Genomic DNA, 56,018 nt, shown 5'->3' with positions numbered 1-56,018 from the left:
GCCGGCTCGGCTATCCTTTGAGTCCGACGCAGCCACCGCGTTTGCCGGCGGAGCAACAGCCTGCCGGACCTTCCGGACCACAAACCGAACAGACACCGCCACGTCCAGCCCATACACCGCCTCAAAAAAAGCCGACGAACGTCGTGAAGCGGATCTTGTCCAGACTGCGGGAATCTTCAGTCAGAAACGGTCAGGTGGGAAAGCTGATCGGAAAAGGACCGTTCAACGTCGAGCCGCCTGCAAATGAAGCCGAGGAGAATCAAAGAATCCATCAATTCCCGCTTGATTTTGATTATTACCGGAAGGACGGAGAGGGAGGGATGAGCTTCGGGATCAATATGGAACATCCCATATCCGCCAAGGAGGTCCTCCCCGATCTGCGAAAGGACGTCCTGACGGTTGGCAACGGCGCACAGGTTACCTCGGAGTCAAGCCATAGTAAGGTCTTTCTGGGAGATCAGTGGGGGCCTTCACGAAGGCGGCTTTCTAAAGAGGTGCCGGTCATCGAACTGGCGAACGGCCGAAATGGCGTCGGCGCGATTAAAATTCCGTACGAAAATCTGAAACCTGGGCAGACGCTTGTTGTGACCGGCGGCTCCTTGAGTGGCTGCACCATGATGTACGCATCGGATACGAACTATTTCTATGCTTATCATGCAGGAACCTACGGCGAGGGGAAGGACGGCTGGCTGACCTCTCGTGACGGTGCAAACGCCATTCGATATGCAAGCGACAGAATGAAGAACGATACATCTGCGGATACGCATGACTATGAGGGGAACAACAATGACCTTGTCCATGTTGGCAATAAGTATCCGTTTTCGGTCATCGTCTACAACGGCAAACATGATGCGCCGGCAACGAGCGGAGAATTTTTGAAGCCGTCTGATCCTCAGCCTTTGGATGCGCGCATCACGGTCTCTCAGAATGCGAAAAGCCATGGCACACACGCTTTCGATTACCGCATTCCAAACCAGCAAGTAGGGCAGTTGGGGACGGCAGAGGCTGTGATAAGCAAAAACAAGCAGGGGAAAGTTAGCGTGCGTGTGCTGGCAGAAAGAGGCGAAATCGAGTTACCGGAACCGGGTTTGCGCCGAGGGGGCAAATACACCCCCGTGGAAACCAAGACGTACGAATATAAGCCGCAGAGTCAAGATGGCTAGAGGCGCCAGGCCGCGCCGCATGCCTCCGTCCAACTCGTCCTCCGGCAGGATTCACTTGTACGGGTGCACAAAAGGAAAACGGCGCATCGAATGATGCGCCGTCGTACGAGTACCGCAACGAGCCACTCGGCTCAAGCGCTGCCGATTAGCCCGGCGATTCAACCATCCGGTTGGACCCTCACAGCGACTCGCCAAGCTGATCGAGAATCGCCGGGTTCTCCAGCGTCGACACGTCCTGCGTGATCGCCTCGCCCTTCGCCAGCGAGCGCAGCAAGCGGCGCATGATCTTGCCCGAGCGCGTCTTCGGCAGGTTGTCGCCGAAGCGGATGTCCTTCGGTTTGGCGATCGGCCCGATTTCCTTGCCGACCCACGCACGCAATTCGTTGGCGATCCTCACCGCTTCCTCGCCTTCCGGCCGCGAGCGCTTCAGCACCACGAAGGCACACACGGCCTCGCCGGTCGTGTCGTCGGGGCGTCCCACCACCGCCGCTTCGGCGACGATCGGATTGGACACCAGCGCCGACTCGATCTCCATCGTCCCGAGCCGGTGGCCCGACACATTGAGCACGTCGTCGATCCGCCCCATGATCGTGAAGTAGCCGGTTTCCTTGTCGCGCACCGCGCCGTCGCCGGCGAGGTAGAGCGTGCCGCCGAGTTCTTCGGGGAAATAGCTCTTCCTGTAACGCTCCGGGTCGCCCCACACGTTGCGCAGCATCGAAGGCCACGGACGCTTGACGACCAGGATCCCGCCCTGCCCGTTCGGTACGTCCTGGCCGGTCTCGTCCACTACCGCGGCCATGATGCCCGGCAGCGGCAGCGTGCACGACCCCGGCACCAGCGGCGTCGCGCCCGGCAGCGGCGTGATCATGTGACCGCCGGTTTCCGTCTGCCACCAGGTATCGACGATCGGGCAACGGCCACCGCCGACGTTCTCGTGATACCACATCCACGCTTCCGGATTGATCGGCTCGCCGACCGTGCCGATCACGCGCAGCGACGACAGGTCATAACTCTTCGGATGGATCTTCGCATCGGCTTCCGCGGCCTTGATCAGCGAACGGATCGCCGTGGGAGCGGTATAGAACAGCGTGACCTTGTGCTTCGCGATCATGTCCCAGAAGCGGCCCGCGTTCGGATAGGTCGGCACGCCTTCGAACACCACCTGGGTGCCGCCGAGCGCCAGCGGGCCATACGTGATGTAGCTATGGCCGGTGATCCAGCCGATGTCGGCAGTACACCAGAACACATCCGTAGGCTTCCAGTCGAAGGTCCACTTCAAGGTCTGCGCGGCCCACAGCAGATAGCCGCCCGTGCTGTGCTGCACGCCCTTCGGCTTGCCGGTCGAACCCGAGGTATAGAGGATGAAGAGCGGATGCTCGGCGCTCACCCATTCCGGCGCGCACTGATCGGACTCGCTCTGGGTGATCTCATGCATCCACAGATCGCGGCCTTCGTGCCATGCGACCTTGCCGCCGGTGCGCTTATAAACGATCACGCTCTTGACGGCTTCGCAGCCGCCCATGGCAAGCGCTTCGTCGGCGATGTTCTTCAACGGCAGGGCCTTGCCGCCGCGCATCTGTTCGTCGGAGGTGACGAGCGCCACAGCGCCCACGTCGACGAGGCGCTCATTGAGCGACTTCGACGAGAAGCCGCCGAACACCACCGAATGCGTCGCGCCGATCCGCGCGCACGCCTGCATGGCGACGATGCCTTCGATCGACATCGGCATATAGATCACCACGCGGTCGCCCTTCCTGACGCCGCGCTTCTTGAGCGCATTGGCGAAGCGGCTCACGCGCTGCAGCAGATCCTGATAGGTGACGTTGGTGACGGCGCCGTCGTCGGCTTCGAAGACGATGGCGGTACGCTGGCCGTGGCCGGCTTCGACGTGACGGTCGAGGCTGTTATACGACGCGTTCAGTTCGCCGTCCTCGAACCACGTATAGAACGGCGCCTTCGACTCGTCGAGCACCTTCGTGAAGGGCTTGTGCCAGCTCAGCGTCTCTTTCGCAAGACGCCCCCAGAAGCCTTCGTAATCGCGTTCCGCTTCGGCGACGAGCGCCCGGTACGCGTCCATGCCGGAGACCGTCGCGCCTGCCACTGCGTCGGCAGAGGGAGGGAAAACGCGGCGTTCCTGAAGAACCGATTCAATCGCAGACATCGACAACCCCTTGGTGAAGACGAAACGTAAAGCCTGTGCCGGCGCGCCATGCTGTGGCGACGCCGCGTTGCTGCCACGATAGATGCCGCAACTTACCCGCCACTTACATCCGGCGAAGGTGGCACCTCGGGTGCCGAGGCACCCCGGATTGTCATGTTAGCCGATGCGGTCCACCGGTGTCATGGAAAGCGCCGGCGCTACTTGCGCTGGATCGGCTCGCATACGCGAGCGATACCAGGGTTTTACCGGAGACGGCCTCGGATTGCGACGTCGCGGCCGGAGCGAATTCGCGACGCCGCGCCATCGTGCAAAGCCGTTTTGCTGCGCCGCGCAAGCAACGCCGACGTGTGCATCAAAGGATCGGACGCGTGGTGATACAGGATCGGCACCCGCGCTTGTACCCGGATGGTCCACTACACGGGCGTCACCACCCATGTCAATCCTCCGGCCAGATCGAGCGCACGCTCGATCCCGCCTCTACACATGCAGAGGGAATGCCCATGAGCACGAATCCGATCAACGCGACTGGCAGCGCGTCTTCGAGTACCCCGCAGCCCGATGCGGACAGCAACACCCTGTTGCCTCGTGACCAGCCGCAGCGGCAACCGGCTATCCACAACACGTCATCCAGCTCGACGAACGCGGGACAACCACCCGTACGCGGCGGGGATAAACCGGACGGCAACGATCAGGTGCCGCCGCTACTGTCGCCGCTTTCCCGGGCCGCACTCAACCTCGCTCCGAGCCGGCTTCCGCGATCCGTGGACAACCCCGCCCCGTCTTCACCGATGCCGGCCCCATCGACGCCATCGGCACCCCTCGCCGCGGCGGCATCTCCCTACTCACCGTACGGGCGACCGCTGCTACCCGGCGCCACGCGCGCGGAACTTGAGCAGTTGCTCGGCGCGCATGACACCAGCACCCTGCCCAACTTGACCAGCCTGTCGACGAGCAGCCATCAGGATGAGCAAAACATGGCGCGGCTCGGCACGGCGCTGCAGCAAAACCTGACCGGCTACCCTCCCGAAGTTCAGCAGTTCGAACAACAGGTCAATCACATGCAGCCACTGCTCACCGCGCTGCCGCAGCCCGAATACGAGGCCTATGCCGGCGCCCTTGCGACGCTCGATGTCGCGTTTCGCGACGCCAGGGCCCCCGCGGACCGGCAACGTGTAGATCAACAGCTGTCACTGCTGGGCACTGCGCTGCTCGAACGCGTCAACACCGCCAGCAACGATCCGGTCGAGCGGGCATTGAGCGTCTTCAACCGTCCAGTCGGCGCAGGCTACCTGACCGGATTGGCGAACCAGCAGGAACTCAGCGCACTGCGCCGGCTGCGCCAGGGCTTCGTCATCGCCGCGACGCCGGCTGTTCGCGAGCGCTACTTCACGCTGGCCGCCGAGCTGAAACACACTCTGCAGCACAAGATCGCCAAGGCGATCGACCAGCATACCGCGCAGGAAGCCGGCAAATGGGCCGAGGCGAACGCGGAGGTCGACCGCATCGTCCACGAAGCCGATGCGCTCACCAACGCCCCCGGCAAGCGCTACGAGCTGATCGGCCGCCAGTTGTACAGCACCAATCCGGGCACGGGTCGCGACGACCTGGCAGACCGTCGGCTGCTGGCTTTCACGCAACGGATGCGGGACGATCCCGCTTTGCACGCCAAGCTCGTCAAATGGACCGTGGAGGCGGGACGAAAACTCAACGTCTATGGCGTCGACGCGCCGAAAAGCTACCTGGACATCCTGAAACAGTTGCCGTCGTCCGGCCCCGACTACGTCCGCGATCTGGCGGACCGGTATAACGCCGTGCTGCACGACAGCTCATACAAGGACGCTTCGGTCACGCCACGCGCGCGCGGGGAAAAACTGGCTGAGCAGATTTTCGAAGGCGCCACCCGCTTCCTGCTGGGCATGACGCCGTTCGCGCCGCTCACAGCCGCGTTCGATCCACACTCGTTGCTGTCGGCAAACACGCGCCTCGGCATCGACCTGGCTTCCGGCCTGCTGGGTCTTGTCGCGGGCGAAGGTGCAACGGCCTTCACGGAACGGCTTGCCGCGAAGAGTGCGACCCGCGTGCTCAAGGCGCCACCCGAAGGGTACGCTCCCGAGCACCCTGTCGCGACGGGCGACAGAAGCCCCACCCTCCCACCTGCGCCGTCCGGTCAACCCGGCAGCGTGGGCGCGCAAGCCACGCAAGCGGCGGCAAGCCCTGCAGCGCAGGGCCTAAGCGTGGACACGGCCGCCGCCGAGGCATCGCAGCGCATCACCGGCACGAAGGCACGCTTGCCCGACGACTACGCCGTGCAGCCCGCGCCCGGCGCCCTGAAACCCGCCACTGGCCAGCCAGGCATATTCACGGACGACAAAGGGCGGTACTACCTCGACAGCGGTGGAAAGACGTATCCCGCCCGCTTCGATCGCGACAACAACACCTGGCGTGTGTATCAGGCGGACAATCCGTACCGGCCTCAATATCCGGTCAGGACCGATGCTCAAGGCGGCTGGGAGGTCCATAACGATGTGGGACTCAAGGGCGGCATGAACCCGGACAACGCACCGGCTCTCGCCCCTCCACAAGAGCAACCGTTCGAGGAACGCTTTCAGGTCTCCAACGCATCCGGCACTCCCCTCTCCGCCGAGATGCTGCAAACGCTCAATCCGCCGGCGTGGCACTCCGACGCGGACGCTTTACTCGATGACATCGCGTTCAACGGACGGTACCGAGCCGCGTTCGACAATCTTCCCGACTCGCAGCAAGAGGCCCTCCGAAACTGGACCTATCTGGATCTCAGCGAAACCTACTCGACGGGCTCCGACTACGAGGACGTCAATTTCGACCTCAACCGGCAATTGCACGATCGTAGCTACCAAACCGACACCGCCTCACGCGCGCATGCATTGCAAGCCGCACTGACCCATCTGCCGAGGCCGGACCAGGATAGCCGCCTGCTTCGCGTCGCGGAGGTCCCTGCCGACTATGCGAGCAAGTTTGCACCGGGCGACTACGTGACCAATTCACCCGCTTTCATGTCCGCGTCCAGCGAAAGCGAATATACGAACGCAACGCTGGCGGACAGCGAGTACGTCGCTGCACCCGGTGGAGCGTTTGCTCTTTACGACATCCAGTCGAAGTCGGCGACGCCTTTTGTTTATCGTGTCACCACGTTGGCGTCCGGAGAACACGAATGGATATTCCGACCCAATACCGTATTCAGAATCGACGAAATCGCCGCGGCGACACCTCAGGATGGGGCCGTCACGCCCCGCATCGGCCTGCGTCTGACCGAGGTACCCGTCGACACGCCGATCTTCGCGAAGAATATCTACACAGGCGAACAGGAACTGGTCAACCCGTCGGGGACGACACCCGTCTATACGACGCTCCAGCCAACCCGGACACCGCCGGCGCAGCCGTCGCCGCCCAACCCCGACCTGCCACCGCTGCCCACGCACGGCGCTACAAACCAGCCGGGCCCCACGACAACATGAAACGAATGCGATTGCGTCGGCGATGCACAGCTTAAATAGGTAGTTAAACGAAATAATTTATTTTTCGAGGTAACGCCCAACGCTATAAATAAGTACAGCGCGGCGCAGCAATCGCGCCTCTACTATTTCATCCGCGGAGCCCACTCCATACCGTCGGCACCGCGGTTCCGGCTATCCAGCACACGCCGACTTCTTTCACCTCAGGATTCTCGACATGCAAGCAGCAATGCAAATCAACACCTCGGTTCTCTCGTTCCAAAACAACATGGACGCCCATCGCTCTGTCGGCAACCGCGCATCGTCGCCGCTGCCGCTTGCCGCAGGGTCCAATGGTGCCCGTAATCTGGCGAGCCAGATGTCCAACATGATGGGCGGCTTCTCGAAGACGTCGTTCTCAATCTCCAGCCAAACCGCCGGCAATGGCCGGACCACCACGTTCTCCGCGCAGGGCACCATCATCAATCGCGCTCAGGCAGCGAACCCGCAACCGATGCGCCCGGGCAGCAATTGCAATCCATCCGGCTACGGCAACAGCAGCCGCACCAACAGCGGCTTTGCCAATCAATCGCGCGGCTGCGACCGCACGCCGTCGATCGACCATTGCGGCTGCAACAACTCGGGCAGCACCAACCAGGCGCAGTGGAGCAACACGGCAGTCTGCAACAATAAGGCCAGCATCAACCTCGGCGACTACAAGCTCGACTTCGACAAATCCAATTCGACGATGGTCATGACCAACAATACAACCGGCGACAAGACCATGATCTATGGCGATCCGCATCTCACCCAGCACCAAAGCGGTTCCAATTCCAATTCGTCGACTGCGATGTTCAACGGCCCGATGACGTTCACGCTGCCCGACAACACCAAGGTCACCGTCAATTCCCAGCCGGACCCCAAGAACAAGTCGATCTCGTACGCGGATCAGGTGACGATCACCCGCGGCAATCAGGCCTATGAGGTCACGGGCTTGAGCGCGCAGGACAAATCAGGCTTGAGCGTGCAGAAGAGCAACAACGGCCGCGCGCTCGATGCCGCCACACCGGACGGCTTCACCCTCGTGGCCGCCCGCGACGGCAGCGGCTTTATCAATCCCGCCACCGGCAAGGAAGCGACGCCGGACGAGATCAAGAAGGCCAACACGTAAGCAGACCGTACGATGAGGGGGCAACTGCATCTGTCATTGCCCCCGATACATGCCGCACGCACGATCGACGCATGAGTGCGGCATCGAACCGCCCTACGAGTGCCCCCTGTTCCCGTGCGTGCCGTAGCCGCCCTAGTCTTGCGTACCGTCGCATGCGGCGCGCGCGACGGCCGTTCGCCAGCGCTGCTGCACGTCGTCATGGCGCACCCTCTCAACCTGCCAGGCACGCAGCGCTTCGCTCGTTTCATCGCGTGCCGCCGCGTGCGCGTGCTGCGCGTCGGCCAGGTGCCGCTGCAACACCGGTGTCGACGCATCGTGCGCACGCAGCGTCGCATGCCACTGGCCGCCGCCCCGTCGATCGTGCCGGCAAAACGCGAGCATGCGCTGTCGCGCATCGGCATGGTGTTCCAGTGCAGCCACCCGCTGCGCCACCTCATTGGCAGCCCGCCGCTCGTGGCGGCGCGCGTCGGCCAGCGCACGCAGCCGGCGGCGCACCCGCAAGCCGCGCACCCGCGCGAGCAGCCGCCACAGATCCGCCTCCTGTGCCGCGCTGCGCATCACACCGGGGGCGCATCGGCGCACAACTCGCGCAGCAGCGCGCGCGTTTCGACCCACGGACTGCTGCGGTCGTACGGCTGCCGCAAAAAGCGCTGGATCTCGGGGCGCAGGTCGATCGCGAGATCCGTCCCGGTGTCGTTACCCCGTTCGTATTCGCCGATCTGCAACAACATTTCGACCTCCTCATAACGTGCCAGCCAGTCGCGCACGCGGTTGGCGTCGGCGCGCTGCGCGGCATCGGCGACGCGGTTCATCAGGCGGCTGCGGCTGCGCAGAATGTCGATCGCGGGATAGTGACCCGCCGCCCCCAGTTTCGACGATAACTGGATGTGCCCGTCCAGCAGCGAGCGCGCCTCTTCCGCGACCGGATCGGACAGGTCCGTCTCGTCGGCGAGCACGGTATAGAACGCGGTGATGCTGCCCTGCTCCGTCGCGCCGGCCGCTTCGATCAGCCGCGGCAACTGCGCGAACACGCTAGGCGGAAAGCCGCCGCGCAACGGCGGCTCGCCGACCGCAAGGCCGAGTTCGCGCAAGGCGCGCGCATAGCGCGTCAACGAATCGAACAGCAGCAGCACGTTGCGTCCCGTGGCGCGCAAGTCCGCCGCGACCTTGGCCGCGAGTTCCGCCGCCTTGATGCGCTCCGCGGCGGGGCGGTCGGACGTCGCGGCAATCACGATCGTCGAGCCGCGCCGGCGCTCGAGATGGTCGTGAATGAATTCCGCCACCTCGCGGCCCCGCTCGCCGATCAGTGCCACCACGATGGCGTCGGTTGAAGCACCGTTCGCGATCATGCCCATGATCGTGCTCTTGCCTCCGCCCGCCGGCGCGAAGATGCCGGTGCGCTGGCCGACGCCGCAGGTGAGCAGCGCGTCGATCGCGCGCACGCCGGTGACAAACGGTGTGGCGATGACCGGCCGCTCGAGCGGATTGAGCGTCGTCCCGGCCGCCGCGTGCGCCGCCGCGTCGGTCGCCAGCGGCACCGGTGCAGGCGCGCCGTCGAGCGGGTTGCCCAGACCGTCCACCACCCTGCCGAGCAGACCCGCCGCATCGAACGTGCCCCACGCCGAACCGCAGCCTTGCACCTCGGTGATGTCGGACAGACCCGCGAGGCCGGCGAGCGGCATGACCAGGGTGCCGTCGTGCGCAAAGCCGACCACCTCGCCGTATTGCGACTCCAGCGTATCCGGGCGCACGAGCCGCACCCTCTCGCCGATGCGCAGCGACACGCCCACCACCCGCGCCACCACGCCGCGCGCTTCGATCACCCGCCCGCGCAACGCAGGCGTTGAACTCAACACGGGCACCTCGTCTCCAGACAATTGCAGGTTGCGCCGGTTCATAACGCACCCAGGGTTGCGATCGCATGAATACGATAGACGTCCAGCGGAATCTCTTCGATCGCCAGCACCTCGATGCGCCGGCCGAAGTCGCGCAACAAGCGCGCAAGGTGCGGACGCAGCACGGCGTTCGTGACGATCAGCGCAATTCCGGCGAGCTCCTCGGCAAAGATCTCCTGCGCGCGGCCCAGTTCTTCCGCGGACAACACGCACTGCGGCTCACCGTCGGCGCCGCTGCGGATCTGCGCTTCCAGGCCGGCCTCCCATGCCGGATCCAGCACCGCCGCCGTGAGCGTCCATGTCTCGAGGTCGGCGTAGCCGCGCACGATCTGCCGGCCAAGCTGGATGCGCGCCTCCCGCACCATCCGGTCGAGCGTGCGCTCACCGGCCGGCACGCGGACGACGGCTTCGAGAATCGCGCGCAGATTGCGAATCGGCACGCGCTGCTGCAGCAATTGCCGCAGCACGCCGGCAAGCTGCACCGTCGTCGCGGCCTGCCCTGCCTGTGCCACCAGCTCGCGAAATTCGATACCCAGTTGATCGAGCAGGAAGCGGGTCTCCTGGGTGCCGAGAAAATCGGCGGCCGAGCGTTCGCAGACCTCGCCCAGGTGATCGCACAGCGCCTCGTCGACGCTCGCCTTGAGGATCTCCGGATCCTTGATCGACACCGCCGTGGCGTTCGGCACCCAGACCGATTTGGCGGCGCGCGGCCGGTAGCCTTCGACGCCGTCGAACCCGATCGCGTCCTCCTCGCCGCTCAGCAGCGTATGTCCGGCCACCAGCGTGCCGCTCGCATAGGGCACGTCCTCGATGTCGACGATGTAGCGCTCCGGAGCGAGCCGCCCATCGCGCAGCAACGCGAGACCCGGAAACGGCAGACCCAGCTCGATCATCAGACGGCGGCGCAACTGGCCGAGCTGCCGGTTCAGCGCCTCGGGCCGCAACGCATCGAAGGCCTTCAGGCCGAGCCGCAGCCGCAAGCTCGCACTGGTGCCCAGTTCGACGTCGTCGAGAATGCGCGGCACGTAGTTGCCGCCGTCGCGTGTCATCTCCGGCATCAGCGCGCGCTGCGAGTTCGTCGCCAGCGCGGCGTTGCGCATCAAGGTCAGCGCGAGGGTCAGCAGCAGCGCGCCGGCCACCATGAACTGGATATGCGGAAAGCCCGGAATCGCCGCGAGAGACAGGCACGCCACGCCGGCCATGCCGATGGCTTTCGGATGCGTCGCCAGTTGCCGGTAGATGTCGCCGCCGAGGTGCACGTCCTTGCCGTCGCCCGCGGCGACGCGGGTCACCAGCACGCCCGCCGCCACCGACACGATCAGCGAGGGAATCTGCGACACCAGCCCGTCGCCGACCGTGAGAATCGTGTAGGTATGCAGTGCATCGCCGAACGACATGCCGCGCTGCGCGATGCCCACCGCCAGGCCGCCGACGATATTCACCAGCGCGACGACGAGCCCCGCCATCGCATCGCCCTTGACGAACTTCATCGCACCGTCGAGCGAGCCGTAGAAATACGTCTCGCGTTCGAGCGCCGCGCGCATCCGGCTCGCCTGCGCGGCCGTCACCACGCCGTTGCGCATGTCGGCGTCGATGCTCATCTGGCGGCCGGGAATGCCGTCGAGCGTGAAGCGCGCGGCCACTTCGGCCACGCGGTCCGCGCCCTTCGCGACCACGATGAACTGGATGGCGGCCAGCACGACGAACACCACCAGCCCGACGGCGACATTGCCGCCCACCACCAGTTGACCGAAGGCGCCGATGATCTGGCCGGCATGCGCATGCAGCAGGATCATCTTGGTCGAGGCAATCGCCAGTGCGAGGCGCAGCAGCGTGGTGATCAGCAGCAGCGACGGAAAGCTCGCGAGCTCCGCCGCCTTCGACACATACAGCGTGGTCGTGAGCATCGTCAGACTGGCGGCAAAGCTCACGCAGATGAACAGATCGAGCGCGAACGGCGGCACCGGCACGATCAGCAGTGCCAGCACGGCAAGCATGCCGACGCCGACCGCGAGATCCGCGTGACGCTCGAATAAGGCCGACAGATCGTAGCGGCTAAGAATGGAACGGTTCGACATGTTATTGACCAAGCTCCCGATGAAGCGCGCGGCGACGGCTTTTCACGTAGGGGTCGCCTTCGTCGTCGCGGTATTCACGTTTGATTTCGTTCTTGTCCATGCGCAGGCCGCGCAGCCACAGAAAGCGCTGGATGAAATAGTCGGCGGCAGCGAGCGCGATCTGCGACGCCACCATGGAGACGAGCAGGTGCGAGTGCGACATCGCGATGTAGCCGAGATGAACCGGCAACGAGAACGTCCACATGGGCGCAAGTTGCCGCAACCATGCAAGGAGCGCCTGCACGAACAGATACAGCAGGATCGCAAACTGCAGCAGCGTCAGCAGCGTGTCCCACAGCAGGCGCAGGCTGAACATCTGCTTGAGCCCGTTGACAGGATTCAGGCGTTTCACATCCGGTGCGATGCGTTTGAACGCCAATGTCCCGCGCGTCTGCGCCAGTTCCGGCACCAGCACCGCCAGCGCACCGACGCCCAGCGTGCTCAGCACGGTGGGCAGGCACGCGCTGAGGAGCGCGAGCGTCGACGCCAGCCGCTCGTCGAACGGGCGCGCGCCATCCAGCGTCGTCACCTGCAGGATCAGCCGTGTGCCCAGCGCATAGAGACGCGGCGCCTCGATGAACAGATACAGCCACCAGCACAGGCCGCTTGCCACCACCGTCAGGTGCGTGCTCCTCGCGATATTGCCGTCCTCGCGGGCGCGGCGAATCCGTCTGGGGGTTGGGGCTTCGCTCTTGTCGCTCATCGCAGATGGATCACGTGATCGAAGGCGGTGCGCAACTGCACGAACAGCGCGGGCACACTGAGCACCGCGGCAAACGACAGGACCATGGCCTTGACCGTGCGGGCGGTGGCAAACGGGTTGAGCCGTTTCGCATGCCGCGACATCAGCCCGAATGCAACGTCGATCAGCAGCATGAGGCCGAGCAACGGACTGGCGAGCCGCACGCCTTCGCTGAGTGCGTCGGCGAGATCGCGCAGCGCGAATTGCCGGAACACGTCGACCAGATCGACGCGCCACCGTCCCGGCGGCCACAGCACCCAGGCATCGGTGAAGAAGCCGAACAGGAGCGGCAAGCCCGGCCCCGTGAACATCGTCAGCGCGGCAAACTGCAGAAACAGCGTTTCAAACAACGCCGCTTCCTGCTGGAAATGCGGATCGTAGACGGCCGCGCTCGCATAGCCGCCCTGCTGGTCGAGCACGGCACCGGCCGCGCTCGCCGCATGAAAGACGGTGCCGAGCAACAGGCCGAGCGCCACACCGGTCGCCGCCTCGGCACAGATGGACAGCATCAGGTGCGGCGGCCAGCCGGCCTGTTGCGGCAGCATGGCGAGCGCGAGCAGCAGCGGCAGCCGCAACGCCTTGCCGAGCGAGCCGCTCTGACCAAACGGAATCAGAAACAGCGCCACCGCTGGCCGGATCGTGCAGAACGCAAAACCCTCGAGATAGCCGATGTCGTTCATGCTCACTGCAGACGCCCCGCCGCGATGAAAGTGAAGACATGGGCGAGAAAACGCGCGAGTTCGCGGCTCGCCCACGGCGCGGTCACCATCAGCACCGCGCCGACGCAGATGATCTTGGCGCCGTACGGCAAGCTTTGATCCTGAACCTGCGTCACCGACTGCAGGAGTCCGAGCAGCAAGCCCACCAGCGTCGCGACGGCGAGCGCGGGCAGCGACAGCCAGAACACCAGCATGAGCGCGTCGCTGGACAGGGTGGTGAGAGAAGGGACACCGTTCATTTTGCATAACTGACAATAAGGCCGTGCATCAGCTTCGACATGCCTGACACGGATACGAAGATGAAAAGCTTCAAGGGAATCGACACCGTGCTCGGCGACAGCATCATCATGCCCATCGCGCTCAGCACGTTGGCGACCACCAGATCCACCACCAGAAAGGCGATATACAGCAAAAATCCCGCCTCGAATCCGCTCGAGATTTCGCTGATCAGAAAGGCTGGAATCAGCAACTGCAAGTCGGTCTCGTGAGCGTCGCGCTGCGGATCGATGCGCTTCGCGGCAGCGACGAGAAACGCCCGCTCGTCGGGCCGCGAATGCGCCAGCATGAATTCGCCAAGCGGGCCGCGTAGCGCCTGATACAGCTCGGTGGCGCGCGGCATGACCAGTTCGCCGCTGTCGCCGGTCGGCAGCGCAGCTTCGATCTTTGCGAGGGTCGGCGCCATGACGACCAGCGTCGCCGCGAGCGCGAGACCCGAGATCACCAGGTTGCTCGGCGCCTGCTGCACGCCGAGCGCCGAGCGCAACAGCGTCAGCACGATGCTGAACTTCGTGAACGAAGTGGTCATCGTGACGGCGAGCGGCAGCAGGCCCAGCATGAAGAACAGGCTGACGACCTGGAGCGGGTCGAACTGGGCGGTCATGCCGGCAGGTCCTCATGGGTCATGCGGGTCACGCGCACGCCGAGCGAACCGTCGATGTCGATCAGTTCGCCGCGCGCAAACGGAATGCCCTGACACAACAGGGTGACGGTTCGCTCGCGCGCGGGCAGCCGGAACGCGACGATCGATCCCTGGCGCAGATGAGCCAGTTCCGCGACCGATAACGACAGGGTGCCGAGCACCGCGTCGAAGGCGAACGTCAGGGAGTCGATCGGCAGCAGTTCGCTGGTCACTTCGACGGGGGCAGGTTGCTCATTCATGACTTGGTCTATCAAGGTGTACTCCTCAGTGAACTTCAGCAAAATCCGGCACGCGCCCAATCGCAACGGCGCGCGCAGGTAACAGGAATCGCGGTCGAACAGCAGCACGTCGCCTGCCGCGACCTTGCGCAGGCGCGGCAGCGACATCGACGGGCCGGCTGCGCAGACCGGCAAGCGGACTTGCAGCCGGCCGAGCAGCGCATCGCTGGACGGCGGCGGCGGTGAATGCAGCCGCAGCCAGGCATCGACCGCAGGACTGCTAAACGAGAAATGGGCAACCCGGCCGCTCCCGACATGCGTCACGGCAATGCCGTATGCGCCGGCCGGCGGGACGGCGTCGCCGGCAATCCCGGTGAGGTCGATCGTGAAGCCGAACAGGCCTTCGAGCGCACACAACCAGTCGCTCAACGCATCGGCGACGTGCGTCAGCGCCGTATCGCCGCGCGTACCGATCACCGCGGGCGTCAGTTCCGGCAGCAGCGCGCCGGCATCGCACGCGGCGCTGAACGGCCCTTGTGCCGCCACGCCGGACAGCAGCAACGGATAGCGCGCCCGGCACGGTTCGAACGCCAGCGTGAAGCGGCGGCTGCCGACGCGCACCGCCCGCGGCCGGCCGAAATGCCGGATGGCCAGGTTGTGGCGCTCCGCATCCACCAGGGCGAGGGTCTCCAGGTCCGGCCAGACGATCATGCCGCCTCCCGCGCGAACGGCCGCTGCACCACGCGCCCGGTGTTTGTCACAAGGGGCGGCGTGGGTAGCGGCGCAGGCGGAGCCGCCGCCAGCAAAGCCAGCGTCTCGCGGACACCTTGCCCAATCGTGTCGAGCCGCGTGCGCCCTGAACCGTCAGCCACGTCATAGCGGCGCAGCACCGCTGCCACCCCCTCGCGGATGCCCTGCTCCAGCGCCCGCAACTGCACTTTCAGACCGCCGTCGATCACGCCGGCCTCGGTTTCGATGACGCACGAATGGGCCGGCAAGCCGGCATCGGCCAGCACGACGCACAGCGGCGCGCCGAGCTCCTTTTCGACGGCTGCAATCAGCCGCGTCGCTTCATCGAACACAGTGGGCGCCACGCGGACGGAGATGAGCCGTTGCGATTGCGAGACGGCGACCGCGCGGCGCAACTGATTGGTCAACGCGGCGGACGGCGGCAGCGCGCCGACGATATCGGTCACCGCGGCCAGCACGATTTGCGTCAGCCGCTCCTCGAGACGATGAGCGGCAAACGCGACCACCGCCGCCCGCGCGGCCTGTTCGCGCAGCGCCGCCGCCTTGCCGGCCGCGTGGCCGCGGCGCCATGCACGGCGTTTCAGTTCGCGACCCCGCGTCCCGAGGCGCACGCGTTCGAGCGCGGCCGCGGCGGCGCGCTCCGCTTCGACGGCACGCAGACCTTCGAGCGATTTCAGTTCGAGCGCGCTTATATGTCCGTCCGATTCGATGCGCCATTCGCCCATTCGACAGATCAGCATGGCCGCCCCTCCATCAAACGCCGCGCGTCGGTCACGAGTTCGCGTGCCTCGAGCGGCGACAGTCCGTGCAGGTGAAAGCGCCCGGCGGCCTCGGCGATCTCGCGCGGCAAGCGCAGGCTCCACCAGAAGGCATAGCGCGAGTCGGCGGCCGCCTGCATCGCCACCGCCAGTCCCAGCGCCGTCATGTCGCGCCGGCTGAACAGCGACGGCGCCGGTTCGACGTTCAGGTCGGCCGCACCGGCGCGCGGGTGCCGCTGGATGGCAACCAGCAGGCTCGGCGCGACGCCGGCCGCGAAGGCAGCGCGAGCCTGTGCGGCGACCACGCGGCGCAACGAAGCGGCGAACCCAAGGGCCGCGGCGATGCGGCACAGGCGCGCGCACGCCGGCCGCGGCCAGAGCGGCAGCGCGGGCGGAACGTCGGCGAGGGCCACCTGAACCAGTTGCGGATAACTTCTGAACAGGCTGGCGTGAGCAGCGCGCGCAGCCCGTTCGTGATGGATCGGCCGCCCGGATTCGAGCCAGCTGTGATGCGCCCAGTAGGCGGGCGCGCAGGTATAGGCGTGTTTCATGGGTTCTCTCCTCGGCCGGTTACGGACCTGGGCGTGTCGGCGACAGCTTCCGCAGTGCCTTCGCCGGGCGCCGCCCCGTCTGCGTCGGACTCCTCATTACGCTCGTGCGGCCGGGGCATGCCCGGCTCGGTCCTGGCGCCCGCCCCGCGCGCGTTCCGCTTCATTTTCCGCGTCAACCAGGTGCGTGCCCCGGAGTTCCAGAACCACAGGAAGCCGGCCACGATCATGACGATCACGGCCAACACGCACAGCATCGTCGTCGCGCGCGCGGCCCCCGTGCCGCCGTCGTTGCGGCAGGTGGTGACAGCGACCCCGCCGGCCGCATTGGCGACGTCGACGCCGTCCGCGCAGTTGCCCGGAAAGGTCAGCACCGGCGTCACCGCCAGCAGCGTCAGCGACACCCGCGCGGGTGTCAGCCCTTCGACGCTGCCGGCCACCAGCGCCCGAATCCGGTCGCGCATCGGTTCGAGGTTGTAGTCGCTGCGGTAACGCATCATTACGGACGCCGAGGGCGGCGTGTCCTGGGTCGCATCGAGCGGATCTTTTTCGGGCAGCACGATATGCACGCGGGCGAGCAGCACGCCGTCCATCTTTTCGAGCGTCTCGGACAGTTCCTGCGACAGCCCATAGACGTAGAGGACGCGGTCCTCCTCGGGGCTCGAAATCAGCCCCTGACGCTTGAACAGTTCGCCGAGATTCGCGTGACCGCCGCGCGGCAACGCATACGCGCTCGCCAGCTCGGTGGCGACCACCGCGTCGGCGTCGTCGACCGAGATGTTCCAGCTCTGGTCCGCGTTGCGCTCCTTGTAGCCGTTGATGCCGTGATGGCTCAACGCAGCGATGATGCGGTTGGCCTGGTCCTCGTCCAGGCCTTCGAAAAGCGAGGTTCTGCAGCCGGCGAGGAGCAACAGGAGCGGCAGCAGGATCAGGGCGCGCCGCATCAGCTTCGCTGCGTAAGCGTCTGGATCGAGGTGCCGACCACGTCGGCCACGCGTACCGTCATCTGCACCTGCACCTCAAAGGCGTTCAGGTCGACCTGAAGACGCAACAGGTCGCTCGTCGAGAGGCCGCCGGAGCCGATCCGGTCAAGGTGCTGCGACAGTTGCTGCGTCGAGGTGTCCTGCTTGTCCTGCGCGCTCGCCAGCAGACGCTCGAGCGGTGAGACACCCGCACCGGCTCCATCCGCGGACGTGCCGCCTACTGGAGACACCGGAGAGACGGCGGACAGCGCGCCGGTTTGCACCGGAACGATAGTGACAGGGGGTTGCAACATATCAATGCCCGTTTCGAATAGTCAGTCGTTCAAGGGTTGAAAAGGGAGCGGCGGCAGGTTCGACCTGCGCGGCGCGAGCGGCGCGGCTATGGCGCGCGCATTCGGGCAGCTTCAGGAACGCCGCGGCCATCGAGGCGGCGCCGGGCTCATCGCCATCCGCCACGCTCATCAGCGTGCGTGCGCCCAGCGCGTAATGGCCTTCGAACACCTGGCACACACCGAGCCACGCGCGCGCCAGCGTGCTCTCAGGCACGGCTTCCACCGCGCGGCCGAACAGCAACGAGGCACTGCGATAGTTCTCGCGGTCGAGCTCGACCAGACCCAGCCCGAGGTACGGAAAAGCCCGCCGCGGGTACAGCAGCGCCAGCCGGTCGAACAGGTAGCGCGCTTCGTCGAAGCGTCGATAGATCCGGGCGTAATGGCCGATCGAAATCAGCAGTTCCAAGGTGTCGTCCTGCATCTGCAAAGGCTCCCGAAGACGCCGCGAGGGCGTCTTCGTCCTGGTTAGAGAAGCGTTAGTGGGTGGCCTTCGCGGTGTCCTTCTGCGTATCGCCCACGCCCTGGATCAGATTGGTGCCGAGCGAGTTGTCCGTGTTCATTTCGGTCACCGCCTGCTGGAGTTTCAGCATGTCGGTGTTGCCCTGCGTACCGCCGACGCCGTTGCCGCCCTGCTGCGCACCGCCGCCACCTTGCACTGCCTGCTCGGCTTGACTGACGTTGGCGTTGTCCTTCTGGAGTTTCGCCAGCACGGCGGCGAGAATGTTCGCTGTCGAAATGCCGCCGCTCGCGTTCGTCCCCGTTGCGCCCTGGCCGCCGGCAAGGCCGTTGCCGCCCAGGTTCGGGGACATAGTCGGGTTGATCGTATTCATAATTTGCATTCCTTAGGTTAATTGCGCGCGTTTCTGAAGCTGACGCTTCGCTCCACCACCTGTCGAGCCGCGCGCAAACACTCGACAAGCAGAATCAGTTCTTTTTTCACCACCGGCGTAGCGGTCAACAACGCGTCGTTCACACGCTCGATCTCAGCCGTCAGGCGGGCTTCGATCGTCGCGCGGCCGGCGCCGCCGCCTTCGGCGAGTTGTGCTTCGATCGGCAGATCGGTGCAGCCACCGAGCATGCTTTTAGCGACAGATTTTTTGTCCATGGTCAGCATCCGTAAAAAATTCGTAGACCGAACCGTCGTCGTCGCGCGTCACGTCCGCCGCGCATGTCGAGATGGCCGTGATCCGCCCGAGCGGCAGCCGGGCGCCCACGAAGTAGCGCACGCCCTGTCCGTCCGTGAGCCAGACGGCATGACGGCTCGCCAGCAGATTCAGGCCGAGCGCGTCGAGCGGTACGCGCACCCGTGCGCCTGGCTGGACGTGGCCGGGAAACACGACCTCGCGCAAACCGCCGATCTCGGCGCGCGCCAGCCGTGCAACGCGTGCGTAGTCCCACGCCTCCGGCGACAGAAAACCATGATCGTCCGGCAGCGTCGCCGTGAACGCACCGGGCGCGGCGGCGTGCAGCTCGGCCCCGCGGTAGTAGCGCGCGAGGAAGTCGCCGAGCTGCTCCTGCAACTGGTCGAGCACGAGCACATGCATGACCGGCGCCCGTTGCTGCGACCAGGCGCTCGCGGTCAACGCGGAGAGATCGGCGGCCGACTGCACGTAGCCCTCGTAGACGAGCGCCCCGGTCTTTGGGTCGAGATGCGTCGTCACCAGCCGGAACGCATCGTTGCTGCGCGCCGGATGCGCAGTCCCGGCAAACTGACTCGCTGCTAGCCACGCCAGCAGCGCGAACACAGGCGGCATGGCCAGGACGGCCGCCTTCGTCACGGGCGACGCATCGGCGCAGCGTTTGGCCACATACGCAAGCGGCGCATAGCGCAGCAGGTAGGCCCGCTCAGCGTTGCGCGCCAGCGTCGCGTCCGGCGCATCGCGGCCCGTGAACTGGAAGGTCACGACACCCACGGAAAACCACGCGCCGCGCTGCAACAGCACGCGCCGTCCCGGCGCGAGCGCGCGGCCGAATACCGCGACGTGCGCGTGCTGGGCCAGCAGCGCGAGCGACACCCCGCGAGATTCGACGGTGACGTGCTGCGCTTCGACGCCCTCGTCAATCACCATCAGGTCCGCGTCCGCGCCGCTGCCGATGCGCACCAGCTTGCCGGATGACAGCACCACTTTCGCGCCGGCGTGCACGCCGTCCATGACTACGATGAGCGCATCAGCGGTCATGGCGGCTCTCCCACGGCATCTCGTGCGCCGGCGGCAAGCCAGGCGGACTCGACGGTAACGACGTCGAAGTGGGCGAGGCACCCGGTGCAGCGCGCGACGCCATGTCCCGCAACGCGGCGTTGACATCGGCGTCGGCACCGACGCTGGCGCCGGCGGCGGTCGGGGCCGTGTCGCCCAGCGCGGCGTTCGAGGTCGCTTCCCCCTCACCCGAGCGTTGCTTGAGGCGCGGCGTGATCAGGATCAGGCGCTCGAGGCGCTCGTGGGTCGTCTGCGTGTCGCGAAAGAGCGCGCCGAGATACGGCACGTCGCCGAGCACCGGCACTTTCGACGTCGTCTTTTGGCTGCGCTCGTACTGGTAGCCGCCGATCAGCAAACTCTCGCCGTCGCGCACGACGGCCTGGGTGACGACCGAATGGTTGTCGACCTCCGGAATGCTGTCCACCGACGCCGTCGTATTGAACGAGCCGTCCTCGATCTGGATGTTGAGGCGGATATTGCGGCGCGGCTCGCCGGTCGATTCGACGCTCGGCGTCACCTTCAGCGTCAGCCCCGTGTCGATGTTGAAGAGATCGACCGCCTGGTTGCCCGCGACGCGCACATACACCGAACTGCGCGAGGTCAGCGCCGCTTCCGTGTTGTTCAGCGTGAGGACCTGCGGGCGCGACAGTACCCGCGCCTCGCCGGTATTCTCCAGGGCCTGGATCCGGGCGAACAGGTATTGCGCCGAATTGCCGACCAGCGTCGCGAGATTCAGTCCGCTCGCCGCGCTGGCCGCCGTCGCGAAGCTCGGGGCGCCCAGGCTCAGCGGCGCGCTCGCGGTCCCCGACGCGCCATTGATGCGTCCATTCGCGCCGCCCCAACTGACACCCAGCGAGCGCGCCGCATTCGACGAGACGTCGATCACCACCGCGTCGATCTCGACCAAGTCCTGCGGTTGGTCGAGCATCGCAATGGCGCGCTCGTAGTTCGGCATCATCGAAACGATGTCGCTGATGACCACCGAGTTGCTGCGCTGGTCCGCGACGATGTTGCGCCGCGCGGGGGTCACGGCGGGCTGCGCGGTGTCCGTCGCGGGCAGCGGCACGGCCGTGTCGTCGCCGGCGGCCGGCGCGGCGCCGAGCCCCAGGCCAAGCAGGCTGGGCAGCGGCGGCGGGCCGCCGCGGGCGTCGCGGGCCTCGGCGCGCGGCGCGGCGCGGGGGTCGGCGCGGGGGTCGTCCGTGCGCGAGCGGGCGGCGCGCGGCGTCGTGGCCTGCCAGGTATCCGTCATCAGCCGGCTCAACAAGGTCGCCACGCCCGGCATGACCTGCTCCTGCGAACCGACCGTATAACGCACGTCCTGCGCTTGCGCATAGCGCAGCGGGAAGACACGGATCACCGTCGCATCGAATGACGGCTCGACGGTGGTCTGCCGTTGCGCCTTGTCGACCGCATCGGCCACCGCGTCGACGAATTTCGAGGGGCCCGCCACCTTGACGGTGGTCGCCGAGTAACGGATCGGCAGGCGAGCGTCGTCGAGATCGAGGTTGCGCAGCAAGGACGCGACCGCCTCGCGGGTCATCGGCGCAAACGGGATCACCCGGCTACGCACGTCCGCAGCAGTCGAGACATGCATCGCCTTGCCGTCGAAATACCAGACGAGGCCATAGGCCTCCACAAGCTGGGTGAAGACATTGCCCGGCGTATCGTCGAAGCGCCCATTGACCGCACCTTTCACGTCCCGGCCCACGTCCGCGCTCAAGCCTTCGACGGCCAGCACGTCGCGCAACACATCGGGCAGCGGTGCGCCGGTCACCGCGTAGTGAAGCGGCGCGCCATGCCAGATCGGCGTCGCCGCGTCCGCTGCGGGCATCGACAGCACCGCCCACACCACACCGAGCTGACCCGCGAAGTGCTGCATGGCGACCCGGCGCATGCACGGCGGCAAGGGCCGCGGCCGGCCGTGGCTCTTCCTGATGGTCGAATCGTTGCGCCCGTTCATAAGCATGAAAAATTCCTGGCTACGTTTTGTTGGCTACGTTGACCAGAAATTTAATGGCGCTTCAATCGGCTCAGGTCATACAGATGTATGACTTTGACAAACGCTCAAACACGGCGGTATCACCCCCCTATTCGCTTGACTGTCTGAATTCCAGTACGCAGCATCCGTCCGCGATCGAATTCATCAAGCATGATTCATTTATCCCGAAATAGAGCAAATTCGCACCTCACATAAGTCTTATACCTGTATTACCCACCTCGCCGGCGTAGAGCGAGGATTGATGGACCGCTTAATTAATTCGATCCATCATGGCAAACAGCATCTTCGATCCAAACGGTATAAACCAGATTTTTCTAAAATTAGACGTCGCATTTTCCGGCTTCGAGTCCGAAATAGCAGCTTTAAGCTCCACAATTCCTACGTGCGTACCCACATGCGGATGACACGGTATTGCAACTTCACTCCGCAGCTTGCAAGGCCACGGTTGCGCTCTGTCAGAATCAACGGATTCGCGACCTGTCTCCGACTTGAGGAAATCTATTGGCGAATCATCGAGGAAATTGCCCGCCAGGAATCTTTAACGGTAGGAAAACTGATATCGAAATGGGCACTTGAAATTGATATGACGCAAGAAACGATCTGCAATTTCACAGGATTTATCCGGATCATTTGCGTGACCCAAATCCTCGAACAGAAACATCCGATCGACCTGAAGACGATAGACCCCGCGGCGCTGCCCGCTCCACTTTAATCAAAGATGAGGAGATTTATCCGAAATGAGCTAATTTTCTTCTTCGCATGACAAAGGGCGAGTACTCAAACATTACGCTCGATTCCGCGCAAGGGAATCAAGGCGATTCAATTACCCATCACAAGGATTATTCATGTGCAACACGATCAATAACATCTACACCAGTACACCGGCCGACATCGCCGATATGCCGACAATGCGACCAAACCTCCCGCAGACCGACATGGCCCGCAATTCCGTGCAGGTGTTCTCGCCCGACGGCGCAGCTGGGTTGGGCCGTGCGCATATGCCCATGGGAGAGGGCGAGCAGGGCCTCGCGCCTACGCGGCACGCTCACCACGCGACCATCGACGGCGGCGGCGCGACGCCGCAAGCAGGTAACGCAACCCAGCAGGACGCGGGCAACGGCAACGGCAACGGTACAGGTAACGGCATGTCGGGATTGGTGGGCCAGATCATGAACATGCTCCAGTCGTTCGTTTCCGCTGTCGCACCGCTGCTCTCCATGTTCTCGTCAATGGTCGGCGGTATGGGGGGTGCAGGCGGTATGGGCGGTGCAGGTGGCATGGGCGGCATGAGCGCGATCGATGCCGGCGGAGGAGCCGACGCTTGACACAGCCCTGACAACAGCCGGTCGTCGCTGTGACGCCGGCCGCGCCAAGGGGCGGCGTGACGCCTCGCCGCCCCGTTTTACATCCGCTCATTTCCTCAGGACGCAATGAATCTTTTCCGCGGGCCAGGTCCCCTCGACCAGCGACGCCTCGACGACCTCATCCGACGCTCCAATGCGGAGCGTTACCCGGCCATTACCGACTTCGTCGACGGCGGCCATCGCCGCATCGGAGCGGCGCTGCGCAGTGTCGCGCCGCCGGACGCAACCGTGCAGCGTTTCCTCGACGAACTGCGGCTGATGGAGGATTACGTCGGCACCTCTTACCGCGTCTCGCAGATCACCTCCAGCGGTCTGGCCGCGCTGCAGAGCCCCCTGCGACGTCACTTTGCCGACCGCGGCGCGCAGTGCGCCTTCGTGCTGCCGGGCGATGCCGCAGCATGGGCGGCGCGCGCGGCCGAGGCACGCCTGCGCGAGGGCGCGTACCGGCTCTTCTCGATCTTCGACGAATCGGTCCCGCAGAAGAATCTGTCGACGGCGCACTGCGCCGGTCAGGTTGCCGTGCCGCCGGCGACGCCTTTGCGGCTAAAGACGCTGCGCATCGTGGCCGGCGAGGGTTCACGAGGTCCCGGCAAGGCACGTGTCATCGCGCACTTCGCACGCTCGGATCAAGCCTGCGGCGCCCCCTGCGATCTATACAGCGGCACGCCGCACTGAACCGCCCAGTCGCGGCGCTCGCGAGCGCCGCCGGCGAAAGCATGCGGCGGGCTGGCGACGGCGCGTCGTGTCGCATCGACGAGATTGCCCGTCTCCACGAGCTTGCCCCGGGTGTCGCTGTACAATAGCGCGCCTGCCGCGAGCTTTCCCGGTGTGCCTGGCGCGCCGGCGCGCCGCCCCCGCTTTCAGCCCGGTTTCATCGCCCTGATTCTTGCCCATGTCCGCTCCGCGCTCCGCCTCCGCTGGTAACCCGCGCCGCCCGATGCGCCCTATCCCGTCGCTCATCTTCATGAGCCGCTGGCTGCAGTTGCCGCTTTACCTCGGGCTGATCGTCGCGCAAGCGGTCTACGTCGTCCTGTTCGTCAAGGAAGTCTGGCACCTGGTCACGGCCTCGATGACGCTCGACGAAACCAACGTCATGCTGGTCGTACTCGGCCTGATCGACGTGGTGATGATCTCGAACCTGCTGATCATGGTGATCATCGGCGGCTATGAAACCTTCGTCTCGCGCCTCGGCGTCGAGGGTCATCCGGACGAGCCCGAATGGCTCGATCACGTCAACGCCGGCGTGCTGAAGGTGAAGCTCTCCATGGCGCTGATCAGCATTTCGTCGATCCACCTGCTGAAGACCTTCATCAGCCCCGACCAGAATACGACGCACACCATCATGTGGCAGGTGATCATTCATCTGGCGTTCCTGCTGTCCGCGGTCGTGATGGCCCTCGTCGACCGTCTGACCACGCATACGCACCCGGCCCATTTTCACGAGCCGGCGCGCGAGCAACCCGTTTCCCCTCCCCTGAAGGCGCAAGACTGAACGCGCATTGCGATCGGTACGACAAGCGCCATTGTCCCCACAGAGCTAGCCATGACCGTCATCAAACAGGAAGATCTGATTCAGAGCATTGCTGATTCGCTTCAGTACATCAGCTACTACCACCCGCTCGATTACATCCAGGCCCTCGGCCGCGCCTACGAGCTCGAACAGAGCCCGGCCGCCAAGGATGCGATCGCGCAGATCCTCACCAACAGCCGCATGTGCGCCGAAGGCAAGCGCCCGATCTGCCAGGACACCGGCATCGTCACGGTGTTCGTGAAGGTGGGCATGGACGTGCGTTGGGACGGTGCGACGATGAGCGTCACCGACATGATCAACGAAGGCGTGCGCCGCGGTTATCTGAACCCGGACAACGTGCTGCGCGCGTCGATCGTGAGCCCGCCGGAAGGGGCCCGCAAGAACACCAGGGACAACACGCCGGCCGTGATCCACTACGAGATCGTGCCGGGCGACAAGGTCGACGTGCAGGTCGCGGCCAAGGGCGGCGGCTCGGAGAACAAGTCGAAGTTCGCCATGCTGAACCCGTCGGATTCGATCGTCGACTGGATCCTCAAGACCGTGCCGACCATGGGCGCCGGCTGGTGTCCGCCGGGCATGCTCGGCATCGGCATCGGCGGCACTGCTGAAAAGGCGATGCTGATGGCGAAGGAATCGCTGATGGATCCGATCGACATCCAGGACATCATCGCGCGCGGCCCGCAGGACTGGATCGAAGAGCTGCGCATCGAGTTGCACGAGAAGGTCAACGCGCTGGGCATCGGCGCGCAAGGTCTCGGCGGCCTCGCCACCGTGCTCGACGTCAAGATCATGGCGGCGCCGACGCATGCTGCTTCGAAGCCGATCGCCATCATCCCGAACTGCGCGGCCACCCGGCACGCCCACTTTACGCTGGACGGCACGGGCGTCGCGAAGCTCGAAGCACCGTCGCTCGACGCATGGCCGAAAGTGCAATGGGAACCGGATACGGAAAAGAGCCAGCGCGTCGATCTGAACACGTTGACGCCGGCCGAAGTCGCCGCATGGAAGCCGGGCCAGACGCTGTTGCTGTCCGGCAAGATGTTGACGGGCCGCGACGCTGCGCACAAGCGCATCGCCGACATGCTCGCCAAGGGCGAAAAGCTGCCGGTGGACTTCACCAACCGCGTGATCTATTACGTCGGCCCGGTCGATCCGGTGCGCGACGAAGCGGTCGGCCCGGCTGGCCCCACCACCGCCACGCGGATGGACAAGTTCACCGAGACCATGCTGTCGCAAACAGGTCTCATTTCGATGATCGGTAAAGCCGAGCGCGGTCCGGTCGCCATCGAAGCCATCAAGAAGCACAAGGCGGCTTATCTGATGGCTGTGGGCGGCGCGGCGTACCTCGTGTCGAAGGCGATCCGCAGCGCCAGGGTGCTGGCGTTCGAAGACCTCGGCATGGAGGCCATCTACGAGTTCGACGTGCAGGACATGCCGGTGACAGTGGCAGTCGATTCGAACGGCACCTCGGTCCACCAGACCGGCCCGAAGGAATGGCAAGCGAAGATCGGCAAGATTCCGGTCGCGACGGTTTAACACCCGCTCTGCTACCTGGTTCAGGTCAGGTCTTGCGCCCGCTGTCTGATGGCATGAAGCCGGGACCCGCGGTCCCGGCTTTTTCATTGATGCGGCGCCGGGCGGTCATGGTTCGCCGTTCGTATGTGTCAAAAGATGTTGCGATCCTTGGCTTTTTCGGATCGGGCGTTTATTGTTGTTGAAAATCGTATTTCAGAGCCCCCACAAGGAAAAAACCATGCAAGGCGACAAGAAGGTCATCGAATATCTGAACTCGCAGTTGAAGAACGAACTGACTGCGATCAACCAGTACTTTCTGCACGCCCGGATGTACAAACATTGGGGCCTCGAAAAGCTCGGCAAGCATGAGTACGACGAATCGATCGGCGAGATGAAGCACGCCGACTGGCTGATCGAACGCATCTTCATGCTAGACGGCCTGCCCAACCTGCAAGACCTGCACAAGTTGCTGATCGGCGAGGAAACCAAAGAAATCCTCGAATGCGATCTGAAGCTCGAGCAGATTTCGCAGAGCACCTGCAAGGAAGCCATCGTGTACTGCGAATCAGTACGCGATTTCATCTCGCGCGAAATCTTCGTGAAGATTCTCGACGACACCGAAGAACATATCGACTGGCTGGAAACGCAACTGGACCTGATCGACAAGGTCGGCATCCAGAACTACCAGCAAAGCGGCATGGGTTCGATCGAATCCTAAGCGGCGCAGCCCGCGCGCGGGTTCAACGCGCTGCGCGGGCTGGGTCGTTCCAGTTCGAGTTTGAGTTCGCCCTTGCGTTTGAATGTACCCTTGCGTTGTTTGCCCCAGCCCGTGACCCTGTCCGTGCCCTTGTCCGTTTCCATGACTGCACCCATGCCTAACGCTTCGTCAGACGCAGGTCTTACCGTGCCCCTCGCGCGCGCTGTCGTCGAGCCTCAGACAGGCTGTGCGCCGGTAGGTGTGTTCGATTCGGGCCTGGGCGGCCTGTCGGTACTGCGCGCGTTGCGCGCGCAAGTGCCGGACGAATCGATCATCTATGTCGCCGACTCGCTGTACGCCCCGTATGGTGAGCGCGACGACGACTTCATCGCCGACCGCACACTCGCGATCGGCCAGTGGCTCGTCAAGCAGGGCGCCAAGGTGCTGGTGGTAGCGTGCAACACGGCGACGGCTCAATCCATCGCGCTGGTACGCGAGCAACTGAGCATTCCGCTGATCGGCGTCGAGCCGGGTATCAAGCCCGCTGCCGTGCAATCGAAAACCCGCGTGGCCGGCGTCCTCGCCACCCAGGTGACGCTGCGCAGCGCCCGCTTTCAGGCCCTGCTGGAACGCTATGCCGCCGACTGCCGTTTCCTCTGCCAGCCGGGCCACGGCCTCGTGCAAGCCATCGAACGCTGCGACGTCGGTTCGGCCGAACTGCGCGCGCTGCTCGACAGCTATCTGCAGCCCATGCTCGATGCCGGCGCCGACACGCTCGTGCTGGGCTGCACGCATTACCCGTTTCTCGACGCGGCGATCCGCGATATCGTCGGCGAGCGCATGACGCTGATCGACACCAGCGTCGCCATCGCGCGCCAACTGGAGCGCGTGCTCGACCAGCACGGCTTGCGCAGCGAACCCGGTCGTCCGGCCGATCTGCCCCGTTTTTGCTCGACCAGCGACGGTGCGCATCTGCAACAGCTCGCCGCCACCCTGCTGCATATCGAGGCGCCCGTGGAGCGCGTCGTGATCCCGTCGCGGCGCACGGTCGCGCCGGATTCCCAGGCGGCTTGAACCGCGCCGCCGGCAAGTCTCTCACCCGATCTCCGGGCATCGCCCAGCCCACCCGCGGCCCCCGTCCACCGCCAATCCGGCCGGTGCGGCCCCATCCAGCCCCATCCCCCGAATCCGGGGTATCCCTCCTAACAGGCTGGTTTTGTTACAAAAATTCCCGCAGGACGCTTGCCAAATGCATCAAACAAAATGATAATAATTCGCATTAACGTTAGCTATTGCGCCCAACCATGATTGTCTGCGTGTGCAAATCTGTATCCGACCGGAAGATCCGTGCCTCGATCGCGGAAGGCGTCGATTCGTTCGACGAACTCCAGTTCGAGCTGGGCGTCGCCACCTGCTGCGGCAAGTGCGAGGAGTCCGTGCGCGATGTCATGGCGCAAAGCGGCGTCTGCGCGAGCCGTTGCGGGGTCGAACATCACGCGCATCCGGTTCCGCTCACGTTTTACGAGCGCAAGGCCGCCTGATCCTGCCGGCACGGCGCTCGCCGTGCGCCTGAGTCCGCCGCGGCCTCACGCTTTAGTCCACTGCCGTCAGCAAGCCAGTACACGTTACCAGCCAGCTACCGCTCACCCCGTAACCGGAGTTCGAGATGGAATTGCTGATTGGTTTCGTGACCACACTGTGCATTTCGCTGCTGATATTCCGAAAATGACGTTGCTTTGTCGTAGACCCGGTATCGACGGCGCGCGGTCGCGCTAACATGCGCGCCTCGCAGTCCGTCCCGGCCGGCTTCGCGCCGGCGCCTTCCAGCCGCATGAATTCCCGCACCGTCAAAGCGACCGCCGCGGTCGCCGCTATCCACGTCGCCCTGCTCGCGGTGGTCCTGAGCGCCCGCACTACCCCGCCGGCTCGCCCGCTCGAATCGCGCACGATGACCGCCGAGTTGCTGAGTCCCGCGCCCGTCGCTGCACCGGTCGCCCTGCAGTCACTCGCTCCGCCGCCGCCCAAGCCCACGCCGCCGGTCCCGCACACCAAACCCAAGGTGCGGCCGACGCCCAAGCCCACACCGGCACCGCTGCCGGTGGCGGCGAGCCCGTCGCCCACAGCGCCCGCCCCCGCGCCATCCGCGCCGCCGGCGCCGACCGCTCCTGCTGCGCCGCCGGCCGCCGCGGCCGCGCCCGCGATCGGCCGTCCGACGATGGAAATCACCGCGCCGAAGAACGTCTCGCATCTCGACTGCAATATCGCCAAGCCCGACTATCCGGCCCTCTCGCGGCGCCGCGGCGAAACCGGTACGGCTTACGTGCGGTTCGTCGTCGGCCTGACCGGCAACCTCGAGAACGTCGAGCTGAAAAAGAGCAGCGGCTACGACCGGCTCGACGACGCCGCGCTGGCCGCCGTCAAGGCGAGCTCATGCAAGCCCTATCTCGAGAACGGCGTGCCGATCCGGGCGGCCTACACGCAGCCCTACCAGTTCGGCCTGAGCGACTGAGCACTGAATCATCGGGCCGCTCGCGCGAGCGAACGGCTGAAGCAGACTTTAAAAAAGGAATGGCAATGCAGAATTACGGTTTAGCCCACGTCTGGGCACAAGGGGATTTCGTGACGCGCGGCATTGCGCTCGCGCTATTGATCATGTCGGTGCTGTCGTGGAGCGTGATCGTCATCAAGGCCTGGAACGTGATGCGTCTCAAGCGCCTGACGAAGAACGCCGAACAGTCGTTCTGGCATTCGGACGATCTCTCCGATGGCGTGCAGAAACTCGGCGCCGGCGCTTCGTCGCCGCAGGACAACCCGTTCCTCGCGCTCGCGCTGTCGGGTCAGGAAGCCGCCGATCACCATCATCAGACGCAACCGCATCTGCACGACCGCATGGACGTGTCGGACTGGGTCACGCGTTGCCTGAAAGACACCATGGACGACAGCATCGCGCGCATGCAGAGCGGCCTCGCGATCCTCGCCTCGATCGGCAGCACGGCGCCGTTCGTCGGTCTGTTCGGCACGGTGTGGGGCATCTATCACGCGCTGCTGGCGATCAGTGCGAGCGGCCAGAGCTCGCTCGACCAGGTGGCGGGTCCGGTCGGCGAAGCGCTGATCATGACCGCGTTCGGTCTGTTCGTCGCGATTCCCGCCGTGCTCGGCTATAACGCGCTGACCCGTGCGAACAAGGCGATCGTCACCAAGCTGAACCGCTTCGCCCACGGCCTGCATGCATTCTTCGTGACGGGCGCGCGCCTGTCGTCGTCCAAGCGCGGCGACGGCCTGCGTCTCGCCACGCGCACTCACTGATCAGCGAGGTACTCCGATGGGAATGAGCCCCTTCGCCAGCGACGATGACGACGGCCTGATGAACGAAATCAACATGACGCCGCTCGTCGACGTGATGTTGGTTCTCCTGATTGTCTTCATGGTGACGATCCCGGTGATCCGGCATGCGGTGAAAATCGATCTGCCGCATGCAAGCAGCCAGAAGGAAGAGACGAAACCGGCTCAGGTCAACGTTTCGATCGAGGCCGACGGCACCGTGCTGTGGGACGACAAAGCGGTCAGCAGCGACGAGCTGCGCGCGAAGATTGCGCAAGCCGCGCAGGCGGACCCGCAACCGGAACTGCATCTGAACGCGGACCGCAAGATTGCGTATGAAAAGGTGGCGGACGTGATGTCCGCGGCGCAGGCCGGCGGTCTCACGAAAATCGGTTTCGTGACGCAACCGGTGAGCCACTAGCACGCTGCCCGCTAGAAACGCGAAAGACCCTTGTTTCAAGGGCTAAAACGCGCCGTAAAAAGTAAAAGGCCTTCATCGTCGGATGAAGGCCTTTTTTTGTGCGCACTCGGCGCCTTCGGGCGGCGAGATCACTTGCCATCGGATGAGTGGCGAGTGTCTCCACATGCGACAGCCGTGGTCGACACGGACAGCGCGATCAGCCCTATCAGGCTCGCTATGATAGCGGCCATGAGTTTCCGCGTAAGAGACTCCTTAGCGGAGGGATTTCACTATATGCCCGCAGGCCCGGGCATTCAAGCAAACGCCCATTGAAAGTACTCATCGCAGACGGCGCTTAAATGCCAAAACGATATGACGCTGCGTGGCTGGGGTTCACGCGGTCGGTTGCGCAACCGCCTGGCCCACCGACGGGTTTGCCGACGGGTTTGCCGCCGGGTTTGCCGCATACCCCGGCGCCGCCTGCGCGGCTTTGCGTTTTTCCGCAGCCGTCGGACATTCGCCCATGATGTGCTTACCCGTATCCGGATCCAGCATTTCAACCAGATAGTCGACGAACGCGCGCACCGCCGGCACCATGCCCTGGCGGGACACAAACACCGCATACAGTTGCGGCGACGGCAAGGTCCAACCCGGCATCACCGGCGACAGTTGCCCGGCGCGCAGCGCGGCCCCGTACATCATCTCGGGCAACGCGGCGATGCCGACACCCGCCAGCACCGCCTCGCGGATCGTCATCAGATCGGCGCTCACCAGACGCGGCTCGTGCTCGAGCGCGTGACGCGTGCCCTCCGGCGAGATCAGCTGGAAGACGTGGCGGCCGTCGGTGGTGGGCGTATCGAGTGTCTCGAAGCGGTCCAGGTCGGCCGGCAGCAACGGCGGGGCGTTTTGCTGCAACAGGCTCGGCGCGCCGACGAGCATCTGCTGCGTGCGCCACAACGGCCGCACGACGATATTGGCGTTTTCCGGCGGCTCCGAGCGGATCCGCAACGCAACATCGATCGAATCCTCGAACAGGTCGATGACGCGATTGGTCACCCGCATCACCACGCGCACTTCCGGGTAGCGGTGCATGAATTCCGGCAGGATCTGCGACAGCAGCGTCTGCGAGATGGTGACCGGCACGCTCACGCGCACCGTGCCGCGCGGCGACGAGCGCAATTGCTGCACCACGTTGACCGCCGCCTGCGCTTCCGAGAGCATCGCCTGGCAATGCTGATAGAACAGTTGACCGGCCTCGGTCAGCGCCAGCTTGCGCGTGGAGCGCTGCAACAGACGGACGCCGAGCGACGCCTCCAGTTCGGTCAAACGGCGCGACAAGCGCGACTTCGAGATACCCAGCACCCGCTCGGCGGCGGAAAACCCGCCGTGCTCGACGACCTGAGAAAAGTACATCAGGTCGTTCAGATTATGCGAATCGATCTTCATCTCATCGTTCCATGAATAGAACAATCCATTGCGTGACGGTGGCTGGCACCTCTAAAAACGGTCCCTATAATAGCTCTATGTTTCAGAAATAACGCTATTCCCCATTTTTCAAGGTGACTTTTGATGAGCTCGACACGCACGATCGAACGCACGTACCCCGCCGTTCGCACGACCGAAGGCGGCGGCTTTATCGTCCACCGCCCGTTTCCGACCCGCATGCTGATGGACTTCGACCCGTTTCTGCTGCTCGACGAAATGGGCCCGATCGACTACGCGCCCGGCGAAGCCAAGGGCGCGCCGGACCATCCGCACCGCGGCTTCGAGACCGTCACCTACGTGCTGGAGGGCCAGTTCGGCCATAAGGACTCGGCAGGCCACTCCGGCACGCTGCACGCCGGCGATGTGCAGTGGATGACCGCGGGCGCCGGCGTCGTGCATAGCGAAATGCCGGACCCGGAGTTCGTGCGCAGCGGCGGCCGCGTGCACGGCTTGCAATTGTGGGTCAACCTGCCGCGCAGCGACAAGATGATCGCGCCGCGCTACCAGGAAATGCCGTCGGCCCAGATTCCGGTCGCGACCTCCGAGGACGGCCAGGTCAGCGTGAAAGTGATTGCAGGCGAAGCGCTGGGCGTGGCGGCTGCGATCGAAACGCGCACGCCGATCCTGTATCAGCATTTCACGTTGCAGCCGGGCGCGCAGATCGTGCACGCCGTGCCGGCGAATTACCGGGTGTTCGCGTACGCGCTGTCGGGCAAGGGCTTCTACGGCGAGGCGCGCCGCGAAGTAGGCGCGCGGCAGATGGTCGTGTTCGGCAACGACGGCGAGACGGTCACACTGGCGGCCGGCGAGGAACCGCTCGAGGTGTTGCTGCTGGGCGGCGTGCCGCTGAAGGAGCCGGTGGTGCGCTACGGTCCGTTCGTGATGAACACCGAAGACGAGATTCGCCAGGCGGTGACCGACTATCAGGCAGGCCGGATGGGGCAGATTACGCACTGACCTCTACGGCACGAAGCCGGACAATTTCGTTCACAATAGCGACTCATGCCGCGCGCCGCAGCCTCCCTGCGCCGCGCGGCGCATCCCGTCCCGGTTCAGGAGCGCGCATGGCAGAGTCCACGGTCACAGCCCACATCGGCTCGACGAATTTCCAGGTTCTTCTCGACGACGGCAAGCACACATGGCTCGCCGACGAACCCGAGTCGCTCGGCGGCGGCGACCGCGGCCCTGGCCCGGTGACGCTGTTGCTGTCAAGCCTCGGCGCCTGTACATCGATCACGCTGAAGATGTATGCACAGCGCAAGGGCTGGCCGCTCGCCGACGTCCGCGTGACGCTGTCAATCGAGACCGACGGCGAAGGTTCGACGATCGACCGGCGTATCGTGCTCGAAGGCGACCTGTCGGACGAGCAGCGGGAACGTCTGTTGCAGATCGCCAATGCCTGCCCGGTCCACAAGATCCTGACGCACCCGATCTCGATCCGCTCGGGCCTGGCTGCCGCTTGAGCCAGCCCGAAGGCATCGCAGCGGGCTCGGACCCATTGCTTAAGAGGAAGCCACCGTTTTGAATTTCGAACATCTCGTCCAGATCAACGATCCGTTGAATCCGTTCGTCGACACCATGACCCGCGAGCAGTTGTGGGAAGGCCTGGTGTTGCGCGCCGAGCAGCCGCAACTGTTCGTGCTGGGGCTCGACACGTGCACGATCCTGTCGCGCACCGACAGCACGCTCGAGCGCGAACTGCACTACGGGCAGGTCACCGTACGCGACCGCGTGACGCTCTCGCCCGATCAGAGCGTGCGCTACGACATCCTCGCCACCGAAACGCATGTGGGCGGCTCGCTCACGATGACCATCGAACAGCCCGACGAACTGCAACTGTTCCTGCGCTTCGAGTACAGCACCACCCTGCCCGTCTCCGACGATCAGGATGCGCGCCAGACGCAGGAAATCGTCAAATCGGCCTACCGCGAGTCGGACATCGATACGGTCCGCCTGATTCGTCAGTACGTGCAAGGCCGCAAGGCGCCTGACGCGCTGCATTGAGCACGAAGGGCGGCCCGTTGTCCGTCCGGGTCGCGCGCCGGACGGATGCGGCGCGGCTCCACGCTCAACCGCACGCGCCTCTCATCTTCGAACTTACGTCCCCCTGACTATCGAAACATTATTCCGATGAATTAATGGACTTGTAAATGGGAACGATTATCATTTAGAATTAGTCCATCGAATCGACAACCCGACGGAACGAATGAACGACCTCACGCGCTCTTCTACGCTTAGCCTGCGCCGCCCCGCGAGCGCTGCGCTGACCAGCCGTCCGAAAACCGGCACGACGGCAACCGTACCGAGACCGTCCAGCGAACGCAGCAATGCCGTCGCGCCGAAGACGGGAACGGCCGCGCCGTCGGTACGTAGCGAAACGCTCCTGCAAGGGCACAGCCACGTGAGCATCGTGCACAACGGCGAGACTTACCAGCTTCGCGCCACACGGCTCGGCAAGCTGATTTTGACGAAGTAACGAAGGACACACCGGGTATTGTGGGGACCACCTCCTCGAGAGGTGTTGGGCATTAGCCAGCAACGACGGCTTGCACGCGAGATCTAGACCCCTTCGTGCAGATAACCAAGCCAGCCGTCGCAGCAAGCCAGGCCATTTTTTTGGTTCCCACCCAATGCGGACAGGCGCCGAAGCGCGGGTCGCAACTGCTGAATGAACAGAACGACGAAGCCGTGTGGATGGCGACATCCCACGGCTTTGGTGTTTTTAGCGCGTCCAGCCCCAAAACATGAGCCACCAGGCACTATCGACGACCGCAAGGGCGGCGATAAACCAGAGCATTGCCAGGCCGCGCTGGAAAAGCCGCGCGCTGTAGCGCCGCGTGACGAGCCACGCGAGCCAGGCGCTCCAGAGGTTGGCCACCACCAGAATCGCGATGCGCAGATCCGCCGCCCACCCTAGCGAAACATGCTCCGCGCGCAGCAGCGACAGCGTGGTCGCCGACAGCCCAAGAAACACGCCCGCGCCGGCAAGCGGAATCAGCCCTTGCGCGAGATGATGCAAGCGTGTCGCGCTAAAGCGACCCAGCGTGCGGGTGGCGCCCATCAACAGCACGAGCAGGGTCGTGCCGTAGACGAACCCGGTGGCGAGGATGTAGCCGATCACCAGCGTGCCGTCGAGCCACGAGAACACATCGTTCTGCTCAGGATAGTGCGTGAAGAGAAACCACGGTGCGTTGGTGGCGAGCGGCCATGTGATGTCGCGCTCGACCAGCCACGTCGCGAGGAACATCTTCAGGTCGACGAACCATGTCGACGCGGTCCAGTGAAACGCGCCAATCGCGATGCCAAGCAGGCCGTAGAGAATCAACGCGGTGTCCCAGGCGCTCGCCTGCTGGTCGCCGAGTTTCACCACTTCCGAGGATGGCGCGCGCCACGTCAACGCAATGGCATCGCGGTGACCGCTGCAGCGGCCGCACATGTGGCAGGCCGCCGCGCCCTTCATGTTACGCAACGGCACGAGCGGCGCGCAGTTGATCGGAATCACCCGATGCCCGTGTTCGCCCTCTTTGTAGGAGCGGCGCCATGCATCTTCGTCGACCTTGTAGTGAAACGGCGCGAGCCGCGCCAGCAGCGAAAAAACCCCGTTGACGGGGCACAGGTACTTGCACCAGACGCGTTTCTCGCGTCCATACAATAAGCCGACGATCATCGCGGCGAAGGTCGAGCCGCCAAGCACCAGCAACACCGCCTTGGGATACTGGTAGACGCTCACCATCTGACCGTAGATGGTGGTCAGTCCGAAGGCGACGAACGGCCAACCGCCCCAGCGCATCCAGCGCGGGATCGCCCAGCTGCGGCCGTACTTGCTGGCGAACTCGGCGAGCGCGCCCTCCGGACACAGCACGCCGCACCATACGCGGCCCAGCATCACCATGGATAGCAGCACGAACGGCCACCAGATGCCCCAGAACACGAACTGCGCGGCCAGCGTGAGGTTGCTCCACAGATGCGCCGTGTCATCGGGCAACGGCGTGAAGGCCGGCACGAGAATCAGAAAGGCGTAGACCGCCACCACGCCCCACTGGACGACGCGAATCAGCGCGCCATGCCGCTGCATCCACTGGCCCGCCGCGGCGAGCCGGCTGGGACGGCTCGAATGGCCGGCGTGGTCAAGGGCACCCCTCATGCTGCGCGCCCTGCCGCGCGCTGCGCCGGCCGCCGGTTAGCCCGGCGTACCAGCAGATACACGACGCCCCAGTAAACCGCATAAGCGACCAGATTCGTCAGCGCGGGATGGGCACGGTAACCCGTGAGGGTGGCGACGAGCGAACCGAACGTGCTCGAATCGTCGAGCAGCGCCGAGGTGTTCCACAGCGGGTCGACGAAGGTGGGCAGAATCTCCTTGTCGATCAGCTTGTCGACGCCGGCCTGGAACAGACCCGCGCCGAGAAACAGCAGCATGATTTCGGTGACGCGGAAAAAGAGCCGCCACGAGAAGAATTTGCCGCCCAGTTGCAGCACGTAGAACGTCAGGAACGCCAGGCCCAGACCGATCAGCACGGCCAGCAGCTGGCCGCCGTCCACGTGGCCCGACTGGCCGAAGCCGAGGCCATACAGGAAGATGACCGTCTCGCTGCCTTCCCGGGCAATCGCGAGCGCGACCAGCACGGCAATGCCCCACCCGTTCGAATCGCGCGTGCTCTGTTGCAGCGACTGTTCCATGTCGCGCTTGAGCGTGCGGCCGTGCTGTTTCATCCACAGCACCATTTGCACGATCAGCACGCAGGCCACCAGCACCATCGCCGTCTGGAAGTAGTCCTGCGCGTCGCCGGACAACACCTCGGTGAAACCGATCAGCGCCGCACCGAGCCCGATCGCCGCGAGGATGCCCACGCCGACGCCCGCCCACAGATACGGCAGGCCGCGCCGCGCATTGTCGTCGCCGTTTTTCAGCCACGCATACAGAATGCCGACGACCAGCAGCGCCTCGACGCTCTCCCGCCACACGATGAACAACACCTGACCCATCGAACTTCTCCTACTGCTTGAGCGGACGCCTTGCATCCGCACCTAGACCCTTCGCCGCTTCGACACACCGTCGACACAGCTCGCGCGCCTCAACTACTTCGCGACGATCACGCCCTGCGCCTGCTGGTGGAAATCGTCGAAAAACTTGTACTCGCCCGGCGACAGCGGCGCGATCACCACGAACGATTCCGCGCCCGGCGCCAGCACTTTTTCCTTGCGCAACTGAACGCTTTCGAATTCAGCCGCGCCCTTGCCCACGTTGCGCACTTCGATCTTGATACGCTGGCCGGCCGGCACTTCGATGCGCGCCGGATTGAGCTTGCCGTCCGCCATCTCGAGCTTGAAGGTCGGCAGGTCCGCAGCATGGGCCGCGCCGACGAGCGAAGTCGTCATGGCAAGGATCGCGATCTTTCGGTTGATTCTCATGGGTCCTTCCGGAAAACCCGGCGCGCCTTCACGCGCCGGCTGCGTGAATCGCGTGAATCAATACCCGCCCTTCTTGCCGATCCCCGCGTACGTGAAGTCGTATTCGAGCGTGAACGGCTTGAACCACGGACCCACGCCGGTTTCCTTGTCGACGTGACGGCCGAAGGCCATGTGGCCGGCTTGCATGGGCGGCGCGATAAAGAGCTTCAGGTGGTATTTGCCGGGGCCTTGCAGCTTGACGTTGTCGCCATAGTGCGGACCGTCGTCGGCGACCATCGCCATCATCTCGCCCTTCTGCGTCTGCGCCGAACCGGCCTTCGAGAGCTCGTAGCTCACCTGCAGATAGGGCATCCAGTCGCCCTCGGCGAAGCCGGTGGGGTTGTTCTTGACGGCGTGGATGTCGGCCTCGAGGTGGACGTCCGAATCCGCTGCCTTGCGCATCATGCCTTCGGGCTCCATCGTGATTGGCTGCAGGTAGACCGCGCCGATTTCCATGCCGCCCTGAATCTGCTGCTTGCCGATGGGATATTCAGCGGCCATGGCCGACATCGTGGCCACCGCCGCGACGGCCACCACACCGCCGCGCAGAAATGAAGAGACTCGCATTGAAACTCCTTGTTTTTTTAGACTAAGACGACGAATGCCGGGCTGAAACGCCAGATTGAGAAAGGTATGGCATTCCATTCAAACGCATTTCTCAAAATTACTAACGCTAATGCGAACCATTCTCAATATTGAACGGATTTTATCATTCTTCGGCGTTGAGAACAAATGGCGGCGCCAAGAAACCCTTGTGGACAAAGGACTTGGCGTACCGGATAGGCGGGTCGTTGTTCTGACAGAGCTATCTTTGTAGCCTTACAGAATAGTTCGACTCGGGGTCAGATTGAACGCAGCGCGGCTGGAATGAGATCCAACGGAAGGACGTTGACGAAGGGAACGCTGAAGTCGCAGGCCGCGCGGCTGAGCACCGCACGGCTTGCCGGCCGGCTGCGGGAGCCGGGCCGAAATCTCAGTTGGTGCCGGTCAGATGATCGCCGACGTTGGCGCCGAACACGCGTTGGCGCAACAGCGCGAGCTCATCGCGCGTCTGAGCCGCCTTTTCGAATTCGAGATTCTTGGCGTGCTCCATCATCTGCTTTTCGAGCCGTTTGAGTTCCTTGGACAACTGCTTCTCCGACATGTCCTCGAACTTGGCCCGCTGTTGCTGCTCCTTCAGTTCGGCGCGCGCTTCGTCGACGTTGTACACGCCGTCGATAATGTCCTTGATGCGCTTGACCACACCGCGCGGCGTGATGCCCATCTTCAGGTTAAAGGCGACCTGTTTGGTGCGCCGCCGCTCGGTTTCGTCGATCGCGCGGCGCATCGAATCCGTGATGCGGTCGGCGTACAGGATCGCCCGGCCGTTCACGTTCCGCGCCGCCCGGCCGATGGTCTGGATCAGCGAGCGTTCCGCACGCAGGAAGCCTTCCTTGTCCGCATCGAGAATCGCCACCAGCGACACTTCCGGAATATCGAGCCCTTCGCGCAGCAGGTTGATCCCCACCAGCACGTCGAAGGTGCCGAGCCGCAGGTCGCGGATGATTTCGACCCGCTCGACCGTGTCGATGTCGCTGTGCAGATAGCGCACCTTGACGCCGTGATCGGCGAGAAACTCGGTCAGCTGCTCGGCCATGCGCTTGGTCAGCACCGTGACCAGCACGCGGTCGCCCGCCTTTACGCGCTCGTTGATCTCGGAGAGGATATCGTCGACCTGGGTACGGGCCGGACGCACCTCGATTTCGGGGTCGACGAGGCCCGTTGGCCGCACCAGTTGCTCGGCCACCTGCCCGGCCGTCTTCTGCTCGTAGTCGGCAGGCGTAGCCGACACGAACACCACCTGGCGCATCTTGCGCTCGAATTCGTTGAATTTGAGCGGCCGGTTATCCAGCGCCGAAGGCAGGCGGAAACCGTAATTGACGAGGTTTTCCTTGCGCGCGCGGTCGCCGTTGTACATGCCGTTCAACTGGCCGATCAGCACGTGCGATTCGTCGAGCAGCATCAGCGCGTCGCCCGGCAGGTAGTCGACCAGGGTCGGCGGCGGTTCGCCCGGCGCCGCGCCCGAAAAGTGCCGCGAGTAGTTCTCGATGCCTTTGCAGAAACCCAGCTCCTGCAGCATCTCCAGATCGAAACGGGTGCGCTGCTCCAGACGCTGCGCCTCCACCAGCTTGCCTTCGCTGTAGAAAAACTCGAGCCGCTCGCGCAGTTCGGCCTTGATCGTTTCCACCGCGCGCATCACGGTTTCGCGCGGCGTCACATAGTGCGACGACGGGTACACGGTGAAGCGCGGAATCTTCTGGCGCACGCGGCCCGTCAGCGGATCGAATAATTGCAGCGTTTCGATTTCGTCGTCGAACAGTTCGACCCGCACCGCCATCTCCGCGTGTTCCGCCGGAAAGATGTCGATGGTGTCGCCGCGCACGCGAAACGCGCCGCGCTGGAACTCGGTCTCGTTGCGGTTGTATTGCATCGCGATCAGCCGCGCGATGATGTCGCGCTGGCCGATCTTGTCGCCGGTACGCAGCGTCAGAATCATCTGATGATATTCGGACGGATTACCGATACCGTAGATTGCCGACACCGTCGCGACGATCACCACGTCGCGCCGCTCCATCAGGCTTTTGGTCGCCGAGAGCCGCATCTGCTCGATATGCTCGTTGATCGACGAGTCTTTCTCGATGAACAGGTCGCGCTGCGGCACATACGCTTCCGGCTGGTAGTAGTCGTAGTACGAGACGAAGTACTCGACCGCGTTGCGCGGGAAGAACTCGCGAAACTCCGAGTAAAGCTGGGCCGCCAGCGTCTTGTTCGGCGCAAACACAATGGCCGGGCGGCCGAGCCGCGCAATGGTGTTAGCCATCGTGAAGGTCTTGCCCGAACCGGTTACGCCCAGCAGCGTCTGGAACGACAGGCCGTCTTCGACGCCTTCGACGAGCGTGTCGATGGCGCTCGGCTGGTCGCCGGCGGGCGGGTATGGCTGGTAAAGCTGGAACGGCGAGTCGTCGAACGTCACGAATTTCGACTCGTCGAGAGCGTCGTTGACTTCAGTCAGATGATGTTCGGACATGTGTGCGGCACCGGGGCCTGGGCAAAGGACTATTCTAGCGGTTTGCGGGAGCGCGGGCTGAGTGGAGGACAGGAGCCTGATCCGGCCGGAAATGGCTGGATTGCGGAGGACGTTCAGGCCGATCTGCGGCGGTTGCCCGGGTATGGCTCCGGCGCCAGAGCGGATCCCCGCAAAGCCGCGGCGCCACCGCTTTCCGGGCTGCCCGCAGACGCCGGCGCAGTGCCGCCCGCTTGTCGAAACTGGTGCCAAAGCGCTGTTTTTCAAGCAAATAATCGCTTTTGGATGCGGCCACGGCCCAAAAAACGCCCCGGGATTCGCTACAATGGCATGCTGCGCTCGCTGCTGCTCTTTTAGACACCGTCTTTAGACACCGACCTGCCCGATTCGGCCTGATCAACCGCAGGCCGCCCGCACAGGCTCTGCCCCACCGGTGCCGCAGCCAGGCTCGAGCCGTCCCTCTTTTCACTACTGCCGAACCATCATGTCTCTGTTCTCCGCCGTCGAACTTGCTCCCCGCGACCCGATCCTGGGCCTGAACGAAGCCTTCAACGCAGATACGCGCACCACCAAGGTCAACCTGGGCGTGGGCGTGTACTTCAATGAAGAAGGCAAGATTCCGCTGCTGCGCGCCGTGCGCGACGCGGAAAAGGCTCGCATCGAAGCGGCGCTGCCGCGCGGCTACCTGCCGATCGAAGGCATTGCTGCCTACGACGCGGCCGTGCAGAAGCTGCTGCTCGGCAACGACTCGCCGCTGATCGCCGCGGGCCGTGTAGTGACCGCACAGGCACTGGGCGGCACGGGCGCGCTGAAGATCGGCGCGGACTTCCTGAAGCGCGTCAACCCGGCCTCCAAGGTCGCCATCAGCGACCCGAGCTGGGAAAACCACCGTGCGCTGTTCGAAAGCGCAGGCTTCGAAGTCGTCTCGTACCCGTACTACGACGCGAAGACCCATGGCGTGAACTTCGAAGGCATGCTGGCGGCCCTGAACGGCTATGCAGCCGGCACGGTCGTCGTCCTGCACGCGTGCTGCCACAACCCGACCGGCGTCGACCTGACCGCGGCCCAATGGCAGCAGATCGTCGAAGTCGTCAAGGCGCGCGAACTGGTGCCGTTCCTCGACATCGCCTATCAGGGCTTCGGCGACAACATCGAATCCGACGCTGCCGCCGTGCGTCTGTTCGCACTCGCTGAACTGAACGTATTCGTCTCGTCGTCGTTCTCGAAGTCGTTCTCGCTGTACGGCGAACGCATCGGCGCGCTGTCCATCATCACCGGCAGCAAGGAAGAAGCGTCGCGCGTGCTGTCGCAGCTCAAGCGCGTGATCCGCACGAACTACTCGAACCCGCCCACCCATGGCGGCTCAGTTGTCGCAGCGGTACTCGGCTCGGCGGAACTGCGCGCGACGTGGGAATCGGAACTCGGCGAAATGCGCGACCGCATTCGCGCCATGCGCAACGGCCTGGTGGAACGCCTGAAAGCAAGCGGCGTGGACCGCGACTTCAGCTTCGTGAACGCGCAACGCGGCATGTTCTCGTATTCGGGCCTGACGGCAGCGCAAGTGGACCGTCTGCGTGAAGAATTCGGCATCTATGCCGTGAGTACGGGCCGCATCTGCGTGGCTGCGCTGAACACGCGCAATCTCGATGCCGTGGCCAGCGCGGTTGCTCAAGTCCTGAAGTAATGGACTGAGGCGGCGGCGCAGTTGGAAGCCGCTTATCCTCCGCTCTGACCTGGCCTGGCCTGGCGGAAAAAAACGGCGCCCTGCGATCAGCAGGGCGCCGTTTTTGTTGGGCGCCAAGAACCGTTGAGGCTAAACCCTCAACCACGCTTTCAGCTAAACCCTCAGCGTTTGTCGCGATGGATGTCGTGCGTGACGAAACCGGCGTCGTTATCAGGCATCGCCAGCCAGTCGGGTTGCGCCAGAGAGTTGTGGATATCCTGCAAGCCGCTTTCCCAGTGTTCGCGCATGGTCGACAAGCCGAACTGGAAGTCCTTGAAATGCCCTTCGTACTCCTTCTGCCGGTAGATCAGATGGATGACGTTGTAGCGTTTCGAACAGGACAGATCATCCGCCAACTTGCACCATGGGTCGTCGCGATGTTCGGGCGCCACGCGGTCGAGCACTTCGCGCAGCACGTGCCTGAAACGCTGCGAACGCTGCAGCATGTCGGTAACGAGGCGCGTGCGGCTCGAATACTGGATGTCCTTCATGCGGCCCTGCACGTCGGTGATATTGTCCGGCACCGGCCCGATGGCACTCCACAGATCCACCTGAAACGCGAGCGTGTCACGACGTGGCGTGGTCTGGACGACTTCGTAGAGCGGCGTATTGGACATCAGGCCGCCGTCCCAGTAGTACTCCCCATCAATTTCCATTGCACCGAACCCTGGCGGCAGCGAGCCCGAGGCGATGAAATGCTCCGGCCGCAATTTCATGTGCGTGTTGTCGAAGTACGCGAAATTGCCCGTCCCGACGTTCACCGCGCCGACTGAGACGCGTGTTTCACCCGAGTTGATGCGGTCGAAATCGCACAGCTTTTCGAGCGTCGACTTCATGGGCGACGTGTCGTAGTAGCTGGCGTTTTGCGGCGGCCCGGAAACGGTGGGCATGGGCGGCGGGAAGCGCGGCACGAAGAATCCCTTCTGCCCCTGGACGATCGCCCCCGTGGCCTGCATGGCGGTGAACGCCTTGCGGATCGTGTCGTTGGAATTGAACAGCGTCTGCTCGAGGAACGGCGGCAGCGGCGGCGCGAAAGCCGGTTGACAGATGGTCTCCCAGAATTCGAGCAGCCGTGTGACGCGATGCTCCGGTGCATTGCCGGCAATGATGGCTGTGTTGAGCGCGCCGATCGAAATACCGGCGACCCAGTTCGGCTCAATGCCGGCCTCGTGGAGGCCCTGATAAACGCCGGCCTGATAGGCACCCAGTGCGCCGCCGCCTTGCAGCATCAGCGCGATGGTTTCGTATTGGGGCAACTGGACATGCCGGCTGGCGCGAACGCCAGCCGCTGCTCCGGCGTGCTCGCCATCCCCGTCGCCGAGGGTGCCGGCACGCGCCCGCTTGACATTGCGTTGCGCCATAACCGTCTCCTTATTGCATGAACCAGCCGTGGCTCACAATGAAGGACTGGCCGGTCAAGGCCGCGCTCGGGAAAGTGGAGAGGAACAGCACGGTTTGCGCGACGTCTTCCACCGTGGTGAAAATGCCGTCCACCGTACCGCCGAGCATCACGTTGCGAATCACGTCTTCTTCGCTGATGCCGAGTTCTTTGGCCTGCTCGGGAATCTGCTTGTCGACGAGCGGCGTGCGCACGAAGCCCGGACAGACGACATGCGAGCGCACGTTGTGCTTCGCGCCTTCCTTCGCCAGCACGCGCGCGAGACCCAGCAAGGCATGCTTGGCCGCGACATACGCCGACTTCAGCGGCGAGGCTTCGTGCGAATGGACCGAGCCCATGTAGATCACCGTGCCGCCGCGATCGTCCTTGTACATGTGCTTCAGGGCCGCTTTAGTGGTGAGGAACGCACCGTCGACGTGGATGGCCTGCATCTTCTTCCAGTCGGAGAAAGCGTAGTTCTCGATAGGATTGACGATCTGGATGCCGGCATTCGAAATGAGGATGTCGATCGAGCCGAACTCCGCGGCCACCTTGTCGATACCCTGATTGACGGCTTCTTCGTTCGTGACGTCCATTGCGACGCCAATGGCCTTGCCGCCGGCCTGCTTGATCTCTTCAGCGACGGCGTTCGCGCCATCCTGATTCAGATCGGCAATCGCAATCGCGGCGCCCGCTGCCGACAATGTCAGCGCGATCTGCTTGCCGATCCCGCTCGCCGCGCCCGTGACAACCGCGACTTTGCCATTCAGATTCGTGTTCAGTGACGACATCCAGAACCTCCATACAGTTGATGAGCAATGACACCACGACACGCAGGCGGCGTAAAGCTGACCAAACGGCATAGGCCGTTCAGACGAATGCTGCACTGCGGCCAACTTTGCTATTGTGCATGAACCCCGTGAAAGTCATCCGGAAATCACGCAGAAATCCGTATCTCTTTAAACTGTATGGGTTGCGCCCGATTCGGCGCCCGATTTCGCTGGCAGGAGTAAATGCCGGCTGCATCAACTCGCAAGGAGAAATGCATGAACTATCGACGACTCGGCCGCTCCGGCCTGCAAGTCAGTGAACTGTCCATCGGTTCCTGGGTGACCTACGGCAATCAGGTGGACACGCACGCGGCACGCGAATCGCTGGCGGCGGCACGCGACGCCGGGGTGAATTTCTTCGACAACGCCGAGGTCTATGCCGGCGGCAAATCCGAAGAAATCATGGGACAGGCTTTGAAGGAACTGGCGTGGCCGCGCATCAGCTATGTGGTGTCGACGAAGTTTTTCTGGGGCCTTCAGGAAGCGCCGAACCAGTACCACACGCTGAACCGCAAGTATCTGCTGAACGCAATCGACGCGTCGCTGAAGCGTTTGCAGCTCGACTACGTGGATCTCGTGTTCTGCCACCGGCCCGACCCGAATACGCCCGTCGAAGAAACCGTCTGGGCGATGAGCGACATGATCACGCGCGGCAAGGCGCTCTACTGGGGCACGTCCGAATGGAGCGCGGACGAAATCCGTGCGGCCTACGACGTCGCGGAGCGGCATCATCTTCACAAACCTGTCATGGAGCAGCCGCAGTACAACCTGTTCCACCGCAAGCGCGTCGAGCAGGAGTACAAGCGGCTTTACGAGGACATCGGCCTTGGGCTGACCACGTGGAGTCCGCTCGCCTCGGGCCTCCTGACCGGCAAGTATCGCGACGGCGTACCGGCTGACAGCCGCGCCCAGTTGCAGGGCTACGACTGGTTGAAAAAGCAGGTCACGGATACGGGCAAGAACGGCGTCGTCGGCAAGCTCGGCGGCGTGGCGGACGAGCTCGGTTGCACGGTCGGCCAACTGGCGATTGCCTGGATCCTGAAGAACCCCCATGTCAGCACCGTGATCACGGGTGCGTCGCGCGTCGAGCAGATTGCCGAGAACATGAAGGCTCAGGACGTGGCCGCGAAGATTACGCCGGAGCTCAAGCTGAAGATTGAAGAGATCGTCGGCGACACGTACGAGTGAAGCGCGTTGCCGCGTTCGCCGCGCGAGCGGCAGCGCGGCAAACGCAACCTGTCACCGGCCCCCGGCGGCGTGGAACCCGGACAGCCGGTGCGGTAGACCAGGGTCCGGGTTGTGGTCCAGATCCGGCCGCCGCTCGGACGGCAACGCGGGCTCGCGTACAATACGCGTCCGCCTTGCACGTGCACTTCCGGTCGCAACGCGGCGCCCCGCGCGGGCGGACCCACGTTGGGTCCACCGCGGCCCTCAATCGACCGGCACGCCCTCTTTCGAGTCTCACCTCATCATGCTCAGTTACCGCCACGCCTTTCACGCAGGCAATCATGCCGACGTCCTGAAACACGCCGTCGTCGTGCAGTTGTTGCGCTACCTCGCCCAGAAAGACAAGGCGTACTGGTACATCGACACACACGCCGGCGCCGGCGTCTATTCGTTGAAGGAAGGCTACGCCACCAAGACGGGCGAGTTCGAGACCGGCATTGCCAAACTGTGGGGACGCACCGATCTGCCGCCCATGCTGGCCGATTACGTGGATGAAGTCGCCGCGCTCAACGCCGACGGCAATCTGCGCTTCTATCCCGGCTCGCCGTATCTCGCGTGGCGGCTGATGCGCGAACAGGACCGCATGCGCCTGTTCGAACTGCACAGCACCGAGATCGACGTGCTGCAGCACAATTTCCGCGATGCCGGCCGGCGCGCCATGCTCTACGCAGGCGACGGCTTCGACGGCGTCAAGGCCTTGCTGCCGCCTCCGCCGCGCCGTGCGCTAGTGCTGGTCGATCCTTCGTTCGAAGACAAGCGCGACTACACGCGTACGCTGAATTGCGTCGAGGAAAGCCTCAAACGCTTTGCGACCGGCACCTACGCGGTCTGGTATCCGCAGGTGACGCGCCCCGAATCGCAACGCTTTCCGGATCAGTTGAAGCGTTTGCAGGAGCGCAACTGGCTGCACGTGTCGCTGACCGTCAGCAATCCGCCGTCAGATGGGTTTGGGCTCTTCGGCAGCGGAATGTTCATTCTGAACCCGCCTTATACGCTGGCTAAAACGCTTAAAGAAACCATGCCGTGGCTGGTGCAGGCACTCGGCCAGGACAAAGCCGCGCAATTCAAGGTGGAACACCGCGGCGATTGAGACGATTCAAGGGTGAGCTGCCCTGCAGCGCATTCACCCCTAGGCGCTTGTTTGAAGAGCCGGCGGCGGAGACCCGCAGGCTGGCGCGGCGGTCTACCGCGTCTACTGCGACGACTGCGCCGGACGGGGCTGCGGCGTCGAATGCGAGTTCGACGTGCCACCCCCGGCAGGCAACTGGATATACGGGGCAACGACGATCGGCACAGACGAGTTCGGCGTGAGCTCGGTAGGTGTCGCGATCGGCTTCGCCTGAACGATCCGCTCGTGTGACAGCGGCGCAGTCTGCAGCACGGTGCCGCTGTGGCCGTCGCTGATGCCCTGCTGCGTATCGAGTATCAACGACTGCCCGCCGCTGGACGAGGCGGCAAATGCCGTCGGCGCGGCGAGCGTCAGCATCGCGACCGTGGCGAACAGCGCGGGAACAACGGCCCCTTGCAAGGAGCGAATCAATCGGACTGGAGCCATGAGCGGACCGGGTTGGTTGCGAGAATGCCGGATTGCGCAAAAAACGCTTTACCTTACCGCGGTGGCAACGTTCAAGCTAGTCGATATTGAACGACACGAGCCAGTCAACCGATGAGCGCCGGAAAAAACGCAGACGCCAGATGTGACAAAGCCCCGTCTATACGGGGCCTTACGCTCTACTGCTGCGACCGCGCGCCTTGGAGAGAGTCCCCTTGGTGGGCGATCTGCGTTACCGCGGGTCAAACGTACTGCAAGCCTGAATTACAGCGAGTAGCCGTTCGTTTCGAGCGAGCGGATGCGCTGTTCGAGCTGGACGATGTCCGACGACGACGCGAGGTAAGCCTCACGACGGCTACGTTCAGCGGTTTCAAACCAGGTGCTCAGCTTTTCAAGAAGGTATGCAAACATGATGTTCTCCAAGGATCAAAAATGAATCCCCGGTGGATTGGGCATCAGGGATTTCCCTTATGAAGGGTTAACCCGGATTATAGGCTTTTGGCGCAACCTGGCTAGTGAAATGCCCGAATGGCGTGCATTCCGTTTTGGAATGGTGCATCGAAAATTTGACGATAAGCGACTGATTTTTATAACTTAAGTGATGTTTCAAACTGATTTTGACGGAATCGAGCCACATCTAAGCACCATAATAGTGCATTTGTGTGGCCCGGTTGCAACGGATCTGCGCCCGGGTTGCACCTTAGGGTCGTCAACCGGCATGGCAACTGTGCGTGGCGGCCGTTTCCGGATCGGCAAGACCTTCGATAATCGGACAATCCGGCCGGGCATCGCCATGGCAATGCTCGGCGAGATGCGAGAGCGTGTCGCGCATCTCCGTCAGCTCTGCGATGCGGCGGTCGAGATCCGCAACGTGTTCGAGCGCGATGGCCTTCACCTCGGCGCTCGCACGCGAACGGTCTTGCCACAAGGCCAGCAGACGGCGGATATCCTCGACCAGGAAGCCCAGCCGCCGCGCCTGGCGGACAAAGCGCAGCGAATGCACTTCCTGCGGCCCGTAGACCCGGTAGCCGGCCGTCGTACGGGCTTTGGCCGCCAGCAGACCGACACTTTCGTAGTAGCGAATCATCTTCGCCGTGACGCCCGACGCACGGGCCGCTTCACCGATGTTCATAAGCGTTTCTCCACTGTGTCTGCCGATCGTACACCTTCCCACAATGGGAAGGTCAGTCGTTCAGATGCGTGCCGGCAGGCATAATTCAACCATCGCAACATTTACGTTTCTCGAGGTAAAGCAGATGACGATCGAATTTCAGGTAGAAGGCATGAGCTGCCAGCACTGCGTGGCAGCCGTCACCAACGCGATCCGCGAACAGGACGCCGCGGCACAGGTCCAGGTTGATCTCGCGAGCGGCCGCGTGGCGGTCGACTCGGCGCAATCGGCCGATGCGCTCAAGGCGGCCATCGACGAGGCCGGTTACACCGTCGTGGACGCTCACTAAGGCGGCGCCGCACATGTTCAAGGTTGCAGTTATCGGCGCGTCCGGCTTGCTCGGCCGCGCGCTCGTCGACGAATTGGCGCAGCAAGCGGACTGGCAAGTCGTATCGACCGCGTTCCGGCGCGCCGGTCCGAGCAGGGTCGCGCTCGACATCCGCGATGAACAGGCGGTTGGGCAGTTTATTGAGCGCGAAGCCCCCGATGCGCTCGTCATTGCGGCGGCCGAACGTCGTCCGGATATCTGCGAAAACGATCCGGCGCTCGCCCGTGCGCTGAACGTCGATGCGGTGCGCACCCTGGCCGCCGCGGCCGGGCAACGCGGTGCATGGGTATTGTCGATTTCCACGGACTACGTGTTTGACGGCACGCATCCGCCTTACCGCCATGACGCCCTGCCCGCGCCGCTCAACGCTTATGGCCGCAGCAAGCTCGAAGGTGAGCGAGCGCTCACTGAGACGATCGAACTCGGTTGCGTCCTGCGTTTGCCGCTGCTGTACGGGCCGACTGTCGATTGGGCGGAATCGGCGGTGACCAGTCTGGTGCCGGCAATTGCGGCCTCCGCAAGCGACTCGCCAGACGTGAAAGCAGCCACGATGGATGCGTGGGCGATCCGCTACCCAACGTTCACACCCGACGTGGCGTTCGTCATCCGTCAGATGCTCGAGCGGCGTGCGCGTGGCGAAGCGATTCGCGGCATCGTGCAATGGTCGGGCGATGAGCCGATGACGAAGTACGAGATTGCGATCCGCCTTGCCGAGGCGCTGCAACTGGAGGCCCGGCTCACGCCGCAGCACACGCCGACGGATGCGACGCCGCGCCCGCACAACTGCCATCTGGATTCGAGCCGTCTGGAAGCGCTCGGGATCGGCCGCCGTACGCCGTTCGATACGGCGATCCGGCAAGTGCTGGCAAAGTTTCCCTGGCAAGGCGGTGGCGGCGTTGGCCCGGCGTAGTCTGAAAAAACGCCGGCGGCCTCATCTCGCCGTAGATCGCGGCGCGTTGTGGCGAGCCGTCGAGAGCTGATTGCGTCAGCAAAAATTCCTGCTGGTGGACTGCAGTCCATTTAGCAGATGCGACATATCAACCAGCCGTTGCGCCACAAGGTGCCGCACCTCCCCTTCACACTGCCAGACGCCGTACACCGCGAGCAACGACGCCCCCAACACCTCTTTGCGCTGCTTTTCGAGCAAACCCGGCCACACGATCACATTGACGTTGCCGGTCTCGTCTTCGAGTGTCACGAAGATCACGCCTTTCGCCGTGCCCGGCCGCTGCCGAACCGTGACGATCCCGCAGCCGCGCGCCAGCCGTCCATTAGGATAACTGCGCAGCGTCGCCGCCGGCATTAGCCGGTTGGCCAGCAGTTGAGGCCGCAGCAATTCGAGCGGATGGCGGCCAAGTGTCAGCCCCGCGGACCGGTAGTCCGCGACGATATCATTCGCCTCCGATGGCGCGCCCAGTTCCGGCGTGTCGTCCTGTACGGCGGCGACGGCCAGCATGTCCTTGTCGGGTACCGCGGCCACCGAATGCCACAACGCCTCACGACGATTACCCGCGAGCGCGGCCAGCGCATTCGCATCGGCCAGCACGTGCAGATCGTGCCGGTTGAGTTGCGCGCGGCGGGCCAGGTCATGCACGCTCCTGAACGGCCGCACCGCACGCGCATTCTCGATGCGCTCTGCTGCGCCGTCTTTCATCCCGCGCAGCAGCGACAGTCCAAGACGGACCGCTGGGCGCTCGGCCCCTTCGCTTGCCTCGAGCGTCGAATCCCATCCGCTAACGGTCACATCGACCGGCAACACCTTGACGCCATGCCGCTGCGCATCCTGCACAAGCTGCGACGGCGAGTAGAAACCCATTGGCTGGCTGTTGAGCAGGGCGGCGAGAAAAGCCTCGGGCTCGTGACACTTCAACCAGCTGCTCGTATAGACGAGCAAGGCGAAACTTGCCGCATGGCTCTCCGGAAAGCCATATTCGCCGAAGCCCTTGATCTGCTCGAAGATCGCCTCGGCAAAGCTGCGCTCGTAGCCCCGCTCCTCCATCCCGTTGACGATGCGGTGGTAGTACTTCTCCAGCCCGCCCTTGCGCTTCCATGCAGCCATCGCACGGCGCAACTCATCGGCTTCGCCTGCCGTGAAACCGGCCGCGATCATCGCCACCTGCATCACCTGCTCCTGGAAAATCGGTACGCCCTTCGTGCGCTCCAAGGCCTCGCGCAGGCTATCGCTCGGATAAATTTCAGGCTCCAATCCCTGCCGCCGACGCAAATAAGGATGCACGGCGCCACCCTGGATCGGGCCAGGACGCACAATGGCCACCTCGATGACGAGGTCGTAGTACGTGCGCGGTTGCAAACGCGGCAGCATGCTCATCTGCGCACGCGATTCGATCTGGAATACACCGATCGTATCGGCGCGGCAAATCATGTCGTAGGTCTTTTCGTCACCATCCGGTATGTCCTGCATCTCGAGGCGCTTGCCGCGTCGCGCCGATACAAGATCCAGCATGCGCCGGATCGCCGACAACATACCGAGTGCAAGCACGTCAACCTTGAGGAGTCCAAGCGATTCGAGATCGTTCTTGTCCCATTCAATCACCTGGCGATCCGCCATTGCCGCGTTCTCGACCGGTACAAGACGTGTAAGCTTGCCGCGGCTGATGACGAAACCGCCGGAATGCTGCGATAAATGCCGCGGGAAATTGAGCAATTGCGACGCCAGTCTCGCCCAAGCCTGAATCAACGGCTTTTCCGGATCGAGGCCCGTCTCTTCAAAGTGTTTTAGCAGATCGTGACTATTGTCGAACCAGTGATGAGACTTCGCGACCGCATCGACAATCTGCGCATCGATGCCCAGCGCCTTACCCGTCTCACGCAGCGCGCCACGCGGCCGGTAGGTGGACACCGCCGCCGCAATCGCCGCGCGGTCACGCCCATACTTGTTATAGATGTACTGGATCACCTCTTCGCGCCGCTGATGCTCGAAATCGACGTCGATATCCGGCGGTTCATTGCGCTCTTTAGAAATGAACCGCTCGAACAGCATGTTGCTGCGCGCCGGATCCACTGCGGTGATACCCAGACAAAAACACACGATAGAGTTGGCCGCCGACCCCCGCCCCTGACACAGAATGCGCTGGCTGCGCGCGTAGCGAACGATATCGTAGACCGTCAGGAAATACGGCTCATATTCCAGGTCCGCGATAAGAGCCAGTTCCTTTTCGATCTGCTGCCGGTCCTTGTCCGAGATACCGGAAGGAAAGCGCTGCTGCGCGCCGATATACGTCTCCTGACGAAGGTATTCGGTGGGTGTGAAACCTTTGGGCACGAGTTCGTCGGGATATTCGTAACGCAACTCTTTGAGTGAGAACTTGCATCTACCGAGCAGGCTGATCGTCTCACGCAGGGTGTGTTCGGGATAAAGATTCGCGATGCGCAGCCGCGATCGCAGATGCTGCTCGGCATTCGGCGCGAGATCGTAACCGCATTCATGAACCGGCTTGCCGACGCGGATCGCCGTCATCGTGTCCTGCAAAGGCTTGCGCGAACGCACATGCATCACGACGTTACCCAGCGCGATAACCGGTACATTCTGGCGATCCGCGACATACTCAATTGCGCCGCGATGAATATCGTCCATCGCGCGCTGATGCAGCACGAGTCCTACCCACGCACGATCGGGAAAGGTCTCGTCGAGCCACTCGATTTGCGCTTCAAGTGCCTCTTCTTTGGCGGGAAATGCCGGCACCAGAATCGCGAGGCAATCGGGCATGCCGCGCAGATGGGCGTTGTCGCGATCCGGCCGCGACAGGTCATGCGGCGTCAGCCGGTATTCGCCCTTCGGCGCGCGGGTTCGCGCGAGCGTAATCAGCTCCGACAGATTGCCGTAACCCTCGCGGTTTTGTGCGAGCAGAATCAGTCCGAACGCAGGCGAGCCATCGGCATTGCGCAACTGAAAATACGAGCCGATGACAAGCGGCAACTCCGCTTCTTTGGCCGCGACATGCGCACGCACGACGCCCGCGAGCGAGCATTCGTCCGTGACGGCCAGTCCCGCATAACCTAGCTGGACCGCGCGTTCGACGAGTTCTTCCGCATGCGACGCGCCGTGCAGGAACGTGAAGTTGGAGAAGCAGAACAGCTCGGCGTACGCCGGCAGCGCAGTGAAGGTCGAATCCATGGCGCGTCATCCGAACAGGCCGTGAAGAAACCAGCGCGGCTCTTCTTCGGCATCGCGGCTGCTGATACGCTCACGATAGATCCAATAGCAACTGCGGTCGTCGGCTTGCGCGACGAAGTAGTCGCGCGTGACGAGCTCGCCGTCGAACCAGCCGGCTTCGATACGCTCGGCCGGCGACATCATCCGCAGCGGCGAGCCATAGAACGGCCGATGCTGACGCATCAAAAGACGCATGGGTATAGCCAGCATCCATGTTGGGCGCGGCAGGCTGTCGGGTAGCGCGATTTTTTGCGCCGCCTGGCTGACCGGCACCCAGCGGTTCGCGACTTCCGGCCGGTAATCCGCGGTCGGCGCGGGGCGCAATACGTTTTCGTCGCCGAGACGGGCGATCAACAATTCGATCAGGCGCGCGTGGTCTTCAGGCGAGCCGCCCGGCTCCGGAAACAGGCTGTCCGTCTCGGGCGCGGCCGATTCGACCTTCGATGCATCGAGGCGCAACGCAATCGCGGGCGCCGCAAGTTCCACACGATGCAAGCGCTCCTTCACGAGACGCATCAGATGGTCTTCACGCCATGCCGGCTCACCGAGCGCAATGTCGATCAAAGTAGGCGGGAGCGCTTGTCTGCCTCGTTCGTGTTCGATAGACAGCGTGATCGCGGTAACCGCCAGTTGTTTCGCACACAGCCAACCGCACAACTGCACGATCAACCTATGGGCGGCGAACACTGCGCCGTCCGCATGTTCGAGCCGGTCGGGCAATTCGATGCGCGCGGAAAACGTGGGTGGTAGTTCGAGCCAGTCGAACAGCTCCGGTGCCGTGCCGAAGGCGCGATCCAGCGAATCCAGCAGATGCTCGCCGCAGCGGCGCTGCAAACCGGCGCGAGGCAGACGGCGCACGTCAGCGATCGTCTCGCAGCCAAGGCCTGTGAACCAGTCGGCGAACGGGCGGATCTCCGGCACCGCGAACATAGGCAACGGGAGCAACACGCGCTCAAGCGAGGCTAGCTGCAATACTCGCCGCGCACCACCGCGTCCCCGTCCGTACTTCGCCAGTAACCATGCGCCCTGCCCGGTCGGCGCGGTACTGATGCGCGCGGTCAAGCCGAACGTGTCGAGTATCGCCTTGGCTTGCCGGCACAGCGACAGCAGACCGCCAAAAAGCCGCAGACTCGCGCCCACTTCGACGATGACCGTCGCCTCATCGAGCAACGCGACATCCGGAGAAAACCTCATCAACGCCATCCCGACTTCCCGTTGCGCAGCGAGTTCACGTATGAGGTCACGCTCATACAGGGCGGTTTCCGGCGATAGCGTCATTACGCCACCGCGCTTCATGCCCAGCAACACACCCGCGTCGCGTGCCGCACTGTTCGCGATCACCACCTTATCTTTCTCGAGCACGGCACTGCCGCTGCCGTGCGCCGGTTCAGACAACCACCTCGGCCGGAAGACTTCGAGGGACAACTTCGGCAAGTGGACGGCGAGAAAGACGCGCATGACGGGAAAACAAAACTGGAGTGGGTTGAAGAGAAATCGACAGAGGCTCCGCGCGTGTTGGACCTCGTCGTTTCACGATATCGACCATCAGACCTTCCGCGGCCGGTCGTAAAGCCAGCCGCAATAATGCTGGCGATGAATCCTGAGCCACCGTGAGCGGCCGGACCATCATGAACAGCGTCTCGGATGACTGCGCAGCCAGATGCAGACGCCTCAGCGACGACGACTGCGCGTGTTGCGCCCACAAAATCAGCGCACCACAACTGCCGGCACGCAGAATCTGCTCAGCCGACCAGAAGGCATCAGCGGCTTTAGGCGTCTTGATTTGCAACAGACGATCAAGCGACAGTCCGATGTATCCCAGTCCCAGACTATCTGGAATGTGCGGCGGCTGGACCAGCGCGACCGTCCGATCGGCTAGCGCGCTGAGCGCAGGCCGTAAAAGCCGCATTTCACCGACGCCAGGCTGCTGAACCAGCAGATCAATCAGCACGCCAACCGGCCAGCCACCGCCGGGCAACTCCGTCGAAAGCGCCGGATAGCCCGTATCCACCATGCGCCCACGCCCGCGCGCAAGCTGCGAAGCACGCCAGAGCGATGGGTGAATCTCTTCGGCACTGGTGGTGGAGGGTGGCATTGGGTGTGGGATAAAGCTGTATATATATACAGTATCCTACACGTAAATTCCTGGCCATGAACTGGCACTTTTAGGTGGGTAGCTAGAAACGCCAAGCGCTGGAATTCTGTATTTTTATACAGCGTTTTGGAGGGGGAATTAGGCAGTGCCCGGCAACTGCAAGGTGAGACTCAAACCGTGCGCTGGCGCTCTGCGAAGTGCAGTAGGTAGTGTACGGTGAGTCACTCTGGAAGACCGCGTTCCGCTGGCACCTGGCGTTGAACTGTCCAGCAGTAACCGAAACCGCAATTTAAGCGCTAAGTAGAGCGAAGAAGAGTCTTCGGTTGAGGAACGCCGGTCGAAATCGCTGTGTGACAACACCCAGTTGGGTCCGCGCTTGTGGAGCGCTTAACGCTTAAGGTGTGAGCGGTCTTTTACCGTGGCAGCAGGACGGTTGCTAATGGCGGATCGGCTGCGCGCGTTCAATTTTGAGCGCGTAAACGCACAAACCCCACCTTTGCGGGGTGGGGTTTGTGCTTGCTGCTGGGGAGCCTGACGATTACCTACTTTCACACGGGTAATCCGCACTA

Annotated in this window: 56 protein-coding genes (1 of these 56 running past the window's edge); 23 read left to right on the top strand and 33 right to left on the bottom strand. The window is 63.7% G+C overall.

Annotated elements, in window-relative coordinates; all coding sequences use genetic code 11:
* Positions 1–1,163, top strand: partial view of a cytotoxic necrotizing factor Rho-activating domain-containing protein gene (locus P3T42_RS21265; protein WP_429307153.1) — the 3' portion only. The gene continues 901 nt to the left of window position 1, outside the view; the window shows 1,163 of its 2,064 coding nt (coding positions 902–2,064); its start codon lies off the left edge, out of view; its stop codon occupies positions 1,161–1,163.
* Between the two features lie 178 nt (positions 1,164–1,341).
* Here the strand turns inward: P3T42_RS21265 and acs are convergent, their stop codons facing one another.
* Positions 1,342–3,324 (bottom strand): acetate--CoA ligase, encoded by a 1,983-nt coding sequence (gene acs, locus P3T42_RS21260; RefSeq protein WP_074297716.1) that lies wholly within the window; start codon positions 3,322–3,324, stop codon positions 1,342–1,344.
* A gap of 500 nt (positions 3,325–3,824) precedes the next feature.
* Here acs and P3T42_RS21255 point away from each other — a divergent pair, with 500 nt between their 5' ends.
* The gene (locus tag P3T42_RS21255; RefSeq protein WP_429307152.1) at positions 3,825–6,818 is read left to right on the top strand and encodes a hypothetical protein; all 2,994 of its coding nucleotides are present in this window, start codon (positions 3,825–3,827) and stop codon (positions 6,816–6,818) included.
* A gap of 214 nt (positions 6,819–7,032) precedes the next feature.
* A complete protein-coding gene (locus tag P3T42_RS21250; protein WP_429307151.1) occupies positions 7,033–7,965 on the top strand; it encodes a DUF1521 domain-containing protein in 933 nt (310 codons plus the stop codon).
* A 132-nt stretch (positions 7,966–8,097) separates the two neighbouring features.
* Here P3T42_RS21250 and P3T42_RS21245 read toward each other — a convergent pair whose 3' ends face one another.
* From P3T42_RS21245 to sctC, 17 genes are read right to left on the bottom strand one after another with little or no spacing between them, the layout of a single operon-like run.
* Positions 8,098–8,523, bottom strand: a complete 426-nt coding sequence (locus tag P3T42_RS21245; RefSeq protein ID WP_429307269.1) for a hypothetical protein — start codon at positions 8,521–8,523, stop codon at positions 8,098–8,100.
* Positions 8,523–9,821, bottom strand: a complete 1,299-nt coding sequence (locus P3T42_RS21240) for a FliI/YscN family ATPase (RefSeq protein ID WP_429307150.1) — start codon at positions 9,819–9,821, stop codon at positions 8,523–8,525. The genes P3T42_RS21245 and P3T42_RS21240 overlap by 1 nt, the downstream gene beginning before the upstream one ends.
* Before the next feature lie 38 nt (positions 9,822–9,859).
* Complete coding sequence (locus P3T42_RS21235) at positions 9,860–11,938, bottom strand: flagellar biosynthesis protein FlhA (RefSeq protein ID WP_429307149.1); 2,079 nt, start codon at positions 11,936–11,938, stop codon at positions 9,860–9,862.
* 1 nt (position 11,939) lies between these two features.
* Positions 11,940–12,680: an EscU/YscU/HrcU family type III secretion system export apparatus switch protein gene (locus P3T42_RS21230; RefSeq protein WP_429307148.1), complete on the bottom strand. Its 741-nt coding sequence runs from the start codon at positions 12,678–12,680 to the stop codon at positions 11,940–11,942.
* Positions 12,677–13,399: an EscT/YscT/HrcT family type III secretion system export apparatus protein gene (locus tag P3T42_RS21225; protein WP_429307147.1), complete on the bottom strand. Its 723-nt coding sequence runs from the start codon at positions 13,397–13,399 to the stop codon at positions 12,677–12,679. Before P3T42_RS21225 ends, P3T42_RS21230 begins: the two co-directional genes overlap by 4 nt.
* Positions 13,400–13,401: 2 nt before the next feature.
* A complete protein-coding gene (gene sctS, locus P3T42_RS21220; RefSeq protein ID WP_429307146.1) occupies positions 13,402–13,677 on the bottom strand; it encodes a type III secretion system export apparatus subunit SctS in 276 nt (91 codons plus the stop codon).
* A complete protein-coding gene (locus P3T42_RS21215) occupies positions 13,674–14,318 on the bottom strand; it encodes an EscR/YscR/HrcR family type III secretion system export apparatus protein (RefSeq protein ID WP_429307145.1) in 645 nt (214 codons plus the stop codon). Before P3T42_RS21215 ends, sctS begins: the two co-directional genes overlap by 4 nt.
* Positions 14,315–15,286 (bottom strand): FliM/FliN family flagellar motor switch protein, encoded by a 972-nt coding sequence (locus P3T42_RS21210; protein ID WP_074297697.1) that lies wholly within the window; start codon positions 15,284–15,286, stop codon positions 14,315–14,317. Before P3T42_RS21210 ends, P3T42_RS21215 begins: the two co-directional genes overlap by 4 nt.
* A complete protein-coding gene (locus P3T42_RS21205) occupies positions 15,283–16,065 on the bottom strand; it encodes a FliH/SctL family protein (RefSeq protein ID WP_074297695.1) in 783 nt (260 codons plus the stop codon). Before P3T42_RS21205 ends, P3T42_RS21210 begins: the two co-directional genes overlap by 4 nt.
* Positions 16,059–16,634 carry a hypothetical protein gene (locus P3T42_RS21200; RefSeq protein WP_074297693.1) on the bottom strand — a complete coding sequence of 192 codons (576 nt, stop codon included), beginning with the start codon at positions 16,632–16,634 and terminating at the stop codon, positions 16,059–16,061. Before P3T42_RS21200 ends, P3T42_RS21205 begins: the two co-directional genes overlap by 7 nt.
* The gene (sctJ, locus tag P3T42_RS21195) at positions 16,631–17,575 is read right to left on the bottom strand and encodes a type III secretion system inner membrane ring lipoprotein SctJ (protein ID WP_429307144.1); all 945 of its coding nucleotides are present in this window, start codon (positions 17,573–17,575) and stop codon (positions 16,631–16,633) included. Before sctJ ends, P3T42_RS21200 begins: the two co-directional genes overlap by 4 nt.
* Complete coding sequence (locus tag P3T42_RS21190; RefSeq protein ID WP_429307143.1) at positions 17,575–17,907, bottom strand: acyl carrier protein; 333 nt, start codon at positions 17,905–17,907, stop codon at positions 17,575–17,577. The genes sctJ and P3T42_RS21190 overlap by 1 nt, the downstream gene beginning before the upstream one ends.
* 1 nt (position 17,908) lies before the next feature.
* On the bottom strand, positions 17,909–18,367 hold the full coding sequence (locus P3T42_RS21185) for a tetratricopeptide repeat protein (protein WP_074297689.1): 459 nt from the start codon (positions 18,365–18,367) through the stop codon (positions 17,909–17,911).
* A 55-nt stretch (positions 18,368–18,422) separates the two neighbouring features.
* Positions 18,423–18,776, bottom strand: a complete 354-nt coding sequence (locus P3T42_RS21180; protein WP_429307142.1) for a hypothetical protein — start codon at positions 18,774–18,776, stop codon at positions 18,423–18,425.
* A 17-nt stretch (positions 18,777–18,793) separates the two neighbouring features.
* Entirely contained in the window at positions 18,794–19,051 is a 258-nt protein-coding gene (locus tag P3T42_RS21175; protein ID WP_429307141.1) for a hypothetical protein, read from the bottom strand.
* A complete protein-coding gene (locus P3T42_RS21170; protein ID WP_429307140.1) occupies positions 19,029–20,126 on the bottom strand; it encodes an FHA domain-containing protein in 1,098 nt (365 codons plus the stop codon). Before P3T42_RS21170 ends, P3T42_RS21175 begins: the two co-directional genes overlap by 23 nt.
* The gene (gene sctC, locus P3T42_RS21165; RefSeq protein ID WP_429307139.1) at positions 20,116–22,110 is read right to left on the bottom strand and encodes a type III secretion system outer membrane ring subunit SctC; all 1,995 of its coding nucleotides are present in this window, start codon (positions 22,108–22,110) and stop codon (positions 20,116–20,118) included. The genes P3T42_RS21170 and sctC overlap by 11 nt, the downstream gene beginning before the upstream one ends.
* Before the next feature lie 274 nt (positions 22,111–22,384).
* Between sctC and P3T42_RS21160 the strand changes: the two genes are divergently transcribed.
* The 6 genes from P3T42_RS21160 to bfr all read left to right on the top strand — a co-directional run bounded on the left by P3T42_RS21160 (position 22,385) and on the right by bfr (position 27,271).
* The gene (locus P3T42_RS21160; RefSeq protein ID WP_429307138.1) at positions 22,385–22,855 is read left to right on the top strand and encodes a ribbon-helix-helix domain-containing protein; all 471 of its coding nucleotides are present in this window, start codon (positions 22,385–22,387) and stop codon (positions 22,853–22,855) included.
* Between the two features lie 133 nt (positions 22,856–22,988).
* Positions 22,989–23,468, top strand: coding sequence for a hypothetical protein (locus P3T42_RS21155; RefSeq protein ID WP_429307137.1), 480 nt, complete (start codon positions 22,989–22,991; stop codon positions 23,466–23,468).
* A gap of 105 nt (positions 23,469–23,573) precedes the next feature.
* Complete coding sequence (locus P3T42_RS21150; protein WP_429307136.1) at positions 23,574–24,182, top strand: hypothetical protein; 609 nt, start codon at positions 23,574–23,576, stop codon at positions 24,180–24,182.
* A gap of 217 nt (positions 24,183–24,399) precedes the next feature.
* Positions 24,400–24,999, top strand: coding sequence for a TIGR00645 family protein (locus P3T42_RS21145; protein ID WP_074297675.1), 600 nt, complete (start codon positions 24,400–24,402; stop codon positions 24,997–24,999).
* A 51-nt stretch (positions 25,000–25,050) separates the two neighbouring features.
* On the top strand, positions 25,051–26,574 hold the full coding sequence (locus tag P3T42_RS21140; protein WP_074297673.1) for a fumarate hydratase: 1,524 nt from the start codon (positions 25,051–25,053) through the stop codon (positions 26,572–26,574).
* 217 nt (positions 26,575–26,791) lie between these two features.
* A complete protein-coding gene (gene bfr / locus P3T42_RS21135) occupies positions 26,792–27,271 on the top strand; it encodes a bacterioferritin (RefSeq protein ID WP_074297671.1) in 480 nt (159 codons plus the stop codon).
* Here bfr and P3T42_RS21130 read toward each other — a convergent pair.
* Positions 27,268–27,414, bottom strand: a complete 147-nt coding sequence (locus tag P3T42_RS21130; protein ID WP_171991674.1) for a hypothetical protein — start codon at positions 27,412–27,414, stop codon at positions 27,268–27,270. The two genes, bfr and P3T42_RS21130, sit on opposite strands and share 4 nt — an antisense overlap.
* Here P3T42_RS21130 and murI point away from each other — a divergent pair.
* From murI to P3T42_RS21105, 5 genes are all read left to right on the top strand, one after another.
* Positions 27,413–28,324, top strand: a complete 912-nt coding sequence (murI, locus tag P3T42_RS21125; RefSeq protein WP_429307135.1) for a glutamate racemase — start codon at positions 27,413–27,415, stop codon at positions 28,322–28,324. The two genes, P3T42_RS21130 and murI, sit on opposite strands and share 2 nt — an antisense overlap.
* A gap of 230 nt (positions 28,325–28,554) precedes the next feature.
* On the top strand, positions 28,555–28,791 hold the full coding sequence (locus P3T42_RS21120) for a (2Fe-2S)-binding protein (RefSeq protein WP_074297667.1): 237 nt from the start codon (positions 28,555–28,557) through the stop codon (positions 28,789–28,791).
* Between the two features lie 236 nt (positions 28,792–29,027).
* Positions 29,028–29,759: an energy transducer TonB gene (locus tag P3T42_RS21115; RefSeq protein WP_429307134.1), complete on the top strand. Its 732-nt coding sequence runs from the start codon at positions 29,028–29,030 to the stop codon at positions 29,757–29,759.
* A 65-nt stretch (positions 29,760–29,824) separates the two neighbouring features.
* Entirely contained in the window at positions 29,825–30,556 is a 732-nt protein-coding gene (locus P3T42_RS21110; protein ID WP_074297663.1) for a MotA/TolQ/ExbB proton channel family protein, read from the top strand.
* 16 nt (positions 30,557–30,572) lie between these two features.
* Complete coding sequence (locus P3T42_RS21105; RefSeq protein ID WP_074297660.1) at positions 30,573–30,992, top strand: ExbD/TolR family protein; 420 nt, start codon at positions 30,573–30,575, stop codon at positions 30,990–30,992.
* Positions 30,993–31,364: 372 nt separating this feature from the next.
* Here the strand turns inward: P3T42_RS21105 and P3T42_RS21100 are convergent, their stop codons facing one another.
* Positions 31,365–32,417: a LysR family transcriptional regulator gene (locus tag P3T42_RS21100; protein WP_429307133.1), complete on the bottom strand. Its 1,053-nt coding sequence runs from the start codon at positions 32,415–32,417 to the stop codon at positions 31,365–31,367.
* Positions 32,418–32,540: 123 nt separating this feature from the next.
* Here P3T42_RS21100 and P3T42_RS21095 point away from each other — a divergent pair, with 123 nt between their 5' ends.
* The 4 genes from P3T42_RS21095 (at position 32,541) to hemP (ending at position 34,932) form a co-directional block, all read left to right on the top strand.
* A complete protein-coding gene (locus tag P3T42_RS21095; protein WP_074297656.1) occupies positions 32,541–33,413 on the top strand; it encodes a pirin family protein in 873 nt (290 codons plus the stop codon).
* A 107-nt stretch (positions 33,414–33,520) separates the two neighbouring features.
* Positions 33,521–33,919 carry an OsmC family protein gene (locus P3T42_RS21090; RefSeq protein ID WP_074297654.1) on the top strand — a complete coding sequence of 133 codons (399 nt, stop codon included), beginning with the start codon at positions 33,521–33,523 and terminating at the stop codon, positions 33,917–33,919.
* Positions 33,920–33,977: 58 nt separating this feature from the next.
* A complete protein-coding gene (locus tag P3T42_RS21085) occupies positions 33,978–34,460 on the top strand; it encodes an SRPBCC family protein (protein ID WP_074297651.1) in 483 nt (160 codons plus the stop codon).
* Positions 34,461–34,662: 202 nt separating this feature from the next.
* Positions 34,663–34,932: a hemin uptake protein HemP gene (gene hemP, locus P3T42_RS21080; protein ID WP_429307132.1), complete on the top strand. Its 270-nt coding sequence runs from the start codon at positions 34,663–34,665 to the stop codon at positions 34,930–34,932.
* 246 nt (positions 34,933–35,178) lie between these two features.
* On the opposite strand, the gene P3T42_RS21075 is transcribed toward hemP, so the two are convergent.
* The 5 genes from P3T42_RS21075 to uvrB form a co-directional block, all read right to left on the bottom strand.
* Positions 35,179–36,600 (bottom strand): 4Fe-4S binding protein, encoded by a 1,422-nt coding sequence (locus tag P3T42_RS21075; RefSeq protein WP_429307131.1) that lies wholly within the window; start codon positions 36,598–36,600, stop codon positions 35,179–35,181.
* Positions 36,597–37,442, bottom strand: coding sequence for an FTR1 family iron permease (locus P3T42_RS21070; RefSeq protein ID WP_429307130.1), 846 nt, complete (start codon positions 37,440–37,442; stop codon positions 36,597–36,599). The genes P3T42_RS21075 and P3T42_RS21070 overlap by 4 nt, the downstream gene beginning before the upstream one ends.
* 93 nt (positions 37,443–37,535) lie before the next feature.
* Positions 37,536–37,868, bottom strand: a complete 333-nt coding sequence (locus P3T42_RS21065) for a cupredoxin domain-containing protein (protein WP_429307129.1) — start codon at positions 37,866–37,868, stop codon at positions 37,536–37,538.
* 57 nt (positions 37,869–37,925) lie between these two features.
* Positions 37,926–38,474 carry an iron transporter gene (locus tag P3T42_RS21060; protein ID WP_074297641.1) on the bottom strand — a complete coding sequence of 183 codons (549 nt, stop codon included), beginning with the start codon at positions 38,472–38,474 and terminating at the stop codon, positions 37,926–37,928.
* 406 nt (positions 38,475–38,880) lie between these two features.
* Complete coding sequence (uvrB, locus tag P3T42_RS21055; protein WP_429307128.1) at positions 38,881–40,974, bottom strand: excinuclease ABC subunit UvrB; 2,094 nt, start codon at positions 40,972–40,974, stop codon at positions 38,881–38,883.
* A gap of 481 nt (positions 40,975–41,455) precedes the next feature.
* Here uvrB and P3T42_RS21050 point away from each other — a divergent pair, with 481 nt between their 5' ends.
* Positions 41,456–42,655 carry an amino acid aminotransferase gene (locus P3T42_RS21050; RefSeq protein WP_074297637.1) on the top strand — a complete coding sequence of 400 codons (1,200 nt, stop codon included), beginning with the start codon at positions 41,456–41,458 and terminating at the stop codon, positions 42,653–42,655.
* A 161-nt stretch (positions 42,656–42,816) separates the two neighbouring features.
* Here the strand turns inward: P3T42_RS21050 and P3T42_RS21045 are convergent, their stop codons facing one another.
* A complete protein-coding gene (locus P3T42_RS21045; RefSeq protein ID WP_074297635.1) occupies positions 42,817–44,055 on the bottom strand; it encodes a DUF3734 domain-containing protein in 1,239 nt (412 codons plus the stop codon).
* A 10-nt stretch (positions 44,056–44,065) separates the two neighbouring features.
* Complete coding sequence (locus P3T42_RS21040) at positions 44,066–44,863, bottom strand: 3-hydroxybutyrate dehydrogenase (protein ID WP_074297633.1); 798 nt, start codon at positions 44,861–44,863, stop codon at positions 44,066–44,068.
* A 255-nt stretch (positions 44,864–45,118) separates the two neighbouring features.
* On the opposite strand from P3T42_RS21040, the gene P3T42_RS21035 reads away from it, so the two are divergent.
* Both P3T42_RS21035 and P3T42_RS21030 read left to right on the top strand, forming a co-directional pair.
* Positions 45,119–46,090, top strand: coding sequence for a potassium channel beta subunit family protein (locus P3T42_RS21035; RefSeq protein ID WP_074297631.1), 972 nt, complete (start codon positions 45,119–45,121; stop codon positions 46,088–46,090).
* Positions 46,091–46,373: 283 nt separating this feature from the next.
* Complete coding sequence (locus tag P3T42_RS21030) at positions 46,374–47,219, top strand: 23S rRNA (adenine(2030)-N(6))-methyltransferase RlmJ (RefSeq protein WP_074297629.1); 846 nt, start codon at positions 46,374–46,376, stop codon at positions 47,217–47,219.
* Between the two features lie 102 nt (positions 47,220–47,321).
* Here the strand turns inward: P3T42_RS21030 and P3T42_RS21025 are convergent, their stop codons facing one another.
* The 3 genes from P3T42_RS21025 to cueR form a co-directional block, all read right to left on the bottom strand.
* Entirely contained in the window at positions 47,322–47,684 is a 363-nt protein-coding gene (locus P3T42_RS21025; protein WP_429307127.1) for a hypothetical protein, read from the bottom strand.
* 261 nt (positions 47,685–47,945) lie between these two features.
* Positions 47,946–48,092: a DUF3563 family protein gene (locus tag P3T42_RS21020; RefSeq protein WP_074265275.1), complete on the bottom strand. Its 147-nt coding sequence runs from the start codon at positions 48,090–48,092 to the stop codon at positions 47,946–47,948.
* Between the two features lie 298 nt (positions 48,093–48,390).
* On the bottom strand, positions 48,391–48,813 hold the full coding sequence (gene cueR, locus P3T42_RS21015; RefSeq protein ID WP_429307126.1) for a Cu(I)-responsive transcriptional regulator: 423 nt from the start codon (positions 48,811–48,813) through the stop codon (positions 48,391–48,393).
* Between the two features lie 124 nt (positions 48,814–48,937).
* Here cueR and P3T42_RS21010 point away from each other — a divergent pair, with 124 nt between their 5' ends.
* On the top strand, positions 48,938–49,141 hold the full coding sequence (locus tag P3T42_RS21010; protein ID WP_429307125.1) for a heavy-metal-associated domain-containing protein: 204 nt from the start codon (positions 48,938–48,940) through the stop codon (positions 49,139–49,141).
* A gap of 13 nt (positions 49,142–49,154) precedes the next feature.
* Positions 49,155–50,090, top strand: coding sequence for a dTDP-4-dehydrorhamnose reductase family protein (locus P3T42_RS21005; protein ID WP_074301542.1), 936 nt, complete (start codon positions 49,155–49,157; stop codon positions 50,088–50,090).
* A 75-nt stretch (positions 50,091–50,165) separates the two neighbouring features.
* On the opposite strand, the gene P3T42_RS21000 is transcribed toward P3T42_RS21005, so the two are convergent.
* The 3 genes from P3T42_RS21000 to imuA are packed head-to-tail and all read right to left on the bottom strand — an operon-like array spanning position 50,166 to position 55,449.
* Positions 50,166–53,315 carry an error-prone DNA polymerase gene (locus P3T42_RS21000; RefSeq protein WP_429307124.1) on the bottom strand — a complete coding sequence of 1,050 codons (3,150 nt, stop codon included), beginning with the start codon at positions 53,313–53,315 and terminating at the stop codon, positions 50,166–50,168.
* A 6-nt stretch (positions 53,316–53,321) separates the two neighbouring features.
* Complete coding sequence (locus tag P3T42_RS20995) at positions 53,322–54,812, bottom strand: Y-family DNA polymerase (protein WP_429307123.1); 1,491 nt, start codon at positions 54,810–54,812, stop codon at positions 53,322–53,324.
* On the bottom strand, positions 54,742–55,449 hold the full coding sequence (gene imuA / locus P3T42_RS20990) for a translesion DNA synthesis-associated protein ImuA (protein ID WP_074301540.1): 708 nt from the start codon (positions 55,447–55,449) through the stop codon (positions 54,742–54,744). The genes P3T42_RS20995 and imuA overlap by 71 nt, the downstream gene beginning before the upstream one ends.
* Positions 55,450–56,018 lie beyond the last annotated feature (569 nt).

The sequence above is a fragment of the Paraburkholderia sp. GAS38 genome (assembly GCF_050434965.1).
Lineage (GTDB): Bacteria > Pseudomonadota > Gammaproteobacteria > Burkholderiales > Burkholderiaceae > Paraburkholderia > Paraburkholderia phenazinium_A.
Note: the sequence above shows the minus strand (reverse complement) of the source record. Positions and strands in the feature narration are given on the sequence as shown.

Coding starts and splice junctions, on each gene's coding strand:
- bfr (WP_074297671.1), top strand. CDS start 26,792: ATGCAAGGCGACAAGAAGGTCATCGAATATCTGAACTCGCAGTTGAAG.
- P3T42_RS21005 (WP_074301542.1), top strand. CDS start 49,155: ATGTTCAAGGTTGCAGTTATCGGCGCGTCCGGCTTGCTCGGCCGCGCG.
- P3T42_RS21210 (WP_074297697.1), bottom strand. CDS start 15,286: ATGATCGTCTGGCCGGACCTGGAGACCCTCGCCCTGGTGGATGCGGAG.
- P3T42_RS21215 (WP_429307145.1), bottom strand. CDS start 14,318: ATGACCGCCCAGTTCGACCCGCTCCAGGTCGTCAGCCTGTTCTTCATG.
- uvrB (WP_429307128.1), bottom strand. CDS start 40,974: ATGTCCGAACATCATCTGACTGAAGTCAACGACGCTCTCGACGAGTCG.
- P3T42_RS21090 (WP_074297654.1), top strand. CDS start 33,521: ATGGCAGAGTCCACGGTCACAGCCCACATCGGCTCGACGAATTTCCAG.
- P3T42_RS21050 (WP_074297637.1), top strand. CDS start 41,456: ATGTCTCTGTTCTCCGCCGTCGAACTTGCTCCCCGCGACCCGATCCTG.
- P3T42_RS21185 (WP_074297689.1), bottom strand. CDS start 18,367: ATGCAGGACGACACCTTGGAACTGCTGATTTCGATCGGCCATTACGCC.
- P3T42_RS21180 (WP_429307142.1), bottom strand. CDS start 18,776: ATGAATACGATCAACCCGACTATGTCCCCGAACCTGGGCGGCAACGGC.
- sctJ (WP_429307144.1), bottom strand. CDS start 17,575: ATGCGGCGCGCCCTGATCCTGCTGCCGCTCCTGTTGCTCCTCGCCGGC.
- P3T42_RS21100 (WP_429307133.1), bottom strand. CDS start 32,417: ATGAAGATCGATTCGCATAATCTGAACGACCTGATGTACTTTTCTCAG.
- P3T42_RS21110 (WP_074297663.1), top strand. CDS start 29,825: ATGCAGAATTACGGTTTAGCCCACGTCTGGGCACAAGGGGATTTCGTG.
- P3T42_RS21170 (WP_429307140.1), bottom strand. CDS start 20,126: ATGACCGCTGATGCGCTCATCGTAGTCATGGACGGCGTGCACGCCGGC.
- P3T42_RS21120 (WP_074297667.1), top strand. CDS start 28,555: ATGATTGTCTGCGTGTGCAAATCTGTATCCGACCGGAAGATCCGTGCC.
- P3T42_RS21140 (WP_074297673.1), top strand. CDS start 25,051: ATGACCGTCATCAAACAGGAAGATCTGATTCAGAGCATTGCTGATTCG.
- P3T42_RS21065 (WP_429307129.1), bottom strand. CDS start 37,868: ATGAGAATCAACCGAAAGATCGCGATCCTTGCCATGACGACTTCGCTC.
- P3T42_RS21045 (WP_074297635.1), bottom strand. CDS start 44,055: ATGGCGCAACGCAATGTCAAGCGGGCGCGTGCCGGCACCCTCGGCGAC.
- P3T42_RS21035 (WP_074297631.1), top strand. CDS start 45,119: ATGAACTATCGACGACTCGGCCGCTCCGGCCTGCAAGTCAGTGAACTG.
- P3T42_RS21225 (WP_429307147.1), bottom strand. CDS start 13,399: ATGAACGACATCGGCTATCTCGAGGGTTTTGCGTTCTGCACGATCCGG.
- P3T42_RS21030 (WP_074297629.1), top strand. CDS start 46,374: ATGCTCAGTTACCGCCACGCCTTTCACGCAGGCAATCATGCCGACGTC.
- P3T42_RS21040 (WP_074297633.1), bottom strand. CDS start 44,863: ATGTCGTCACTGAACACGAATCTGAATGGCAAAGTCGCGGTTGTCACG.
- P3T42_RS21155 (WP_429307137.1), top strand. CDS start 22,989: ATGTGCAACACGATCAATAACATCTACACCAGTACACCGGCCGACATC.
- P3T42_RS21115 (WP_429307134.1), top strand. CDS start 29,028: ATGCGCGCCTCGCAGTCCGTCCCGGCCGGCTTCGCGCCGGCGCCTTCC.
- P3T42_RS21245 (WP_429307269.1), bottom strand. CDS start 8,523: ATGCGCAGCGCGGCACAGGAGGCGGATCTGTGGCGGCTGCTCGCGCGG.
- P3T42_RS21160 (WP_429307138.1), top strand. CDS start 22,385: ATGGACCGCTTAATTAATTCGATCCATCATGGCAAACAGCATCTTCGA.
- P3T42_RS21230 (WP_429307148.1), bottom strand. CDS start 12,680: ATGAGCGACAAGAGCGAAGCCCCAACCCCCAGACGGATTCGCCGCGCC.
- P3T42_RS20995 (WP_429307123.1), bottom strand. CDS start 54,812: ATGCGCGTCTTTCTCGCCGTCCACTTGCCGAAGTTGTCCCTCGAAGTC.
- P3T42_RS21095 (WP_074297656.1), top strand. CDS start 32,541: ATGAGCTCGACACGCACGATCGAACGCACGTACCCCGCCGTTCGCACG.
- cueR (WP_429307126.1), bottom strand. CDS start 48,813: ATGAACATCGGTGAAGCGGCCCGTGCGTCGGGCGTCACGGCGAAGATG.
- P3T42_RS21205 (WP_074297695.1), bottom strand. CDS start 16,065: ATGCTGATCTGTCGAATGGGCGAATGGCGCATCGAATCGGACGGACAT.
- P3T42_RS21010 (WP_429307125.1), top strand. CDS start 48,938: ATGACGATCGAATTTCAGGTAGAAGGCATGAGCTGCCAGCACTGCGTG.
- P3T42_RS21150 (WP_429307136.1), top strand. CDS start 23,574: ATGAATCTTTTCCGCGGGCCAGGTCCCCTCGACCAGCGACGCCTCGAC.
- sctC (WP_429307139.1), bottom strand. CDS start 22,110: ATGCTTATGAACGGGCGCAACGATTCGACCATCAGGAAGAGCCACGGC.
- P3T42_RS21075 (WP_429307131.1), bottom strand. CDS start 36,600: ATGAGGGGTGCCCTTGACCACGCCGGCCATTCGAGCCGTCCCAGCCGG.
- P3T42_RS21020 (WP_074265275.1), bottom strand. CDS start 48,092: ATGTTTGCATACCTTCTTGAAAAGCTGAGCACCTGGTTTGAAACCGCT.
- P3T42_RS21255 (WP_429307152.1), top strand. CDS start 3,825: ATGAGCACGAATCCGATCAACGCGACTGGCAGCGCGTCTTCGAGTACC.
- P3T42_RS21235 (WP_429307149.1), bottom strand. CDS start 11,938: ATGTCGAACCGTTCCATTCTTAGCCGCTACGATCTGTCGGCCTTATTC.
- P3T42_RS21105 (WP_074297660.1), top strand. CDS start 30,573: ATGGGAATGAGCCCCTTCGCCAGCGACGATGACGACGGCCTGATGAAC.
- murI (WP_429307135.1), top strand. CDS start 27,413: ATGACTGCACCCATGCCTAACGCTTCGTCAGACGCAGGTCTTACCGTG.
- P3T42_RS21130 (WP_171991674.1), bottom strand. CDS start 27,414: ATGGAAACGGACAAGGGCACGGACAGGGTCACGGGCTGGGGCAAACAA.
- acs (WP_074297716.1), bottom strand. CDS start 3,324: ATGTCTGCGATTGAATCGGTTCTTCAGGAACGCCGCGTTTTCCCTCCC.
- P3T42_RS21000 (WP_429307124.1), bottom strand. CDS start 53,315: ATGGATTCGACCTTCACTGCGCTGCCGGCGTACGCCGAGCTGTTCTGC.
- P3T42_RS21070 (WP_429307130.1), bottom strand. CDS start 37,442: ATGGGTCAGGTGTTGTTCATCGTGTGGCGGGAGAGCGTCGAGGCGCTG.
- P3T42_RS21060 (WP_074297641.1), bottom strand. CDS start 38,474: ATGCGAGTCTCTTCATTTCTGCGCGGCGGTGTGGTGGCCGTCGCGGCG.
- P3T42_RS21025 (WP_429307127.1), bottom strand. CDS start 47,684: ATGGCTCCAGTCCGATTGATTCGCTCCTTGCAAGGGGCCGTTGTTCCC.
- P3T42_RS21175 (WP_429307141.1), bottom strand. CDS start 19,051: ATGGACAAAAAATCTGTCGCTAAAAGCATGCTCGGTGGCTGCACCGAT.
- hemP (WP_429307132.1), top strand. CDS start 34,663: ATGAACGACCTCACGCGCTCTTCTACGCTTAGCCTGCGCCGCCCCGCG.
- P3T42_RS21190 (WP_429307143.1), bottom strand. CDS start 17,907: ATGTTGCAACCCCCTGTCACTATCGTTCCGGTGCAAACCGGCGCGCTG.
- P3T42_RS21145 (WP_074297675.1), top strand. CDS start 24,400: ATGTCCGCTCCGCGCTCCGCCTCCGCTGGTAACCCGCGCCGCCCGATG.
- imuA (WP_074301540.1), bottom strand. CDS start 55,449: ATGCCACCCTCCACCACCAGTGCCGAAGAGATTCACCCATCGCTCTGG.
- sctS (WP_429307146.1), bottom strand. CDS start 13,677: ATGAACGGTGTCCCTTCTCTCACCACCCTGTCCAGCGACGCGCTCATG.
- P3T42_RS21200 (WP_074297693.1), bottom strand. CDS start 16,634: ATGAAACACGCCTATACCTGCGCGCCCGCCTACTGGGCGCATCACAGC.
- P3T42_RS21250 (WP_429307151.1), top strand. CDS start 7,033: ATGCAAGCAGCAATGCAAATCAACACCTCGGTTCTCTCGTTCCAAAAC.